Below are 45,188 nucleotides of genomic sequence, written 5' to 3'. Positions count from 1 at the left end.
AGGGCATGGAACGACACCTCGATCAGGCAATGAACTCCTGCCGAGGTGTAACCCATGTCTTGGCACGTCTGTTACCCATGTCTCCGGTCTATACACCACGCAAGAGAAAAGTGACTCGCCCTCCGTAGGAGGACGAAACGCTCTTGAGCTCTTGAGCTCTTGAGCTCTTGAGCTCTTGAGCTCTTGAGCTCTTGAGCTCTTGAGCTCTTGAGCTCTCAAGCTCTGAAGCTAGCCAGCCAATCAGCAAAGCCAGAGCATCGCGACTGAAGTCGCTCCCACAAGAGCAGCAAGAGCAACGACAGCGGCGACAAGTCACGGGCAAGGGCGCTGGGCCCGTGCCTTCGCAGGGGTGACGAGAACTGGGCGGTCCCGCGAGGCCCGCGAACACCCGCCCATCACCCTAATCCTCTCCCCCGCGGGGAGAGGAGGCAAAGGCAGGAGTGCTTATTTGATGGCGCGCTTCACCGCGTCGACCACATGGGCGACGGTGAACCCGAAATGCTCGAACAACTGCGGCGCCGGCGCCGAGGCACCAAACGTCGTCATGCCGACCACTTCACCGTCGAGGCCCACATACTTGCACCAGAAGTCGGCAGTAGCCGCCTCCACCGCAACGCGGGCGCGACACCAGCCCGGCAGCACTCCTTCGCGATACTCCAGCGGCTGCGCATCGAACACTTCAGTGCACGGCATCGACACTACACGTACGGCGACACCTTGCTGCGCCAACGCGCGTGCTGCTTCCATTGCCAGCTCCACTTCCGAACCGGTGGCAATCAGGATCGCGTTGAACTTCGTGTCCAGCGGGTCGGACAGCACATAGCCGCCGCGCGCAATGTCCGCCAGCTGCTGCTCGCTGCGCTGCTGGTGTTTGAGATTCTGTCGCGAAAAGATCAGGCACGCCGGAGCGCCCTTGCGCTCGATCGCCGCCTTCCATGACACGGCCGATTCCACCGCATCGCACGGGCGCCACACCTGGTTGTTCGGGATGTAGCGCAACGAGGCGAGATGCTCGACCGGCTGATGGGTCGGGCCGTCCTCGCCCAGACCAATCGAGTCGTGCGTGTAGACGTGGATCGAATGCGCCGGAATCAGCGCGCTCATGCGCACCGCGTTACGCGCGTAATCGGAGAACACCAGGAACGTCGCGTCGTACGGGATGAAGCCGCCGTGCAGCGCGAGGCCATTCGCAATCGCGGTCATGCCGAACTCGCGCACGCCGTAGTAAACGTAATTGCCCTTGCCGCCCGAGCTATTGCCGGTGGCGGCATCGAGACTGCCTTTCCATTTGGTGAGATTGGAACCGGCCAGATCGGCCGAGCCGCCGATCAGCTCCGGCAGCAGCGGACCGAATGCATCCAGAGTCATCTGCGATGCCTTGCGCGTAGCGACTTCCGGACCTTCCAACTGCAACTTGGCGACATACGCCTGCGACTTCGCGGCCCAGTCAGCCGGCAGTTCACCAGCAAGACGACGTTTGAAATCGGCAGCCAGTTCCGGATGCGCGGCCGCGTACTTCGCGAACGCGTCGTTCCACGATTGTTCGCGTGTCGCGCCAGCAGCCTTGGCGTCCCAACCGGCGTAAATGTCGGCGGGAATTTCGAACGGTGCGTAGTTCCAGCCGAGTTGCGCGCGCGCGGCCGCAATTTCGTCTTTGCCCAATGCGGCGCCGTGGCATTCTTCCTTGCCCTGCTTATTCGGCGCGCCAAAACCGATGATGGTTTTCGCGCAGATAAGCGTGGGCTTGTGGCTCTGACTGGTTGCCGCCTTCAGCGCCTTGGCGATGGCATCCGCGTCATGCCCGTCGACGCCGCGAATCACGTTCCAGCCGTAGGCTTCGAAGCGCGCCGGCGTATCGTCGGTGAACCAGCCATGCACTTCGCCGTCGATCGAGATGCCATTGTCGTCATAGACCGCAACGAGCTTGCCCAGCTGCCAGGTGCCGGCGAGCGAGGCGACCTCGTGCGAGATGCCTTCCATCAGGCAACCATCGCCGAGGAAGACGTAGGTGTGGTGATCGACCACAGAATGACCAGGGCGGTTGAAATGCGCCGCCAACACCTTCTCAGCCAGCGCGAAACCGACGGCATTTGCCAGACCCTGGCCGAGCGGACCGGTGGTGGTTTCCACTCCCGGGGTCTCGCTGGCTTCCGGATGGCCGGCGGTTTTTGAATGCAGCTGGCGGAAGTGCTTCAGCTGATCCATCGGCAGATCGAAGCCGGTCAGGTGCAGAAGCGCGTACTGCAGCATCGAGCCGTGACCATTGGAGAGCACGAAGCGATCACGGTTGGCCCACTTCGGATTCTGCGGATTGAACTGCAGAAAGTCGCTCCATAACACTTCGGCGATGTCCGCCATCCCCATGGGCATGCCCGGATGGCCGGATTTGGCCGCTTCCACGGCGTCCATGGCAAGGGCGCGCACGGCGTTGGCGAGTTCGCGGCGGGTGGTCATGCGGTGTTCTCCGGAAGGACGGCGGTTAAAACCGCGATTGTCGCCGATCAACGGATCGCTGTCGCCCGCGACCATCTGCCGCCATTTAGGCCCAATGCATGCCTTGACATTAACCTCGGCTTAATTTTGTACTGGCCGGTATTGAAACTCTTCAGGTAACACCCGATCTAATGCGCCAGTACCGCTAGCAGGCGGACGCCAAAGCTGTGGCATCACCTTTCCCCGAGGCGCCACAGCCTGATCAAAAACAAGAGGAATACCCCCATGAACAAGATGTTGCTTGCTGTTGCCATTGCTGCCGCCGGTCTGGCGGTCGTCCCCGCCGCCTTCGCCCAGTCCGCCGCCAACCCCACCGCCCAGCAGGGCTGGTACGTGGCTGCCGATGCTGGCTATGCCGCGTTGGACAAGGGCCCGTACGACAATGGCGGGATCGCCGGTGGCGTGAAGGGTGGCTACCGTTTCGCGATCAATCCGGAAACCTCGCTGGGCGTGGAAGTGGGCTATCAGTACCTGGGCCAGGTCACCGCCCATGGTGTGCCCAGTAACACGTCGGGTACCCGGTCCCAGCTGCGCGGCACCACCGCCGGTCTGGACCTGCGCTACAACATTGCCCCGAGCTGGTACGCCGAGCTGCGTGGCGGTGCGTTCTATGCCCAGGGCCAGGGCCTCACTGATGGCGTGAACCCGCAGCAGTACCTGCAGTTCAACCGCACCAAGTATTACGGCGGTGCGGGCGTGGGCTACAACATCACGACGCAGTGGAGCGTCGGACTCAACTACAACTACTACGAAGGCACCGGCCGTGGTGTAGATCTCGCCACCAACGCCTACACGGTCGCCGCGGAATACCGCTTCTAAGATCGACAGGTCATCGTCAGTAATGAAAGCGGGCGCCTCAGGGCGCCCGCTTTTTTTTGGATCCGTCGCCCGATCAGGGTGGAGCGCTCATCTATCCGGATGATCCAATTCAAGTCGGGCAACGTTCCTTCGAATGGTGGCAGCATGGCGTATGGCATGTACAAGGACTCAGCGCGTACGCAACCGTGGACCAGTGTTTGGGACTCCATCAGCAATTCGTACCCTGTGGACATCCAGCTCAACTCGGGCGCTGGCGCTGTCAATCTGCCCTTCTATGCAAGGGTGCCAGGCAACCAGCGTACGTTGCTGGCTGGCAATTATTCGAGCACCTTCACGGTCAATGACGCAACGATCGGCTACGTAAACTATCAAACCAGTCCGCCGGAGTGTTCCACTTCGATGTATGCAGCTGGCTTCCCCTTTACCGTACAGGCCACGGTCGCCGCCGACTGCCTCATCAGTGCCACGGATGCCAATTTTGGCTCGCTGGGCCTGATCACCAGCACGGTGGCTGTGCTGGGCACCATCACCACGACGTGCACCGGCGGAACGACATACGCCGTTTCCATCAATGCAGGTAAGGGCACGGGTGCCACGGTCGCTTCGCGCCTGCTCACGCGTACCGGTGGCAGCAATACGCTCAAATACAACATCTACCTCGATGGTACCTACAAGCAGATCTGGGGTGACGGTAGCAACGGGACATATAACCGTCCATCAACGGGAACCGGCACTGCACAGGTAGCCACGTACTACGCGGTCATGGCACCGCAGCCAGCTGCTACTCCCGGTACCTACACTGACCAGCTGATCGCCACGGTTACGTTCTGAGGCTCGATCGGCACCGATGTGGTCTCAGTAAGCGCGGAATGGAGTATCCCGGCTGCGGTCGCTTTGGAAAAGCAAAACGGGCGCCGCGAGGCGCCCGTTTTGTTTGATGACATGGAAGCCTGGAGTTTCAGCGCTTCAGGTCTTCGCGTACAAGCAACTTACTGTGCCAGGCGATCAGCCGTTCCACTGACCCAGTGCTGCCAGGCCATTGTCGCGAGCACGCGCGTGGACGGTCTTCTGCGCTTCGGCATAGTTCGCCTTCATGTCCCGCGCCCACAGTTTCAGCGCCGCCTGCTGCATGGCACGACCGTAGGAGAACGACAGCGGCCACGGATGCGGACCGATGCGGTTCATCGCATTCAGATGCGCCGTGGACTGTTCATCGGTCTGGCCGCCGGAGAGGAACACGATGCCCGGCAGCGAGGCCGGCACGGTGGTCTTGAGCACGCGCACGGTCGCTTCGGCGACTTCTTCAACGTCGACCTGCTCGTCGGAATCCTTGCCCGGGATGACCATGCTGGTTTTCAGGATGGTGCCTTCCAGCATCACGTTCTGCTCGTACAGCGCGTTGAACAGGCTGCGCAGCACGGCTTCATGCACTTCGTAGCTGACTTCGATGCTGTGGTCGCCGTCCATGATCACTTCGGGCTCGACCATCGGCACCAGGCCCGCTTCCTGGCACAGCGCGGCGTAGCGGGCCAGCACGTGGCAGTTCGCTTCGATCGCGGTGGAGCTGGGGTTGTCTTCGCTGATGTTGATCACGGCGCGCCACTTGGCGAACTGCGCGCCCAGCTTGGCGTATTCCTGCAGGCGCTCGCGCAAGCCGTCCAGACCCTCGGTGACCACGTCGCCGGGGAAGCCGGCCAGCGGCTGCGGACCCTTGTCGACCTTGATACCGGGGATGATGCCGGCCTTCTTCATGACCTGGGTGAACGGCACACCGTCCTTGGTCGACTGACGGATGGTCTCGTCGTACAGGATCGCGCCGGAGATGTGCTCGCTCAGACCTGGCGTGGTCAGCAGCAACTCGCGGTAGGCACGGCGGTTTTCTTCGGTGTTCTCGATACCGACGGCCTCGAAGCGCTTACTGATGGTGTTGGTCGACTCATCGATGGCGATGATGCCCTTGCCCGGCGCGACCATCGCCAAGGCGATGCTTTCGAGATCTTCAATACTCATGACGACTCCGTTTAGCGAGGGCAACAACGGCCCACACAGGATTTAGGCTGCCTCGAAACCGAAGCGGCATGGTTAGTGGGTAGGGATGGGCCATTGCTGGCCCACCCCTCCCTAAGAACCGTGCTTGCGAGTTTCCCCGCACACGGCTCCAATCTGACAAAGCCCCTTACGGGACCGGTTTCTTGACTAGCAAACCAAGCTGATGGACTTGGACATGACATAGGGGGTGCAATAATACCCGATTACTGAGGGCGTCCGAACCACCATGCACCCGGTGCTGAAGGTGATGATCGTGCCAGCCGCTGTCCCGCGTTATCGGGCTACTGCATACCTGACATAGGCCTTGTTGCGAGCGATAGAGCGCCATCCACTGTTTCCGGTGACGCATGCTAAGCAACATGCGCTCCTGCCGTAGCTTCTCGCCATACAACTCATAGGCCGGATCGTAGGGATTGAAGCTTCCTTTGATCTTTTTGTGTCTCCGGATCGGCGTCGCACTCAGACAGTACAACGCCACCCGGACTCTTCTGCCATCGTCTTTTGTCACCGTGGTGGCAAACGCCCAGCCTCTCCCCTCGAAGGGCGGAAAATATTTCTTCCGTATCCATGTGGGGTTCTTGCGTGGATGTCGCCGCCGTGACCACCGCCAGAGCGCCCGAAACAACAGGGACTCCATACGGCTGAACATCGCCTTGGCGACCACGGGGCTGTGGTAGTTCGCCCAGCCCCGTAGCATCGGGTTCAGCAAGAGAATCAAACTCTCCTGCTTCGCCGTCTTGTTGGCACTAATGACTTCCTTCACCTTGCGGTAGAACGTCTGCGCGTTCTTCTTACTCGGCTTGATGAGCAGCTTCCCGCTGTACTTGCGGAAATTCCACCCGAGGAAGTCGAAACCCTCGTCCACGGCCACGATGCGCGTTTTCTCCGCGGACAGCTGCAATCCTCGCTCGGCGAGGAACGCCACCACCCACGGCTTCACTTCATTTTCGAGAATGTCTTTCGACACCCCCGTAATCACGAAGTCATCCGCATATCGCACCACATGGACTAAGAGATTCTCGGCTTTCTTTACACCCAGCTTCGCACCGAGATGCTTTGCCAGTTGCGACTCCAGCCCGTTCAGCGCCACATTCGCCAGGGTCGGGGAAATAATCCCGCCCTGCGGTGTTCCAGCCACGGTGTCCTGATACCCTCCTTGGTGGATCGTGCCGGCTTTCAACCACTGTCGCAGGATCACTTTGTCCATGGGGACGTGGGTCACCAGCCAGTCGTGGTCGATATGATCAAAACAGCTCTTGATGTCCGCCTCCAGCACCCACGCGGCAGATCTCCGCTGGGATAGGGAAACGAACAACTGGCCCATGGCATCGGCCGTCGAGCGATGACTCCGAAATCCATAGGAGTTTGGATCGCTTGACGATTCGGCCACCGGCTCCAGGGCCAGCAGGTGCAAGGCTTGCATCGCCCTGTCCCGCAGGGTCGGAATGCCCAGGGGGCGCTCCTTCCCATTGGCCTTCGGGATAAAGACCCTCCGTAGTGGCAGGGGCCGATATCCGCGCCGTTTCAATTCACCGATCGCTTTCCATTTACGTTCAGGACCGTTCCACAGCACGCGATCGACTCCCGCCGTTCGCTTGCCTCGGTTTTCAGTCACTCGCCGTACGGCCACCATCTTGCCGCACAGCGAGCGGGTCAGCATCCGTTGCAGGGCTTTCACCTTGCGCCAGTCGCCTTCCCGTGTCGCCTTCGCGATGCGTACCTGCATGCCTCGGACGTTCCGTTCCACCCGCTGCCAGTCAATGGCATGCCAGTGGTGCGGGACGCCGGAGGGCGCAGACCCGATCGAATGATCAAGCTCTCTCATGCTGCTCTCCTGCGGTTGATCCGCACGAGCGCGCGCACTGCCCCCGACGGGGCCATGAGCGCCCCGTGGGGAAGTTGTAGAAGATCGGTATTGCACCGATCCACCTGAGGCTACTCAGTCGCTACGCGACGTCAGACCAGCCGGAAGTGGGCATATCCCCCCCATTACAGGAAGGCATTGGCTTTGTCCGGCATCTCATGCCCACACCACCCACAGCGTCCCTTGCGGTTCGCCTGCCCAGAGGGCGGTGGCGTGGGATTTCCACGTTCCCTACATGTCACACGACCGGGTTAGGGTCTGCCTATTCGCCGATGGTCTCTTTGATGACGTGTCCCGTGCTTCGAGCGGGACAACCGACCACGCACCTTTTGGTCAGTGCCTATCAGCAGTTTTGGCACTTCAATTGTTACGACGTTTATCAGCAGTTCGCATACGCTACCCGTACCAGCCAGCCTGCCCCTCCACCCCGTTACTGCTCGGAGTTTCCACGGACGACCTCGCGGTCGATCCGTGCCTTACGGGGGACGTTGTCAGGAGAGCTTCACACCCCGCCGTTACCAGCGACGCATGTCTCCCTAGGCTACTGTTGGTCACACAACAGGTTCCCTGCTGGCCAACAAGCCAGTGGAACAATGACACATAGAGCATCCGCTCAATGTCGAACGATGCGCTGACCATTGCGGCCAAACGCAGGCAAAAGGAGTTCGCTGACTCCTTCGAGAACCCTGGGAAATTCCATGGACTCTCGTGCTCGTCATTGCGACGAAGACACGAGAGTCCCCTCTCGGGTCTTCCGCCTGTGAGGGGGTATTAGCCACCTTAGACAGGACTTATCGTTGTAATGGCGTTCTCTTTAGGAGAGCGCCTCCAGCGCATCGGGGCTGGGACCGTACTGGACACGAGCGGGTCGTGTCGCACCAAAGCGTCAATTATAGGCCAGATTGGCAATGCCGACGCGCAAACCCGCCCCGCCGGCCGTTCAGGCCCCGTAGCCGGGCAGTTTGCAGGCATCCAGCAACTGCTGGCGCTGCGCCTTGTCGTCGGGTGCGTTGAACGGAACGATGTAATAGGTGGCCACTGGCGCGCCAATGCGGTTGGTCAGTGACGGGCCGTAGCGGAAATTGGACACCGCGCTGATGGCCGCCGGGCCCAGGTCGCTCTTGGGTGCCAGTTTGACCAGCTGCACGTTCATCGGCACGCCGTCCGAACCGACCGTATAGGTCACTGCCGCGCAACCGGGCTTGTCCAGGTTCAGCCCACTGTTGGGCGCATCCATCTTGATGCTGGTATTGAGCAGGATCCAGTAACGGTACAGATCCTGCTGATCGACCTTGCGCGTCTGCGCCAATACCGGCGCCACAAAACCCAAGGCGAGAATCAGCAACAGACTCTGTCGAAGCGGACGAACTATCGATTTCATGACGGTCTCCTGTGCAGGGACGCGATTGACGTCCAGGATCAAAGTGTAATCGTCGCGCAAACCCGTGGGGTCGGTTTGCGCGCTCGCATCAAAGATCGCGCAGACACTCGACCATGCCGTCGGGGCCGACCGAGAGCAGCTTCAGGGTATTGGTGCCGCCACCCTGGCCGACGTGGTCGCCATGAGTCAGCACCACGCGGTCGCCTTCGCTCAGGCGACCTTGTGCGAATAGCTGCTCCACGGCGGCACGCGCGGTGGCTGCCGAACTCAAACCGCCGCGGGTGAACTCGACCGGTCGCACGTCGCGCAGCAGCAACATGCGTCGGCGCGCATCGGCCAGCGGCGACAACGCATAGATCGGCACGGCGGTGCGATAGCGGGACAGCCATTGAGCAGTGGCGCCGGATTCGGTCAGCGCGATGATCGCGCGCACGCCGAGCTCGCTGGCCAGCAGCATTGCGGCGAGTGCAATGGCCTGGTCGGTGCGATCCAGCCGGTGTCCGGCGGTGGTCAGATCTTCCTTCGGCTCGAACTGGCGTTCGGCACCGAGGCAGATCCGGCGCATCGCTGCCACCGCCTTGTCCGGGTGCGCGCCGGCAGCGGTTTCCTCCGACAGCATCACCGCGTCGGTGCCATCGATCACCGCATTGGCCACATCGAGTACTTCGGCACGGGTCGGGATCGGCGAGCGCACCATCGATTGCAGCATCTGCGTGGCGGTGATCACGGCGCGATTGCGCTGCACCGATTCGCGGATGATTTTCTTCTGCAGCCCCGGCAGTTCGGCATCGCCAATCTCCACGCCGAGATCACCGCGCGCCACCATCACCACGTCAGAGGCATCGATGATCTCGCCCAACACGGGGATTGCGTCGGCGCGCTCGATCTTCGCCACCAGCGATGCATTGCCGCCAGCCTCGTGCAGCAGCCGACGGGCCTGATGCATATCGTCGGCCGAACGCACAAACGACACCGCCAGGAAATCCGCGCCAATCTCGGCAGCCAGCTTGATATCGGCCTTGTCCTTGTCCGACAGCGCCGTCACCGAAAGGCCGCCACCCTGCCGGTTGAGGCCCTTGCGATTGGACAGCCGTCCGCCGACCAGCACCTGGCAACGCACTTCAGCACCGACGACTTCCAGCACGGTCAGCGCGACCAGTCCGTCGTCCAGTAGCAGCACGTCGGCGGCATGCACGTCCTGCGGCAACTCGTAATAGCTGACGCCGACGCGCGTCGCATCGCCAGGGGGTGCGTCGGGGCGGCAGTCGAGCACAAAATGCGCACCGTCAAGCAGTTCCACCGGACCATTCGCAAAGGTCTCGATGCGGATCTTCGGCCCCTGCAGGTCGGCCAGGATGCCGACCTCACGCCCCGCCGCGGCCGACGCCACACGCACCGCATTGGCGCGCGCGCGATGATCGTCAGGCAGGCCATGCGACAAGTTCAGACGAACCACGTCGACGCCTTCCGCGATCAACTTTTCAAGCATGCCTGGAACGTCGGTAGCGGGGCCCAGGGTGGCAACGATCTTGGTACGGCGCGTGGGGGTTTCGGTAGTCATTGCTGGCACGTTGGTGGTGGTTTTCCGAGCCTAGCAGAACTATTGGCGCGTGCCTTGGGGGTTGGCGGCCGGCGCCGCCGCAGCACCCTGCAATGTGAGGTTGAGCACTTCGGCCAGTCGTCGGCCGGCCTCGCGCAGGCGGAGTTCGGCCACCGGCAATTCGGCATCGACGTAGGCCTGATTGATCTTGTGGTCGTCCGGATAGAAGCCGGTTTCTGCGGTGATCGCGCAGGATTCCTCGGCCCACTGTGCATAGGGATTATCGAGTGGCGCAATCGGTGAGGGCAACGGCACCAGGCCGCGCGAGTCGAGTGCCTGTGCATACGCCTTCCAGTCGAGGCCGCGGGTAGACAGCAAGCCTGAATCCCATACCCGATGCAGGTTGCTACCCTTGCCATCGAACTGCACCTGATAGGTATTGCCGCCCTTGTCGTCGCGCGCGCCGGCGTGCAGCGGCTGGTGGATGTCACCGACGAAATGCACCACAAACTTCAACGCTTCGCCGCGTGCGGCATCGGACTGCGTGGGATCACCCAGCACCGCCACATAGTGCTGCAGGCCACCGACCACGCAGAGGCCGTCCTGGCAATCGCGCGGTGGCGTGTAGTTGCAATCGCCATGACGGAAATCGAGGTAATGCAAGGGACGGGTCTGCTTCCACAGGGCCGCCTGCGCGGGATCGTCCTGGATCTGATCGGCCCAGCTGGCAATGTCGGCCAGCGAACGCGTGTGGTCGGGTGCCAGCAATCGTTCCACTTCGGCTTCGGCGGCCGGGCTCAAATGTCGTTGCGCGAGTTCGGCGACCACGCTGTGACCCAGCGGCCCCCATGCCTGGACGGGCGCAATGACCAGGCAGGCGAGCAAGGCGGTGGCGAGACGGCGGGTGGCGAGCATGGCGGAGATTCCAGTGGTGAGTCGCGGGAGCATGCCACAGCCCATCTGCATCTTGATGACCCCTACGGAGCCTCGACGCGACCTCCGCGCATGGTCTTGAACTCAAGCGGCTGAGTGCCCCCAAGCGCCCAATCCGGTTTGTCTGTAAAATCGCGGCTTTACCGGCCGCCTGCCGCGGCTTTCGCCCACCCCTCTGGAGAACGCTGTCCCATGGCCATCAAGGTTGCCATCAACGGTTACGGTCGCATCGGCCGCAATATTCTTCGCGCGCTGTACGAATCCAACCGCACCAGCGAAATCCAGATCGTTGCGATCAACGACCTCGGCGACGCCGAGACCAATGCACACCTGACCCAATACGACACCGCACACGGCAAGTTCCCGGGCACGGTGAGCGCCGAAGGCGGCTTCCTCGTCGTCAATGGCGACAAGATCAAGGTCTGCGCCGAACGTGACCCGACCAAGTTGCCCTGGGGCGAGCTGGGCGTGGACGTGGTGCTCGAGTGCACTGGCCTGTTCACCACCAAGGCGAAAGCCGGCGCGCATCTCACTGCCGGCGCCAAGAAGGTGATCATCTCCGCGCCAGGTGGCAATGACATCGACGGCACGTTCGTGTTCGGCGTCAATGACGACCAGCTCACCTCGAAGCTTGAAGTGATCTCCAACGCCAGCTGCACCACCAACTGCCTCGCGCCGCTGGCCAAGGTGCTGGACGACAAGGTCGGCATCGTGCACGGCCTGATGACCACCATCCATTCGTACACCAACGACCAGGTGCTGACGGACGTCTATCACTCCGACCTGCGTCGCGCGCGTTCGGCCACGATGAGCCAGATCCCGACCAAGACCGGCGCCGCCGCCGCGGTGGGCCTGGTGCTGCCGAAGTTGAACGGCAAGCTGGACGGTTTCGCGATGCGCGTGCCGACCATCAATGTCTCGGTGGTCGACCTGACGTTCGTCGCCGCGCGCGAAACGACCAAGGAAGAAATAGATGCCGCCATCAACGAAGCCGCCAACGGCGCGATGAAGGGCATCCTGGCGGTGAACACCAAGCCGCTGGTATCGATCGACTTCAACCACAACCCGGCCTCCTCCACCTACGACGCCACCCAGACCCGCGTCATGGGCGGCACGCTGGTGAAAGTGCTGAGCTGGTACGACAACGAGTGGGGCTTCTCCAACCGCATGCTCGACATGACCGTGGCGCTGATGGCGGCGAAGTAAGTCGCATCACCGATCCAACGAAAAGGCCGGGCTTTTGCCCGGCCTTTTTCGTTGCTCGCCTTGGTACCTCAGTGGCGGCAACTTGTCCGGACACCGCTCCAACGGAGGGTACCTGTATCGCAGCCATCATGTCGCTGATGGGCGGCCACTCGTTTCCCAGCACGTTTGCGTCCAGGCACATCCACACGCTGATCCAGATCAGCCCCGCTCACCGAGGACACCAGACGGCTATACGCATCCGGCCATCGTCGGTGGCGTTGCGCGCGGGCAGCTATCGCGGCAACCCGATGGCAGCCCATCGGCCACATCCGATTCGTGCCGAACACTTCAGTCATTGGCTGGCGCTATGGCGGGAAACCACGCACGACATGCTGGACAAGGAGTCCGCCGGGCGTCTGTGCGACTACGCCGAGCGAATCGGTCGCGGCCTGCGCCTGGGATTGGGACTGCACGAGCATCCACAGGGCCGGCCCTTCGGGATCCCCATTGTCGGCATCACGCACTGAGCCGGTTTCAGACGTTGGAAAACTCTTCCCGCAGCAAGCCGTACCACACCGTGTCGGACCACACATCGTCGACTTTCCAGCGATGGCGCAACAAGCCCTCCTGCTTGAAGCCAAGACGCTCAGCCAGACGTCTGGACGGCTGATTGGCGGGATCGATATCGGCCTCGATGCGTTCGAGCCCCAGTGTGGAAAATGCATGAGCCAGACCCAGCCTGGCCGCTTCCAGCGCAAAACCACTGCCCCAACAGGCTGACTGCAGGGCATAGCCGAACATGCCACGCGCATGCTCGGGCACGATCTGGAACAGGCTCAGACTGCCGATCAACGCGTCATCTTCGCGTCGGGCGATCGCCCACGGAATGTCCCCATCACGTTCGGCCTGCACCATGCGGGCAAGATGGCTGATCGACTCGGCTCGATCGGTCCACGCCGTGCGGCTCCAGTAGCGCATCACCTGGGGGTCGCCGTGCAGAACAAACAATGCTTCCGCATCGTCTTCGCGCAAGGGGCGAAGACGGATGCGTAAACCTTCCAGCGTCGGTACGGACATGCTCATCCTTGCAGCGTGCTCAGCCGGCCAGGACGCACGGCATCCTGGCCGTGCCCATTACTTCAGCGCAGCCAGCGCCGCGTCGTAGTTCGGCTCGTGCGTAAGTTCATCCACCAATTCGGCGTGAATCACTTTGTCGTGCTCGTCCAGCACCAATACCGCGCGTGCCGCCAGACCAGCCAGCGGGCCGCTTGCAATCGCCACGCCGTAATCGTTGAGGAACTGGTGTCCACGCATGACGGATAGGTTGCTCACCTTGTCCAGACCTTCGGCGCCGCAGAAGCGTGCCTGCGCAAACGGCAGGTCCGCCGAGATGCACAGCACCACGGTGTTTTCGAGCTGGCTGCTCAACTCATTGAAGCGGCGCACCGAGGTGGCGCACACGCTGGTATCCACGCTGGGAAAAATATTCAAGACCTTACGCTTGCCGGCGTAACTGGACAACGCAACGTCGGACAGATCTGCGCCAACAAGACTGAACGCGGGTGCCTTGCTACCCACGGCCGGAAACTGGCCATCCACGCTGATCGGCTGGCCCTTGAACGTGACATCGGACATGTTGCACCTCATCGGAAAATCGTGGCCTACAAGTAGAGCATGATCCGGTGCGCCATGACGAGAGCACAAACCTGCTCAGCAGATGCCGAACAGCACGAATGCGGAACAGGCTTGCACACTCAGCCCGGCTTGCCGTCTACCCGCGGAGTCAGATAGATCCACGCCGAGCGCAGCACCCACGGCAGGAATGCGAGCAGCCAGCCGTACGCGGCGATCACCAGCCACAGGTACATGTCACCACCCAACTCGGCACGGATGCGCAGCAGCGCGACGCACTGCAACAACGCGAAGCACAGCCACGGAATGGCGCCCATCTGCAGCGGCCGAGCGGAATGACCTTGCGTGACCCGCGTCACCATCGCCACCAGCATCGAACCGAAATAGCCGATCGCCAGCGCGTGCAGCGGAACGCGCCCCAGCACGAGTTGACTGCTGGTCGCATAGATCAGGTCTTGCACCGAATACAAAACGAACGCCAGCGGCAGCCACGCATAGGCCAGATGAAGTACGGCCAGTAAACCGGGCCGCATCGCCTTCCAGGGCTGCCATGCCAACGCATGCCAGCCAAACACCAGCGCCAGTGGCACATCCACCAGCCACAGCCAGCCCAGTGCACCGCGCCAGTCGAGCAACCCGTGCGCCAGCAGCAACACCCACACCACGGGCAAGCTCCAGCGGGGACGCGTCACCTGGTAACCCTTCACTACGCTCCCACTGAAGAACGGCAACATCCGATGCGTCACGCTGAAGAAGATCGGCAACAGCAGACCGAACGTGCCCAATTTCACCGCACCTTCCGCGCATTCCGGTGGACCGCCGAACAGATAGGCCAGAAACGCAACCAGCCCCAGCACACCCAGCCCCACCGCCAACAAGCATGAGCGCGCGTGGTCGTTGCGATCGCTGGATGCGCGCAACACTTTCGCCAGCGTGTGGAAACCGATCAGATAGCCGACCAGCATCAGGATGAAACCCGCGACCAGCAGCCACGGCATGTTCAACAACCCCACATTCGCCAGCACGTAACCGCCGAACACTCCGCCGGCCACCGGCACATAACTCGCGCGCGGCAGCGCCGGCTGATTCAGCCAACGCGGAAACACCGTCAGCAGGAAGCCAAACATGAAAAGCGGAAACATGCCGTACTGGATCAGCATCGCGTGCGCCCAGCCCGGCGGAATCGACGGCTGCGGCCAACTACCCATGCCAAACCGCATCCATGTCAATTCCACGGCCCACCACGCCATGCTGAGCAGCACGGCGATGGAGCCGCCCAGGAACAGCAGCCGATGCGGCGCCGACGCCAGCAAGGCTGGCAACTCGGCGAAGGTGGCTGTTTTTGCGTCTGGGGGACGAGTCTCGGGCATGACGTCAGCGAATCGATTCAGGTTGATGCATCATGCTGACACGCCGACGGAACGGTCGGCCTTGATCTGGATCAGGCCAGCCCGCTTCAGTGGCGGATTTCGCGGCCCGCAGCGGACATTCCCGCGGGCTCTGCAGCCTGTTCAGCACATTGGCCGAGGCTGGAAAGCCTTATGCCATATGCGACAATGAGGCATGAAGCCGTTTATCCCTCCACGTTCAACGCCTCCCCCGCAAGACGCCTTTCGGCGTTTTCAGGAAGAACTGGCTGCGCTCGACAGCAAGGTTGATCAGCAATCGTCGAAGTCAGCCAGCCACAGCAAGCCCGATGACGCAAAGTCCGAGTTCCTGGCGCTTTGCAAGCACTACAAGCTGACCATTGCAGATGTAGTGGCGTTCTTTCCCGAGGAAGAAGGCATCGCGTACTTGCAGCAGCTTATTTCTGCGAATGAAGCCAAGCCACCCAGAGCAAAGAAGCGCTGAGGCGTCTCCCGGTTCGCTCGAAGCTCACAGGTTCCGGCCTGCCGATGGTGCAAGACTCGACAAGCTGCCGAAACTCTACGAACCGAACGATTTCGTCAGGCTGAGCGCTTCCAAGCGGCTGCGCTCGAACTGTCCGCTGCGCATCCGCCAATGACGCTCATCAATCCGGCAATAGCTCCCTCCCGATCTCGCGCAATGCGAGCGGGTTCAGCACTTGCAATTCGCGGCCTTCGATCAGGATCAGTTTCTGCGCGCGGAAACGACCGAGTACGCGGCTCACGGTCTCGGCAGCCAGGCGCAGGTAGTTCGCGATATCGCCGCGCGACATGCTGAGATGGACATGGGAACCGGAGAACCCGCGCGCCGTGTAGCGCGATGCCAGATCCATCAGAAAGGCAGCGACGCGTTCGTCGGCGCTGTGGTCACCGGCCAGCACGCTGGCAGTGCCCAGCTCCTTGCTCAGCATGCGAAACAAGTGCTGCTGCACGGCGGGAATACGCGACGCCAGCGCACTCATCGCCGGAAATGAGAAGCGACAGAAATACGTGGTGTCCAGCGATACCGCGTCGCATGGAAAATGCTCTGGATAGATCGCGTTGAGGCCAATCACTTCGCCGGGCAGATAGAACCCGAGCACCTGCTCACGACCTTCCCGATCCACTGTGCGGGTTTTGACGCTGCCGCCGCGCACGGCGAAGATCGCGCGGAACGGATCACCGGTACGGAAGACGTACTCGCCTGCGCGGAACGGCCCCACGTGTTCGACCAGACATTGCAGTTCGGCCAGTTCGGGCTTGGCGTAACCGGCCGCTATGCACGCGCTGGAAAATGCGCAGGTGCCGCAAAAATGCGCCTCGTCACCGTCGCCGGTGATCGAACCTGCCGGCTCGGCAGAATGGAGTGGCGGGACGTGAGGTCGCATGACTGGATGGTGCCGCCTCAACGGCGGCAGGTCAAAGCGTGAGCCGTGCCAGAGTTGCCGCAACACCTCTGGCGTTGGAGACATCGGCCGCAGGCGGCGGCTCCTGCCATCACGGGCTTCAGTGCTTGTGCGGCTCGATCTGCTGCTCGATCGAACCGAAGATCGACGCGCCGGCACGATCGAGAACGTCGATGCGCAGGCTGTCGCCAAACTTCAGGAACGGCGTGCTCGGCTTGCCATCGCGCAGGGTTTCCACGGTGCGCTGCTCGGCCAGGCACGACGCGCCCTTGTCGGTGTCTTCGTTCGCAATGGTGCCAGAGCCGACGATGGTGCCCGCGGTCAACGGCCGCGTCTTCGCCACGTGCGCCACCAGCTCGGCGAAGCTGAACTGCATGTCGACGCCGCACTCGGCTTCTCCGAACCACGTGCCGTTCAACCAGGTGCGCATCGGCAGATGCAGCTTGTCGTCCTGCCATGCGTCGCCCAACTCGTCCGGCGTCACCAGCACCGGCGACAACGTCGAGCGCGGCTTGGACTGCAGGAAGCCGAAACCCTTGGCCAGTTCGCCGGGGATCAACCCGCGCAGGCTTACGTCATTGATCAAGCCGATCAACTGGATGTGCTCGGATGCCTGCGCCGGCGTCACCGCCATCGGCACATCATCGGTGACCACGATGACTTCGGCTTCCAGGTCGATGCCGTAGTCCTCGCTGGATACGACTACAGGATCGCGCGGCCCGAGAAAACCGGCACTGGTTGCCTGGTACATCAGCGGATCGGTGTAGAAAGACTTCGGCACCTCGGCACCACGCGCGCGGCGTACGCGCTCCACGTGGGGCAGATAGGCCGAACCGTCGACGAACTCGTACGCACGCGGCAGTGGCGACGCTAGCGCGCTCATATCCAGCGCAAACGCACCGCTGGCCGTGCCCGCGTTCAACTCTTCGGACAATGCGTTCAACCGCGGCGCGCTGTTCGACCAATCGTCGAGCGCAGCCTGCAGTGTCGCGGCGACGCCGCTAGCTTTCACCGCCTTCGTCAAATCGCGACTAACGACAATCAGCGTGCCGTCGCGCCCACCTTCTTTGAGACTTCCCAGCTTCATGTGTTTCTCCAGACCAAACGGTGTAGCGGCTTATGCCTGCGATGGATCGAAATGTTTGGCGATGCCCTGCCAGCATTCGTAATAGTTGCCCTGCAGTTGCGGCGAGGCCAGCGCCTGTCGGGTCGGGCAGATCACTTTGCGCGTTTCGAACATGAAAGCCATGGTTCCGCCGATCACGTCCGGCTTGGACAGGTCGGCATTCGAGGCCCTTTCGAATGTCGCCGCATCCGGCCCGTGCCCACTCATGCAGTTGTGCAGCGAGGCGCCGCCAGGCAGGAAGCCTTCGGCCTTGGCGTCGTACACACCGGTGATCAGGCCCATGAACTCGCTGGCCACGTTGCGGTGGAACCACGGTGGCCGGAACGTATGCTGCGCCACCAGCCAGCGCGGCGGGAAGATCGCGAAATCGACATTCGCGGTGCCGGCCGTGTCGCTGGGCGACGTGAGTACGGTAAAGATCGACGGATCGGGATGATCGAAACTGATCGAGCCGATCGTGTTGAATCGGCGCAGATCGTATTTGTACGCCGCGTAGTTGCCGTGCCATGCCACCACGTCCAGTGGCGAATGATCGATCCTCGCCGACCACAACGTGCCCTGAAACTTTGCGATCAACTCAAACGCGCCGTCGACGTCTTCGTACGCCGCGTGCGGCGTAAGGAAATCGCGCGAATTCGCCAGACAGTTGGAGCCAATCGGGCCGAGATCGGGCAGACGCAGCAACGCGCCGAAGTTTTCGCAGACGTAGCCGCGCGCTTCTGCATCCATCAGCTCCACGCGAAAACGCACGCCGCGCGGAATCACCGCGATCTCCTGCGGCTCGACGTCGAGTACACCGAACTCGGTAGCCAGCCTCAGCGAGCCCAGCTGCGGCACGATGAGCAGCTCGCCGTCGGCGTCGTAGAAGTATCGCCCCTGCATCGAACGATTGGCCGCATACACATGAATGCCCACACCCGCCTGCTCACCCGCGCCGCCATTGCCGGCCAGCGTCACCAGACCATCGACGAAGTCGGTGGGCGCGCTCGCCAACGGCAGCGGATCCCAGCGCAGCTGATTCGGCGTAGGCGGCACTTCGTCAAAGCGGTTGTGGAAAGTGGCATGCGCCAGCGGCTGGAATGGTGCGTGCACGGCTGCCGGACGAATTCGGTACAACCAACTGCGTCGGTTGGTATGGCGCGGCGCGGTGAACGCGGTGCCCGACAGCTGCTCGGCGTACAGCCCATGCGCTACCCGCTGCGGCGAGTTCTGCCCTTGCGGAAGGACACCTGCGATCGCCTCGCTGGCGAATTCGTTGCCAAAACCGGATTGGTAATTCATTGGGACGATTATCCTGATTCTGCAAAACAGTTCCAAACCACCGTTCGCGCTGAGCGTAGCTTGCGAAGCAAGCGGAGTCGAAGCGCCTCACTGCAAACGTTGATGCCTGTGCTTGCCCTTGGCCAATGTGCCGACCGCCTTCCAGTCACCAGCCATGTAGGCAAGCTTCTTGGCCCGGCTCCAGCCTTTCAACTTCCGCTCCATGGTCAATGCTTCGTAGCGCGTCTCAAACCCTTCGGGGTGAAGCACCTTCAACGGGCGTCGTGTTGAGGTATAGACGCAGCCATTGCCTTGATCATGTTGAGCGAGTCGTTGGTTCAGATTGTCGGTGTGGCCGATGTAGAACGTTCCGTCGAAACACTCGAGGATGTAGAGCGTGAATTCCATTTCCTGGCTTCCTTGCCGGTTGTTGGCTTGCTCACCTGACTGCCCTTCGACTTCACCGCTACGCGGCTACGCTCAGGGCGAACGGTGAGGAAAGTTGCCGTTCACCCTGAGCGTATACCGTATACCGTCTACCCTCACCCCTGACTGCCCTTCGACTTCGCCGCTACGCGGTTACGCTCAGGGCGAACGGTGAGGAAAGTTGCCGATCGCCCTGAGCCTATACCGCTTATCGTCTACCCTCACCGTTCGCCCTGAGCGTAGCCTGCGCTGTCTGCAGGCGAAGTCGAAGGGTTGCGGAGAATAGCCTCTTAAATCACAAGAAACCGCGCTTCATCTGATCACGCTCGATCGACTCGAACAGCGCCTGGAAGTTGCCTTCGCCGAAGCCTTCGTTGCCCTTGCGCTGGATGATCTCGAAGAAGATCGGCCCGATCGCGTTCTGGGTGAAGATCTGCAGCAGCTTGCGTTGTTTGGTCTCCAGATCGGCGTCGATCAGGATCTTGTTCTTCGCCAGCCGCGCCACATCCTCACCATGATTCGGCACGCGCTCGTCGATCACCTCGAAATACGCATCCGGTGTATCGAGAAAGGTCACGCCGGCGTCGCGCATCTTCTCCACCGTGCTGTAAATATCGTCGGTGAAGCAGGCGATGTGCTGGATGCCTTCGCCGTGATACGCGTCGAGGTATTCATTGATCTGCGACTTCGGATCGTTCGACTCGTTCAGCGGAATACGTACCACGCCGTCCGGCGCCGTCATCGCCTTCGACACCAGGCCGGTCTTGGCACCCTTGATGTCGAAGTAGCGGATCTCGCGGAAGTTGAACAGCCGCTCGTAATAGTCCGACCACTTCTGCATGTTGCCGAAATAGAGGTTGTGCGTGAGATGGTCGATGAATGTCAGACCGAAGCCGCTCGGGTTCTGATCGGCGCCGGGAATGGGCGCGTAGTCGGCGTCGTAGATGCTGCCGGCGCTGCCGTAGCGATCGATCAGGTACAGCATGCAGTCGCCGATGCCCTTGACCACGGGCGCGTCCACCGCCTTGCTCGCTGGCTTGTGATCGACCGCTTCACCGCCGTTGCCAAGCACGGTCGCAAGCACTTCAGCGGACGGCTTGCTGAAGCGGATCGCGAAACCGCAGGCGCTGGGACCATGTGCGTTGGCGAAGTCGGCGGCGAACGAATCCGGATCTTCATTGACCAGAAAGTTCACGCCGTTCTGCCGGTACACGGTGATCGGCCGCGTCTTGTGCTTGAGCACCGCGGTGAAGCCCATGCGCTTGAACATATCGTGCAGCTCGCCGGCGCGCCCTGCCGGCGCGGCGAACTCGACGAATTCGAAACCGTCGATACCCATCGGGTTCTCGAACGTGGTGACCTGCATGCCAAGATTCGGCTGGGCGTTCATGGCGCTCTCCTGCGATGAGTTGTCGCTAAGCTGGTGTTGCGGGGAAGTCCGCACAAGGATGAGCGGACGGTTGCGAAGGATTCGCTAAGACCCCCGTTATAGTTACATATGAAACCATTTGCAAGGAACACCGTCAAAGTGTCGACTCCCCGCAAACCTGCCCCCGCCACGGCCGAGCACGCCCCGCTACAGCTGGAGCGTTTCCTGCCCTACCGGCTGTCGATCCTGTCCAACACGATCAGCCAGGCGATCGCCGACGATTATCAACGCCGCTATGACATCTCGGTGACCGAGTGGCGCGTGATGGCGGTGCTGGCCCGTTTCGAAGGCCTGTCTGCCCGCGAGGTCGCCGAGCGCACCGCGATGGACAAGGTCGCGGTAAGCCGCGCCCTGGCGCGGCTGGTCGAAGCCGGGCGAGTCAGTCGCGTGACCCATGACGATGACAAGCGCCGCTCGGTGCTTGGCCTTACCGAAGCCGGCTGGACCATGCACGACGAGGTGGCCCCCATGGCCCGCGCCCGCGAACGGGAGGTGCTGGCCAAACTGGACGCGGAAGAACGTGCGTGGCTGAACCGCATTCTCGACAAGCTGCAGCCCATCGAACGCTGAACCGGCGCCGCCCCGAATCATCCACGCAAGCGTCAGTGCTGGCCGCGGCGTCGGCCGGATTTCTGCTCGCCCCGTCGATCCTGTCCAATGGCAACGCACCCAATGCAATGTCATAACGCCGCCTTCTAGTCGTACCTTTCCCCTACCAGACAGGAACCCGACATGACCGAAAGCGCACACCACAGCCACGACCACGATCATCACCATGATCACGGCCATGCTGTGGCTGGCGATGCTGACAAGCGCTACCTGACCATGGCCTTGCTGCTGCTGGTCGGTTTCATGGCGGTCGAGGTAATCGTCGGCACGCTCGCCTCGTCATTGGCGCTGATTTCCGATGCCGGCCACATGCTCGCCGATGCCGGCGCGATCGCCCTGGCCTTGCTGGCGATGCGACTGGCCAAGCGCCCGGCCAGCGGCAGCTATACCTTCGGCTTCAAACGCGCGGAAATCTTGAGCGCGCTGGCGAATGGTCTGACCTTGTTGCTGCTGTCGATATGGTTCGTGGTCGAGGCGATCAAACGCCTGATCACTCCACCGCAGGTCGAAGGCATGCTGGTGACCGTCACTGCGGTGGTCGGCATCGCCGTCAACCTGGTCGCGGTCTGGGTGATGAGCAAGGCCAACCGGCAGAGCCTCAACGTGGAAGGCAGCTTCCAGCACATCCTCACCGACCTGTACGCCTTCATCGCCACCGCCGTCGCTGGGGGCATCATCTGGTGGACCGGCTGGAATCGCCTCGACGCCGTCGCCGCGCTGCTAGTGGCTGCGCTGATGCTCAAGGCCGGCTTTGGCCTGGTGCGCGCTGCCGGCCGCGTATTCCTCGAAGCTGCACCGCGTGGGCTCGATCCCGACGCGATCGGCGCGGCCATGCTGGAGGTCTCGGCCGTGCAGCGGGTGGAGGATCTGCACGTGTGGGAAGTGACTTCGGGGATGCCCTCGCTATCGGCTCACTTGTTCGTTGATCCCGAAGTCGACTGTCACGCGACCCGTCGCCAGGTCGAGGCCTTGCTCCACGAGCGCTATGCCATCGTGCATTCCACCCTGCAAACCGACCACACGTTGCCCAGTGGCAGCGGCGATGCGAAGCGCTGCGTATTCGCGGCGCACTGAAGTTCCGTTCAAGCGAATGATGGAGGGCGTCAGCATCGCCCTCACTTTGAGGCGGCTGGTGTCCCCATCCTTCGCGAGGGCGACAGACCCCTGCTTTGATGGGAAATTCCGGCAAAACCGTGCAAGACCCCTGCCTGGCGCTTTGTGGCATGATTCCCAAGACGGCATGAGTGGCGCGTCTGACGGACGTCACCGAAGTTCCAACAGCCTTGAACACAGTCGGGGCCGGGTCATGGACCTGCGCTCCGCCAAGGGGGCCGAGCGTGCTGCTGCGGATCAACCTGATATTGCTTGTCGCCTTCGCGCTCGGCATGGCTGCGATCTCCCTGGTCGTAACATCGACCCTGCAGGAAAACGCGACGCGCGAAGTGCTTGCCCAGGCCGGTTTGATGATGGACAGCGCTGCGGCGATTCGTTCCTATACCGAGACCGAGATCGGGCCGTTGCTCGACGACAAGATGGTTACCGCGTTCCGCCCGCAGAGCGTGCCGTTCTATGCCGCGACGCAGAACTTCCTCACGCTGCACAAAGAGCATCCCGACTACTCCTACAAGGAAGCCACGCTCAACCCGACCAATCCACGCGACCGCGCGATGGACTGGGAGGCGGACATCGTGCAGCGCTTCCGCAACGACAGCAGCACCAGGGAAGTGAGCGGAGGACGCGACACCCCAATGGGCAGCACCCTCTATCTGGCACGCCCGATCCGCGTCGATTCCGGCTGCCTGGAATGTCACAGCCTGCCTTCGGCGGCACCGGCCACGTTGCTCGCACGCTATGGCCGCGACAACGGATTTGGCTGGCAGCCCAACGAGGTCGTCGGCGCGCAAATCGTCTCGGTGCCGTTCGCCAGTGCCGAGTCGAGCGCAGGGCGCGTCCGCCGCGACGTGCTGACCGCCATCGCCGCGATGCTCGTCATCGTACTGCTGGTCGTCAACGCCTCGCTCTATGTGCTGGTCATCCGCCCGGTGCGCCGGATTGCGCGGATAGCCGACCAGGTGAGCCTCGGCGATACCTCAGCCGCGGAGTTCCCGAGTGGCGGAGGGCCTGAGGTGGCGGCGTTGTCGGCGGCCTTCAATCGTATGCGCAAAAGTCTGGACAAGGCGCTGCGGATGCTGGGCGGCTAGGCCATGGCACACGACCTGTTTGTCAGCTATTCGCAGCCGGATCGGGAAGCTGCCTTCGCGCTCGTGCAGCGCCTGGAGGCGCGCGGCATCAGCGTCTGGATCGCGCCGCGCGACGTATCACCGGCAGCCGACTGGGCCGCCGAAATCATCGATGCGATTTCCAGTGCGCGGCTCATGGTTCTGGTTTTCTCCGGCAGCAGCAACGACTCGAACCAGGTGCGGCGCGAGGTTGAGCGGGCCGTGCACAAGCAGTTGCCGATCCTTCCGTTCCGGATCGAGGATGTGCTGCCTTCAAAGAGCCTGGAATACTTCCTCAGCACACAACACTGGATGGATGCGTTTCCGCTACCACTCGAACCGCACATCGATCGGCTATGCGATCACCTCGATACAGCCCTCGGCAGGCAGATCGCCCACGACGTCCCCACCGAGCTCCGGCCATCGCGGGTCGCCGAGCCAGCCGATGCCACTCACCCAGGCGGTGTTGATGCGGCGCACTTGCGCCTGCTGGAAACAGAGCTCGCGAAACGCATCGGGCCCGTAGCCGGGCACCTTGTGCGTCGCGCCGCGCAGGGCGGCGGCGACCTGGATGCCCTCGCACAGCGCCTCGCGCCGGAAATTGACGACGAGCCGGAACGACGGATCTTTCTTCAGGCCTGCTGGCGGATTGGCAAGGACAAATAGCTGGCGGGGCGATCGTGCATGCCCCGCTTTGCGCGCCGCTCAGCGCACGCCATGCATCAGTTTGTTGATGAGCGGCGATATCAACAACAACAGTACGCCCGCTCCGGTCAGTAGCCAGAAGCTGAAGGTGAAACCGGAGAGCGCGGAAGCAGCGGTCATGCCGTTTTCGCCGCTGATATGGCCGGCCAGCAATCCAGACAGATTGCCGCCCACCGCCAGCGACAGGAACCAACCGCCCATCGCCAGGCCGACCAATCGCGGCGGCGCCAGCTTCGTGACCATGGAAAGCCCGATCGGCGACAGACACAACTCGCCCACTGTCTGCAGCACGTAACACAGCGTCAGCGGCCAGAACGGAATCAGCCCGTTGCCATCGATCAAGCGGGCAAGCGCGTAGACAAGTACGGCGAATCCCAGCCCGTTGAAGATCAGTGACAAACCGAACTTGCGCGGGATCGAAGGCTCCTTGTGGCGCTTCGCAAGAAAAGCCCAGATCAGGGTCACGATCGGTGCCAGCGCAATGATCGCCAACGGACTCACCGACTGGAACCAGCCAACCGGGAACACCCAGCCACCGAACATCTTTCGGTCGACCAGATTCTCCGCCAGGAAGTTGAACGACGTGCCCAGCTGAAAGTAGAACATCCAGAACAGCACGCTGAAAGCGAAGATGATCAGCATCGCCAGCACGCGATCCAGCTGCACGCGATCATGTCGGATGGCTTCGACAATCAGCATGATCGCGACAGCGACGAACAATGGCCCGAGCACAAATTGCAGGCCGTTCGCGCCGACGTAGGCGAGCAGCAAATACACCAGCGGCACCGTGACGGCGACGCCTAGCAGCACCCACACCACGCGCATGCGGCTGGCTGCCTCGGGCGCGGGTCGTCCGACGCCACGCAGGCCACGTCGACCGAACCAGAACCAGAACAGGCTCAGCAGCATGCCGACACCTGCAGCGCCAAAGACCAGCTTGTAGTTCTGCTGCAAGGGGGTGTCGGTGAAATAGCTCGCCAGCCAACCAGTCAACAAGGGTGCCAGCAGCGCACCACCGTTGATGCCCATGTAGAAAAGGGTGAAGCCCCGATCACGGCGGTCATCATTGGGCCCGTAAAGCTGACCGACCATCGAAGAAATATTCGGCTTGAACAGACCATTGCCGACAATCACCATCGCCAGGCCAAACAGGAAAATGTCCCGACTCGGCAACATCACCGCGAACAGACCCAAGGCCATTACCAAGGCGCCAATCAGGATCGATCGCTGGTAACCGATAATCTTGTCCGCCACATAGCCGCCAAAGATGCTGGAGGCATAGATGAGCGCCGTATAGGATCCGAAGATCTGCGCGGCCCACGCCTGCCCCGCCGGATCGCCGTTGTAGAAGTGCGCCACGATGTACAAGGCCAGCGCCCAGCTCACGCTGTAGAACGCGAAGCGCTCCCAGAACTCGGTCATGAACAACATCCACAACGGGCGTGGATGGCCGAGCATCTGCGGATAGTCGGGCGCGATGCTCGTCTCGATAGCCTGATTCATGAGTTTCCCTGGTAGCCCCGGCGCGGCACATCGCATGCGCGCCGGAGTTGAGATTCGTGATGTGTGATTTCTTTCGAAAGGTGTAACCGCTGGCTGCGCGCGGCGTCAAATGCAGCGCAGCATTGGCTTAGCTACCCAGCACGGTTCGCACGTCCAGCAGCTCGGGGAAAAACTCCAGCTCAAGCGCCTTTTTCAGGAAGCTCACGCCGGACGAACCACCGGTGCCACGACGATGACCAATGATGCGTTCCACCGTTTTCATATGGCGGAAACGCCAAAGCTGGAAACTTCCCTCCACGTCCACCAGCTGCTCGCACATGTGATATTCCGGCCAGAATTCCGCGCGGCCTTCATAGATGCGCTTGAGTACCGGCAGCAATGCTTCGTTGCGCTGGTAGGGCTGCGCCCAATCGCGCTCCAGCAGTTCCGCGGGCACGGCATGACCGCGACGCGCGAGATAACGCAGGAATTCGTCGTACAGGCTCGGCGCTTCGAGCACAGCGCGCAGTTCCGCCTGTGCCGCCGGATCGTGTGCAAACACCTTCAGCATCGCCTCGTTCTTGTTGCCCAGCAGAAACTCGATCTGACGGTACTGCAGCGACTGGAAGCCAGAGGATGGTCCCAGCACGTGGCGGAACTCCAGATACTCCGATGGCGTCAAGGTCTCCAGCACTGCCCACTGCTCAAACAGCTGCCGCTGCACGTGTTTTACCCGGGCCAGGATTTTCAGGCAGGCGTCGATGTTGTCCGTCTGGAGATGCGAAACCGCCGCCCTCAGCTCGTGGATCAACAGCTTCATCCACAGCTCGGCCACATGATGTTGCACGATGAACAACATCTCATCGTGATGCGGCGGCTGGCTCAGCGGCTGCTGCGCCGACAGCAGGATGTCCAGATGCAGATAGCCACCATACGTCATCTGACCATCAAGATCAGTCTGAATACCTGCCTCAAGCTCACGCCGATTCTCACTCATGTGTTCAGCACGCCTCCAAAAGACGGCATGTTAGCGGCTGCGAGACCTGCTGGCCCCGACCTTGGGCAAGAAATGTCCCATTCACGTCGAAGGCCAAGGCAGGGATCGCCGCCGGATCTGACCTGGCAGTCCTCGCTCCCCTGCTCGCAGGGGAGGGTTGGGGAGGGGTCGCTCTACCGGCAAACCGGCCCTCTCGCCTCCAACCTGATAAACAGCCGCAAAGCCTTGCCGGCGCTGGAAAGTTGCCCTTCCGTACGCCCACGCATGCTGCGCTGTACCTTGCACCGCAACATGTTCGCCTGTTATCAAGCGCGGTCTTGTTCGGTCGTTTGCGTGCCTCCGTATTCCCGGGGCGCGTCATCTGCCAGGTTTTTCCCTCTCTATCCCCACCTCGGAGCGAGTCGTGACCATCGCCGCCAAGTTTGAAATTGAATACCTGCAATACCTCGATGCCGAGGGCAAGCAAGTCCGTGATGACCTGCCCGAGTTCGCGAAGGATCTCGGCCACATGGTCGAGCTGTACAAGCTGATGCTGTCGACCCGCGTGTTCGACGCCAAGTCGATCGCGCTGCAGCGCACCGGCAAGCTCGGCACCTACGCCAGCTGCCTCGGTCACGAAGCGGCGCATGTCGGTATCGGCAGCGCGATGCGGCCGGAAGACGTCTATGCACCGAGCTACCGCGAATACGGCGCCCAGCTGTATCGCGGCGTGCAGCCGCGCGAGGTGTACATGTACTGGGGCGGCGACGAGCGCGGCAACGATTACCAGAAAGAACCTGCGCGCCACGATTTCGCCTGGTCGGTGCCGATCGCCACGCAGTGCCTGCATGCCGCCGGCGCCGCACTCGCATTCAAGATCCGCAAGGAGCCACGCGTGGCGGTTTGCACGATCGGCGACGGCGGCTCGTCCAAGGGTGACTTCTACGGCGCCATCAACATCGCCGGCGCGCAGAACCTGCCGCTGGTAGCCGTGATCGTCAACAACCAATGGGCGATCTCGGTGCCGCGCAAGATCCAGACCGGCGCGCCGACGCTGGCGCAGAAAGGCATCGCCGCGGGCCTGTTTTCCATCCAGGTGGACGGGAACGACATCATCGCCGTGCGCAAGGCGATGGAAGACGCACTGGAGCGCGCGCGCTCCGGCAACGGCGGTAGCGTGATCGAGGCGGTGACCTATCGTCTGGGCGATCACACCACCGCCGACGATGCCCGCCGCTACCGTGGCGAGCAGGAAGTGAAGGATGGCTGGGAACGCGAGCCGATGAAGCGCCTGCGCAACTGGCTGGTCGGCAAGGGTGTGTGGGACGACGAGAAGGAAGAGGCCTGGAAGGCCGAGTGCGACGAGTGGATGGACAACGAGGTGAACGCCTACCTCGAGACCAAGACGCAGCCAGTGACGGCGATGTTCGACTACATCTTCGCCGAAGTCCCTGCCGATCTCGCCAAACAGCGCGATTACGTCCTTTCGCTCGAAACCAAAGGTCACTGAGCCATGGCACAAATTACTCTCATCGAAGCAGTCACCCAGGCGCTCGCCTATGAAATGGCCCGCGACGAAAGCGTCGTGGTGCTGGGCGAGGACGTGGGCGTCAACGGCGGCGTGTTCCGCGCCACCCAGGGCCTGCAGGAAAAATTCGGCGAGCTGCGCGTGCTCGACACGCCGCTGGACGAAACCACGATCGCCGGCGTCACCGTCGGCATGGCCGCAATGGGCATGAAGCCGATCGCCGAAGCGCAGTTCGAGGGCTTCATCTACCCGATGATGGAGCAGATCGCCTGCCACGCCGCACGCATGCGCAACCGCACCCGCGGTCGCATCACCGTGCCGGCCGTGTTCCGCGCACCGTGGGGGGGCGGCATCCGCGCGCCGGAGCATCACTCCGAGGCGAACGAGCATCTGTTCACCAACATCCCCGGTCTGCGCGTCGTGATGCCGTCCTCGCCAGCGCGCGCCTACGGCCTGCTGCTGGCCGCGATCCGCGATCCGGATCCGGTGATGTTCTTCGAGCCGAAGCGCATCTACCGCCAGTACAAGGAAGAGGTGCCGGACGACGGCGAAGCGCTGCCGCTGGACGTGTGCTTCGTGCTGCGCGACGGCACCGATGTGACCCTGGTGACCTGGGGCGCACAGGTGAAGGAAGCGCTCGAGGCCGCCGACGAACTGGCCCAGCAAGGCATCAGCGCTGAAGTGATCGACGTCGCCACGCTGACCCCGCTGGACTTCGACACCATCGCCGAATCGGTGCAGAAGACCGGCCGCTGCGTGATCGTGCACGAAGCGCCGAAGACCGCCGGGTTCGGCGCCGAGATCGCCGCGCGCGTGGCCGAGGAGTGTCTGTACGACCTGCTCGCGCCCGTCGAGCGCGTTACCGGCTTCGACACGCACATCCCGCTGTTCCGCCTGGAAATGAAATACCTGCCAAGCGTGGAACGCGTCGTTGACGCGGCGAAGCGTACGCTGGCCGTCAGCTGACCCATGCTCCTCCCCCTGCTTGCAGGGGAGGGAGCCAAAATCAAACCAAGATCAAACACACTCTGGATTCCGCTCATGGCTGATATCAAGACTTTCTACCTGCCCGACCTCGGCGAAGGCCTGCCCGACGCCACCGTGGTCGAGTGGCACGTCAAGGTGGGCGACAGCATCAAGCTGGACGCTCCGCTGTGCTCGATGGAAACCGCCAAGGCGGTCGTCGACGTGCCCTCGCCGTACACCGGCAAGGTCGTCAAGCTGCATGGTGCTGCCGGCGACATCATCGAAACCGGTGCCGCACTGGCCGACTTCGAACCCGATCCGAATGCGAAACAGCGCGCCGAAGCCGAATCCACCGGCCATCACCACGGCCCGAAGAAAAGCGTCGGCAGCCCGGCACCGGACGACAGCCACAAGGTGGTCGCTTCCGATGACGGCGGCGAGATCGAGAGCAATGGCAAGAAAGCCGATCGCGAAGACGAAGGCACCGTGGTCGGCGCGATGGTCAGCGGCAGTCACGTGCACGTCGAGCAGGCGGCCAGCATCGGCGGCGTGAAGGCCGTGCCCGCAGTGCGCGCGCTGGCGAAAAAACTCAAGGTTGATCTCGCGCGCGTGCGCCCGAGCGGCGCCGACGGCGTGGTGACCATGAAAGATGTCAAGGACGCCGCCGCGAACGGTTCGGCCGCACTCGGTGCCGCCCCTGCGCGTGCCGTAGCGGCCTCCGCCGGTCGTCACCTGGCTCCTGACCTACCGCCACCGGACGCAAGCCGCACAGCCGTGTCGCTGGCGGGCAAGCCCGTGCGCACCTCGTCGCCCAGCGTGCAGGCCAGTGGCCAACCGGAACAGTTGAAGGGCGTACGTCGCAACATGGCACGCGTGATGGCGGATGCCCACGCCCAGGTCGTGCCGACCACCCTGAACGACGACGCCGACCTGCACGCCTGGAGCGGCAAGCAGGACATCACCGCCCGTCTGGTTCGCGCGATCGTGTCTGCCTGCAAGACCGTGCCGGCACTGAATGCGTGGTTCGACGGCAAAAACCTCACCCGCACGCTGCATCCGCATGTCGACATCGGCATCGCGGTGGACACTGACGACGGTCTGTTCGTGCCCGCGCTGCGCAATGCCGACGTGCTCGACGGCGCCGGTGTCCGCGCCGCGATCAAACGCTTGCGCACGCAAGTCGAAGATCGTTCGATCCCCGCTTCGGAGTTGTCCGGCTACACCATCAGCCTGACCAACTTCGGCATGTTTGCTGGCCGTTATGCCACGCCGGTCGTGGTGCCGCCGACGGTCGCGATCGTCGGCGCCGGCAAGCTCAGCCACGACGTGGTCGCGGTGATGGGCGGCATCGAAGTCCATCGCCGCATGCCGCTGTCGATAACCTTCGACCACCGCGCCGCCACCGGCGGTGAAGCCGCGCGCTTCCTCAAGGCGATGCTGGACGATCTGGCCCTGCCGAACTGAGCAAGGTCGACATGCCATGACAAACAGGGCGCCCAAGGGCGCCCTGTTAATTTTCTTGTCACCGTTTTCATATCACGGCTTTCGAATCGCCGCTTTCCAAGCGCAGATCAGTAGTCGCGCACGTCGAGCAGCATGAAGCAACGCGCACGGTAATCGTGCTCGCTTGACGGCCACGCGACGGAATCCAGCGCCAGGGTTCCCGCGGTCCATGGTTCGTTGTCGAGCAGCGCCTCGCAACGTGAATCGCCCTGCGCGCCGTGACGATGAACCAGCCGCAGCCAGTGCAACTCCGGCGTCAGCACTTCGCGTTTCACTGCGGTTTCGATCGCGGCCAGCGCTTCGGCGGGAATGGCCACGGTGTTTTCATCGGTGCCAAGCAGCGTGAACGGCCCAATAAAGACATCCCACGTGCGCACGCCGATGTCCCATGCCGTGATGCGCATCCTGCGATCGTCGGTGACATACCAGCAGGCGGCCAGCAGCAGGTGAAATGCATTCTCTTCAAACGTGTGCAGGGCATCGCTGCAGCCGGCGTCGCCACTGCCGAGGCCAGCAAAACTCTCCTCGATGCGCCGCTCCTCGCTCAACACCACGTCGACATCGAGGCGACCCGGCTCACCCGCATTACCTTCGTGCCACTCGGCACGAATCGCCGGAAAGTCGTCGTCAGTAACCAGCCAGCCGTCTTCATCAGCTTCCAGTTCCACACCGTGCCGCTCGAAGAGCCGCAGCAGGTATTTCTGTAGCGCCACACTATCCATGATCTTCCTCGCTCGCTCGCGGCAACTCACGCCAGGTCAGATACACGCGCAAGTCGAACTCCACTTGGTGGTAGTCCGGCAGCATGTAGGTGCACAGCTGGTAGAACGCCTTGTTGTGGTCGACTTCCTTCAGATGCGCCAGCTCATGCACCACGATCATCTGCAGGAACTCCGGTGCGGCCGCCTTGAACAACGCGGCCACGCGGATTTCCTTTTTCGCCTTGAGCTTGCTGCCCTGCACGCGCGAGATCGCGGTGTGCAGCCCCAGTGCTCGCTGCACCACATCGAGCTTGCTGTCGTACAGCACTTTGTCGATTCCTGGCGCGTTTTTCAGATGCTGCTGTTTCAGCTCCATCGTGTAGGCGTACAGCGCCTTGTCGCTCTGCACCGAGTGGCGATCCGGATAGCGCTTGGCCAGGTGCTCGCCCAGACGCTGCTGCGCAATCAGCAGGCGCACCTTGTCCTGCAAGGTTGCGGGGTACGCCTGGAGATATTTGAGCGGCAACATGATGCGTATTCTCGCACTCCGCCGGCTCGCGCGTGATGGACGCGTCCGCCCGTTGACAGGCGGATCAGCTACGCCGTCCCCAGCACGCATACCGCAGCAGCATGGCGAGCACCAAAACGACGATGAACGCACCGTAGCCATACAGTGCGGGCACCACCTGCTGCCAGATGGCACCACTTGCACGACCCAGCTGGCCGGCGGCGGGCAAGGCGACCATATCGAAACCTAGCAGCGCGCTCGCTCCCGTGGCGATCACCGCCAGCAGCAACGCCACGAAATCGAAAATGCGCCGGCCCGGGGTTTTCGGCAGACTCTTCGGGTAGGTCCAGTAGACCCAGCAAAGTATCAACAACCATGGCGCAAGCAGCAGGATGGCGAGGTAACGCATCGATCAATCACTCCGTCGGCTTGAGCTGCCGCATCAATCCTGTGCAGCAAGCTGATCCAGCGCCTCGCGCAATTGCGCCAGGGCATCGTCACGTAGCTGCTCGTCGCGGTAGTCGGGCGTGCTGGCGACCGCTTCGCCATCCAGCTCGAGGGCCATGCCCTGAGCCTTGATCTGCATGACGGCAGCCGCCGCGCCCAACGTCTTGAGGCGCTTCTGCAACGCACCGGCCGCCTTTGGATCGGCGAACGGCATCGACAGCAGCAGCTCCTCGCCTTCCGCGGAGAACAGGCGAAAACGAAACTTACCATCGGCATCGCGGAAACTGGCGAAGCGCGGCATTTTGCCCTGCTTCGCAGCCGCCTTCGGCTGACCAGCGGCAACGGTCGTCGCCTTACCGGCGGAACGCAGACCCAACGCATCGCGCAATGCAGCGATCTTCGGCGTGGCAATCATGCGGGCCTTCTGCGCACCCTGCTGGAGGATCGCTTCAATCGCCATCGGATCGGCCATGAACGCCTCGTAGCGTTCACGCATCGGCGCCACGTCGGCGTCAATGCGCTCGTACAGCACCTGCTTCGCGTCGCCCCAGCCAAGGCCATCCAGCAAGGCCTGCCGGAACTCCGCCGTCTCCGCCTCGCTGGCAAACGCGCGGAAGATGGTGAACAGCGACGAGCTGTCCGGATCCTTCGGCTCGCCCGGCGTGCGCGAGTCGGTGACGATGCGCATGATCGTCTCGCGCAACTGCTTTTTGCCGCCAGCGAACAGTGGAATCGTGTTGTCGTAGCTCTTGGACATCTTGCGACCGTCCAGACCGGGCAGCGTGGCGACCTGGTCTTCGATCAGCACTTCAGGCAGCACGAAAAAATCGTGGCCGTGGATGTGGTTGAAACGCTGACCGATGTCGCGAGCCATCTCGATGTGCTGGATCTGATCGCGCCCCACCGGCACTTGATGCGCATCGAACGCGAGAATGTCCGCGGCCATCAACACCGGATACATGTACAAGCCGGCGGTAACGCCCGCATCAGGGTCCTCGCCATTTTCTGCATTCTTGTCCACGGCCGCCTTGTAGGCATGCGCTCGGTTGAGCATGCCTTTCGCGGTGACGCAGGTGAGAAACCAGGTCAGCTCGGGAATCTCCGGGATATCCGACTGCCGATAGAACGTCACCCGTTGCGGGTCGAGCCCGGCCGCCAGCCAACTAGCGGCGATTTCCAGCCGCGAGCGCTCGATCCGTGCCGCGTCTTCGCTTTTGATCAGGGCGTGATAGTCGGCCATGAAGAAAAACGCATCGACATCGGCGCGCCGACTGGCTTCGATGGCGGGGCGGATGGCGCCCACATAATTGCCGAGGTGTGGGGTGCCGGTGGTGGTGATGCCGGTCAGTACGCGAGTCTGCATGGTGTTCGCTTGTGGTATTTACAGGTTGGAGCAATCAGCGGATGAGGGTGGATTTTCCGAACAGCGACTCGACCAGATCCACCGCAAGCTTCGCGGTCTGGTTGCGCTTGTCGTACGCGGGATTCAGCTCGACGATATCCAGCGATGCCAGTCGTCCGGTGTCGGCAATCATCTCCATGCACAGCTGCGCCTCGCGATAATTCGGGCCGCCACGCACGGTTGTACCGACACCCGGCGCGATGCTGGGGTCGAGGAAATCGACATCAAAGCTCACGTGCAGATGGGTATTCTCGTCGATGCCGGCCAGCGCCTCCTCCATCACGCGCTTCATGCCGACCTCGTCGATGTAGCGCATGTCGAATACGCTGATCTTCGCCTCGCGCACCAGGCGTTTTTCACCCTCGTCCACCGAACGGATGCCGATATAGCGAAACACATCCGCCGTGGTTGCCGGCGTGTCGCCGCTGAGTCCGATGAGCGCGTCCGGGCCATTGCCGCACAGGCAGGCCACCGGCATGCCGTGAATATTTCCCGATGGCGTGGCGTTTGCGGTGTTGAAGTCGGTATGCGCGTCCAGCCACAGCACCAGCAGCTGCTTGCCTTCATCGTGGCAATGACGCGTCACTGCCGAGATCGAGCCGATCGCCAGGCAGTGATCGCCGCCCAGCATGATCGGTATGCGCCCGGCTTGCAGCTCCTGATGGACGGCCGTATAGACGGCCGTATTCCAGGCCACGACTTCGTCCAGGTGACGATAGCCATCCTCCGGCGGCTGCCACGGGTTGAATGGCCCGTGCAGGTTGCCGCGATCGATGACCTTCAATCCACGACGTTCAAGCCGCGCGGCGAGATTCGCCACCCGCAACGCCTCCGGCCCCATCGAGGCCCCACGATGCCCTGCTCCAATATCGGTCGGCACGCCTATCAGTGAAACGGTCTGTTCGCCCATATCCTGTCTACCTGCCTGTTGCACCCCGGCAATCGGAGGCCGGAGCCGTCGCTCGCGCCGCGAATGTCCTTGCGGCGATGTCCGACGAAGTGCCGACGGTGACCATGTTCGCGAACGAACTGCCACCCGATCGGCGAGAGAAAAGCATCCACGACACCATTCAATGGTGATCCGCTCAAGTTTACCGGAACGAACCCGGCCACGCCGCGCGCTGAACGGATGACCGGAGTGGTGTCGGTTCGGCGCGAAACGAAGCAGCGAGAACGCGGTTGAGCGTCAAGCCCTTGAATCGCAGCCCATAAAAAAGGCTCGCATCGCTGCAAGCCTTGGGACTACTGGTGCCGGCACCCGGATTCGAACTGGGGACCTACTGATTACAAATCAGTTGCTCTACCAACTGAGCTATGCCGGCGAAGGTCGGGGATTCTAGCAGGCCCCGGCGGCTGGCGCGCGCTCAGAACTTGGCGTTTCGCTCAAAAACAGCTGGCGCTGTGCGAACCGACGCCGGTGCTGTGAATACGACTGCGCCAGTCGAAACGTGCGCCGTCGGGCACCACCAGATCCAGCCAGTATTCGGGCACGGTCTCGCTGCGCTCACTCATGCGGGCGGGGAAACCGGCGGCAATGACGTCGTCGCGGCGCTTGCGCGCATTCGCCGGATCCTTGAACAAACCCAGCGAAATGGTATTGGCCTGATCGCCGGAACTCCCAGCCACAAAGTAGTCGCCGATGTTGCGCGCAGCGAGCTGTCGCGCCAGCGCCAGCGCCAGCGCACGACTGCCGGCGGACGGCAGATACACCCACCATCCACTGGTCTGGCTAGCCTGCTCCTGGCGTGAACGCATGCGTGTGGCCTGGGTCGCAAGGGTCTCCCGTGCATTGCGCAGATCCTGGGGCGTACTGAATGGACCCAGGGCAAGACAGCTGTAGCTGAGCGCGCGTTGCGGAGCCGTCGCTGCCGTTGCGGCCATCGGGATGGCGGCCGGGGCAGTGGCGGCTGGTTCGGGCAGCTCTGAGAGCAGGCGCAATTCCGCAACGTCGGGATCGGTGGCAGTGCCGCCACGGACATATGGCTGGCCTAGCAGCAGCCAGGCACCTACCGCGATATTGAGTGCGATCAACAGTACAAACAGCAGACGCAGAAACATCGATACCCCTTCACTGCCAGCAACCGGGCATTCTAACCGGGCGGTGGCGCCGCCACCTGCGTGTCGGCCCATACCGCCAGGCCGCGCAGCACCCCGTCGTGGCTCAACTGCGCCGGCAGCGACAGCAAGGGCGCCAGCCGCCCGGCATCGCCACCTCCCAGGATCAGCGTCGAAGCATCGCCAAGCCGCCCTGCCATCCGTGTGGCAAAGCGCTCGACCAGCGCCGCCGCCGCCTGCCAGCAGCCTGAGGCGACCGCGTCGGCGGTGTTGTCTGCCAGTTCCAGAATTTCACCCGGACGTTCCGGTCGAACCCGCGCCGTCGCATCCAGCAGGGATTGCTGCATCAGCTGTGGCCCAGGTGCAATCAGCCCGCCCAGATGGCGCCCATCGGCGGTCAACGCATCAAGCGTCAGCGCGGTGCCCACGCTGGCCAGCACACAGGGCCCGCGGCCATCAGCATAGGCTGCCACCATCGCCAGAAATCGATCTACACCGAGCCGCTGCGGCTCGGCGTAGGCATTGCGCACGCCGCAGGCGCTGGCTGGCGTGCGCAACCATGTCACTTCGGCCCGAAACGCGCTGGCGACACATGCCGCAAGTTGCTGCTCGCGGGCGGCATCCACCACCGAAGCGCCGTAGACGGCGATTGGCTGCGGCGCCGTGGACCATGCCTCGGAAAGCATGCGCTCCACCGCCTCGTCCCACGCTACCGAACCCTGCGCAAGCCAGTCGCCGCCCTGCTGCAACGCCCACTTCAGGCGTGTATTGCCCAGATCGAGGAGCAGCTTCATGCGCGTCGCACCGTGACATCGGCGCTGTCGACCAGGCGCAGGCTGCCATCAGCCATGCGTACCCGCAGCGCACCGCGGGCATCCACGCCAGCACCCGTACCGTTGAACGCACCGAGCGCGCCGCTCAGTTGCAGGGGCTGATCACGCAACAGATCGTGCCGCTCGTAGTCCGCCGTGAAGCCAGCAAAACCATCACGCTCAAACTGCCGCAAACCATTGATCAAGGCCGCGATCAACGCCGCCGCGACGCGGTTGCGATCCGGCGGAGTGCCGCCGGTCAGCGTGGCCAGATCGCAAGCCGGCTGGCCGGCCTGCTCTCGCAGCGCCGTGGTCAGCCGCAGGTTGAGGCCGATGCCGACAACCGCAGCGCATGGCCCCTGATATTCGCCGCTCAGCTCGACCAGGATGCCGCCCAATTTGCCACCCTGCGGTGGCTCGGCGACGGCCAGCAGATCGTTGGGCCATTTCAGGCCGGCCCCGGCGATGCCCAGATCCTCCAGCGCGCGCAATACGATCACCCCGATCGCCAATGACAGCCCGGCCAGCGCGGCAAAGCCTTGCTCGAATCGCTTGAGACAGGACAGATACAGATTCAGCCCCGGCGGAGACAACCACTCGCGACCACGGCGCCCGCGCCCGGCAGTCTGGGTTTCGGCCAGCAACACGCTGAAGTCGGCCGCCTGGGCACCGCGCCGTTGCAATTCGCTGGAGGTGGAATCGAGCTCCCAATGCACCTCCAGAGCACCCAGCGAGCGCACCAAGGGGGCCGGCAAGGCCGCACGGATCTGCCCGGCGTCCAGCATCTGCAGCGGCCAGGGCAGACGATAGCCGGCCGCACCGCGTGCCTCGATCGGCACGCCGCGTGTACGCAAGGCCTCGATCTGTTTCCAGATCGCCGCGCGGGTGACGCCAGTCTGTGCGGCCAGGGCGGCGCCAGAGAGGGGTTCGCCGGGAGCCAACGCTGCCAGCAACTGCGCCGGCTGCATCAACAAGCCTCGATGGCAGGGGTAGCCGCCGGCGAGCGGCGGCAAGACAGGAAAAAAGGCAGGGTCGGCATCGCCGGATTCTAGCCCGGCGGCGCGTCGTGCGGCAGGCACGCGTGGCGCTACGGCGCAAGAAACGGCGCAAGAACCTGCAAAAGCAGCACTGGCATCACGCCGGCGTTTCTGAGACGATCCAGACCTTCGGTTGCGGGTCGGGGAGTTGGATCGCCATGCGTGCCAAGCTTTGGCTTATCGGCTGTGTTTTATGCGTCGTGGGGACCAGCAGCGTCGCCGCGGCCAGCCTGTGTGCCCAGGATCAGGACAACGCCTCGCGCGCGACCACCGACAGCACCATCCCACGCGATGGTGGTAGCACCAATACGAACGGCGATGCGCTGGGGCTGAACCGCGACGGGACTCCGCGCAGTTCCAGCAGTGATAATTCGAGCAGCGGCTCCAGCAGCAACAGCACCGATCACTCCGGCGGCGCCGCACCTGCACCCACCCCTACCCATCTGCCGCGTCTTGGCTGGCAGTCGCTGTTGCCTGGATCAATCCAGTAAGCGCTCGGCGTCACGCCGGCTCATTAGCACCAATCACTTCGAGCACAGCTGGAACCTTCGTCGGTTTCCAACGCTCTGTGACGGCGTATGCAGCCGCTTGCCGGCCTCCCTCCAATCGCCTCGCTCGCGGTGAAGCCCGATCAAACCGGAGAACTCAAGCCGGAATCAATTTCACGCTGAAACGCGCGCCGCCGAATTCCGGTGAGCGATCGACCACCAGCTCGCCGTTATACGCGTGCACGATGTCCTGCACGATCGACAGGCCGATGCCGTGGCCCTGTACGCGCTCATCGCCACGCACGCCGCGTTGCAGGACACGTTCGATCTTTTCCTGGGCGATGCCGGGGCCATCGTCTTCCACGCTCAGGCGCAATCCCGGCCGCTGACGCCCGGTAGACGGCTGCGTCTTCACCACCAGCAGCACGCGGTGACCGGCCCACTTGAAGGCGTTCTCCAGCAGGTTGCCCATCAGCTCGAGCAGGTCGCCCTGCTCGCCGTAGAACACCGCATCGTCATCGATATCGAATTCGCAAAGCACATTCTTGGCGGCATAGACCTTCTCCAGACTCTGCACCAGATCCTCGGCGTGACCGGCTACCGGCACGGCGCTGGCGAAGGTTTGGCGGCCGGAGGTAGCTGCGCGCGATAGTTGGTAGGCGACCAGTTCGTCCATGCGGCGCACCTGATCGAGCACGCCACTGCGTCGCGAGGGTTCCTCCACGGTCGCCGATTCCAGCTGCGAGCGGATCACCGCCAGCGGGGTCTTCAGGCTGTGCGCCAGATCGGCCAGGGTGTGCCGGTAACGCGTGCGTTGTTCGCGCTCATTGTCGATGAATGCATTGATGCGCTCGGTCAGGCCGGTCAGTTCCAGCGGGTACTGACTATCCAGGTGTGCGCTCTCACCACGCTCGACCCGACTCATGTCACTGGCCACCTTGCGCAGCGGGGTCAGGCTCCAGCGCAGCAGCAGCTGCTGCAACACCACCAGCATCACGCCGAGTATCGACAACCCGATCAGCACGACCCGCTGATACACCGCGTTCTCGCCTTCGAGCTGATCCTCGGTCTGCGCCACCATGATGGTGAACCGCACCGATTTCTTCTCTGCCGTATCGAGCGCCACGCCATAGCTGTAGTAGTACAGCCGACCCATGCGCGTATCTATCGGGCCAACGAACTGGCTCTGGCCTGGCTCCAGCGGCGAGATGAAGTTGAAATCAAGGCCGATCGCGGACGACGATGACCAGCGATAGCCGTGTTCACCCAGCGCCACTGCGTACAGCCCGGAGCCGGGCCTTAAAAAATTCGGATCGGGTGACGTGTCCGGCGGCAACAGCTTGCCGTAGCGGTTGACGTCGAAATTCGTGATGTACGCGATCGCGTCATTCTGCAGGCGCTCCTGCAGCCCGCTCAACGCGCGCTCCTTGTTCGCTTGCGACAGAGTTACGCCGACCAGCCCCAGAAAGCCGGCCAGCACGAACCCGGTCGCGATCGCCGCACGCGCCGCCAGCGAAGGCGGGCGGCGCGGCGACGCAGGCTCATTCGTCGTCGCCGTCGGTGCGGGGGATGGCAAAGCGGTATCCGCGTCCACGTACCGTCTCGATGGGTTTGAGGGTGCCTTCCGGGTCGAGCTTGCGCCGCAGTCGGCCAATGAATACTTCGAGCACGTTGGAATCGCGATCGAAATCCTGCTGGTAGATGTGCTCGGTGAGGTCGGCCTTGGAGACCAGCTCGCCCGCGTGCAGCATCAGGTATTCCAGCACCTTGTACTCATAGCTGGTCAGGTCGACCAGCTTGCCTTCCACCGTCACCGTCTGCGCGGTGGTGTCGAGCTTGATCATGCCGCAGGCAAGAATCGGCTTGGACCAGCCGCTGGCGCGACGCACCAGCGCGTTGATCCGCGCGAGCAACTCTTCCACGTGGAAAGGCTTCACCAGATAGTCATCGGCGCCGTACTTCAGCCCCTCGACCTTGTCCTGCCAGCTGCCGCGCGCGGTCAGGATCAGGATCGGATAACGCTGGCCGTGCTCGCGCAGCGCCTTGACCAAGTCCATGCCGGACATCTTCGGCAGGCCCAAGTCGATGATCGCCAGATCGAACGGCACTTCGCGGCCGAGGTAGATACCCTCTTCGCCATCCTGCGCCGCATCGACCGCAAAGCCGTCCCGCTTAAGGCGTGCCGCGAGCGTCTCGCGCAACGGCGCCTCGTCCTCTACCAACAGGATGCGCATCAGTGTTTCTCCTTGCTGCCCGCGTGTCTCGGGGGCGGATTCTTGGTTGACTGACCGGTCGCCGGATTCCTGCTCGCCTCGGAGGGCACCACCAGCTTCTGTACGTGTCCGTCCGGCGTAAGCACTTTGATGAAATACCTTGTTTTATGGTCAACCGAGTACGGCTCGGCCGACAACACCCTGCCACCGGTATCCTGCTGCACCTTGAGTACAGCCTGATTCAGCGTCACGGGTGGCTCCACCGTCTGTGCCGACGCCGTCGCAACGGCACCCAGCCATAGCGATGCGAGCAGAACAGGGATGAATTTTTTGTTGGTTGACATGCGTGATCGTTCCGCCCGGCACCCGCCGATATGCTCAGCCTAGGCAATCAGGGCTGAATACTGACCGGACGGCCGTCAGCTGTCACGCCGCTATCGAACATGGCGCCATCGCCTGCTCGATCAGTCCCCAGCCCGCCCCGGGCAAATGCGCCCCCTCGCTGATCGTGCGGCGGAAAGCCCGCGCCCCCGGCTCGCCCTGGTAAAGCCCCAGCAAATGTCGGCTGATGTGCTTGAGCGCGGTGCCGCGCGCCAGTTCGGCCTCCACGTAGGGTCGCAAGCGGCGCAACACGTCATCCCGCTGTGGCAGCGGTTCGCCATGCAGGGCCGCTTCGATCTGCGCCAGCAGGTACGGATCATGATAGGCCGCGCGGCCCAGCATCACGCCATCCAGCTGCGCAAGGTGCTGCTGGACCTCGGCAACGGTGGTGATGCCGCCATTGATCACCACCGCCAGCTGCGGAAATTCACGCTTGAGTCGGTAGACCCGCTGGTAGTCGAGCGGCGGAATTTCACGGTTTTCCTTTGGCGAAAGCCCTTGCAACCACGCCTTGCGCGCATGCACCACCAGCACCTCGACACCCGCTTCCAGCATCGTTTCGGTGAAATGTTGCAGACCGGCGTAGTCGTCCTGATCATCCACGCCGATGCGGCATTTCACCGTCACCGGCACGCTGACCGCGTCGCGCATCGCCTTCACACAATCGCCGACCAGCGCCGGCTCAAGCATCAGACAGGCGCCGAAACGACCCGCTTGCACCCGATCCGACGGACAGCCCACGTTGAGATTGATCTCGTCATAGCCAGCCTCGGCACCAAAGCGGGCGGCCTGCGCCAGTTCCTGCGGGTCGCTGCCACCCAGCTGCAAGGCGACCGGATGCTCCTGCTGGCTGTGCTCCAGCAGCCGCAACTGCTTGCCGCGCACCAACGCTGCGCTGGTCACCATCTCGGTATACAGCCGCGCCCGCGGTGACAGCAGCCGGTGGAAATAGCGGCAATGCCGATCCGTCCAGTCCATCATCGGCGCCACGCAGACCTCGAAAGCGCCTGAATCTTGCCGAATCCCGCTCGGGTACTCGGTTTGTAGCGCCTTGTCAGCGATCACGTCGTTGGGCATTTCTGTAGGTTTTCGAAGGTTGTTTCAGCGGGAGCGCGAGATTGGGCACAACGCCATGGGTCGAATCGCGCCATTTTGGGGGCGCTGCTGCCAACCAACCGAGAGTTTCTCCGGTCGCAGGAGCAACTTCAGTGGCTACAGCCGTGATTTTACATTTTTCTCCTTCTTCAAGCCTTTCACCCCCTTCGCAAAGCGAGCCATTGCCTCGCGTCGGGACTGGGCACGCAAGACAGTGAGGGATCGCGCTGCTCCTGTGGGAGCGACTTCAGTCGCGATGCTCTGGCCTTGCTGTTGGCTTGCTTCAGATACTGCTTCTGCTTCTGCTTTCGCTTTGCCCCTCCCCCTGCGTGCAGGAGGGGGTTGGGAGGGGGTAAAGCTGTTGATCTTCAGGCGAAGAGCAACCCCTCCCCAACCCTCCCCTGCAAGCAGGGGAGGGAGCACATTTGCGGCGCAGGGAGTTCGCTGGGCTTTGGCTGGAGCTGGAGCTGGAGCTTGGCTTTGCCCCTACTCTGGCCCCAGCTCTGGAGTTGCTTTTGACCCAGCTTCTACGAACAGCGCGTAACAGCGGGCTCTTGTGGGAGCGACTTCAGTCGCGATGCTCTTTCCCGCATGGCCCCAAAAAGCAATCGCGACTGAAGTCGCTCCCACAAAGTCACGAGCACCGCAACAACCCAAAGCAGGACGCTGCGACCGAGGTGTCGCCGCTCAGGGCTTCAGCAGCTCGGTCTCCCGCGCCGTAGCTATTGCACCGGGCAACCGCGAACCTTCTGGTTGCCTTACCGCAACGCGGCGCAACAAGAAGTGTGACAGCGCTGGAATCAGTACGAGCGCACCCAGCATGTTCCATACGAACATGAAGGTCAGCAGGATGCCCATGTCCGCCTGGAACTTGATCGGCGACCAGGCCCATGTCATCACCGCTGCGGCCAGCGTGACGCCAATCAGCGCGATCACCTTGCCGGTGAAATTGAGTGCGTCGCGATAGGCCTCTTCAAGCGAGAGGCCCTGTCGCTGCAAGGTCAGCTGGACGCTCAGCAGATACAGCGCATAGTCCACGCCGATGCCAACTCCCAGCGCGGTCACCGGCAGCGTCGCCACCTTGACGCCGATGCCAAGCATGACCATCAACGATTCACACAAAATCGATGTGATGACGAGTGGCACGATGGCGACCACCACAGCGCGCCAGCTGCGGAACGTGATGAAGCACAGCATGACCACCGCCGCGTGCAGTCCGAGCAGCAGGTCGCGGTGTACGGCGACTATGCGTTCGTCGTCAACAACATCGCAGCCGAGCAAGCGCCGCCGTCCGCCTTTTCCTACTACGTGAACATCCTGCTGGGCGCCACTCGCCCCGCCGGCGCCGGTGCCGCCACGTTCGCCTGGCAGCAGGCCACGCACAGCTGGAAGCAGCTGTGGTCGCGAGACGACGTCACGTCGACCTCGATCGTGCCCATGATCAGCGGAGGCAGCCACATGGCGATCATCGACGGCTACTTCACCAAGCAGTGGAATGACCGTTACCACATCGGCCTGGACCTGGACACCGGCAAGACGGTGATGACCATCCGCACGGGCACCGACCCGACCTTCAACGGCATGTACTCGCCGATCAAAGCTGATTCGCAGGGCCACATCATGTACGGGATGGCATTCGGCCTGGTGCGCATGGATACGACCAAGATGAAGCGGGTCGATCTCGACAAAGAGACGACTGAGAAACACGATTGATCCTTCCAGGCACTCGCATGTAAGCGACCCCGCCATGCGTGCTTACGCAGGCCAGAGCAAAAGGTCGGTGTTTTTGAGATGACCCAAATCCAGTCCTGCCGAATACGGCAGGACTGGATTCATTGGGACGCTGGACCACACCCTATGGCAACACTTCCGGCGCCGGTTTCGATTCGATCAACGCGGCCCTGACGCCCCCGCGCGCGCTCCATCCAGCCTTTTCTCATCCACAGCGCCACCACCGCCAGGGCGTGGATCGATGCGTCGGACTTGATACACGCCCAAAAACCGGCAGGCACAGGCGCGTCCACGTCGGATCGCGTACCCTTGTCATCTGCCGCCGCGATCATCCCGGCGCTCGCAAGGCACCACGGCATCGCCGTCCTCCCTGCGGGTCTGGCCATCGATGCGCCGGATGGTCAGGCATGCTTTCTCCTCACACACCCATGCGGCACAACGCGAGACAACCCACCATGGTGGCAATGGCGACCGAGCACGTGATCGACGTGCAGCACTGGAACGACAATCTTTTCAGCTTCCGCACCACGCGCGATCCGGGCTTTCGTTTCGACAGCGGACAGTTCGTGATGATGGGACTGGAAGTGGACGGCCGTCCGCTGCTGCGCGCGTATTCGATTGCCAGCGCGAACTGGGAAGAGCACCTGGAATTCTTCTCGATCAAGGTGGCCAACGGGCCGCTCACATCGCGCCTGCAGCACCTGCAACCGGGCGACCCGGTCGTCGTCAGTCGCAAGCCCACCGGTACGCTGGTGCTGAACGATTTGAAGCCGGGCAGGCACCTGTATTTGCTGGGCACCGGTACCGGTCTCGCACCATTTCTGAGCATCGTGCGTGATCCGGAAACCTATGAGCGGTTCGACCGGATCGTGCTGGCCCACGGTGTGCGTCATATCAACGACCTGGCCTACTGCGAACACCTCGAACGCGAACTGCCGCAGCACGACTATCTCGGCGAGTTGGTGCGCGAGAAGCTGATCTATTACCCCACGGTGACCCGCGAGCCGTTCCGTCATCGCGGCCGCATCACCGACGCGATCGTCGATGGCGTGATGAGCGAGGCCACCGGTATGCCGCCGCTGAATCCGGAGACTGACCGCGTGATGCTGTGCGGAAGTCCGGCAATGCTGGACGATCTTTCCGCACTGCTTGATGGTCGTGGCTTCCACGCCTCGCCACGCACCCGCGAGCCGGGCGACTACGTGGTCGAACGAGCGTTCGTGGAAAAATGAGCGAGCGCATGTTTTTTGTGGGAGCGACTTCAGTCGCGATCGCTTTTCGATGCAAGCCCTGGAAGCATCGCGACCGAAGTCGCTTGTATGTTTGACGGCGGCGAGTCAGAAAGGGCTTGCCGGGGTGGAGGGACCTTAGCCGCATCTGGCCGTAGGCACAGACCGTGGGA

44 protein-coding genes and 1 tRNA gene are annotated in these 45,188 nt (G+C 62.6%); 15 read left to right on the top strand and 30 right to left on the bottom strand.

Going from position 1 to position 45,188, the window contains the following annotated elements; genetic code table 11:
• Positions 1-444 precede the first annotated feature (444 nt).
• Positions 445-2,454 (bottom strand): transketolase, encoded by a 2,010-nt coding sequence (gene tkt / locus HDE77_RS19580; RefSeq protein WP_184419597.1) that lies wholly within the window; start codon positions 2,452-2,454, stop codon positions 445-447.
• 264 nt (positions 2,455-2,718) lie between these two features.
• Between tkt and HDE77_RS19575 the strand changes: the two genes are divergently transcribed.
• Complete coding sequence (locus HDE77_RS19575; protein WP_184419596.1) at positions 2,719-3,312, top strand: outer membrane beta-barrel protein; 594 nt, start codon at positions 2,719-2,721, stop codon at positions 3,310-3,312.
• Between the two features lie 99 nt (positions 3,313-3,411).
• Complete coding sequence (locus tag HDE77_RS19570; protein WP_343206143.1) at positions 3,412-4,143, top strand: spore coat U domain-containing protein; 732 nt, start codon at positions 3,412-3,414, stop codon at positions 4,141-4,143.
• 174 nt (positions 4,144-4,317) lie between these two features.
• Here HDE77_RS19570 and HDE77_RS19565 read toward each other — a convergent pair whose 3' ends face one another.
• From HDE77_RS19565 to HDE77_RS19545, 5 genes are all read right to left on the bottom strand, one after another.
• Positions 4,318-5,322 carry a class I fructose-bisphosphate aldolase gene (locus tag HDE77_RS19565; RefSeq protein ID WP_184419594.1) on the bottom strand — a complete coding sequence of 335 codons (1,005 nt, stop codon included), beginning with the start codon at positions 5,320-5,322 and terminating at the stop codon, positions 4,318-4,320.
• Positions 5,323-5,488: 166 nt separating this feature from the next.
• Positions 5,489-7,186, bottom strand: a complete 1,698-nt coding sequence (gene ltrA / locus HDE77_RS19560; protein ID WP_184419593.1) for a group II intron reverse transcriptase/maturase — start codon at positions 7,184-7,186, stop codon at positions 5,489-5,491.
• A 979-nt stretch (positions 7,187-8,165) separates the two neighbouring features.
• Positions 8,166-8,606 (bottom strand): energy transducer TonB, encoded by a 441-nt coding sequence (locus HDE77_RS19555; RefSeq protein ID WP_184419592.1) that lies wholly within the window; start codon positions 8,604-8,606, stop codon positions 8,166-8,168.
• 88 nt (positions 8,607-8,694) lie between these two features.
• Positions 8,695-10,167, bottom strand: coding sequence for a pyruvate kinase (gene pyk, locus HDE77_RS19550; protein WP_184419591.1), 1,473 nt, complete (start codon positions 10,165-10,167; stop codon positions 8,695-8,697).
• Positions 10,168-10,206: 39 nt separating this feature from the next.
• Positions 10,207-11,061: a S1/P1 nuclease gene (locus tag HDE77_RS19545; protein ID WP_184419590.1), complete on the bottom strand. Its 855-nt coding sequence runs from the start codon at positions 11,059-11,061 to the stop codon at positions 10,207-10,209.
• Positions 11,062-11,271: 210 nt separating this feature from the next.
• On the opposite strand from HDE77_RS19545, the gene gap reads away from it, so the two are divergent.
• Positions 11,272-12,285: a type I glyceraldehyde-3-phosphate dehydrogenase gene (gene gap / locus HDE77_RS19540; RefSeq protein ID WP_184419589.1), complete on the top strand. Its 1,014-nt coding sequence runs from the start codon at positions 11,272-11,274 to the stop codon at positions 12,283-12,285.
• 128 nt (positions 12,286-12,413) lie between these two features.
• The gene (locus HDE77_RS19535) at positions 12,414-12,791 is read left to right on the top strand and encodes a hypothetical protein (RefSeq protein ID WP_255482828.1); all 378 of its coding nucleotides are present in this window, start codon (positions 12,414-12,416) and stop codon (positions 12,789-12,791) included.
• A 7-nt stretch (positions 12,792-12,798) separates the two neighbouring features.
• On the opposite strand, the gene HDE77_RS19530 is transcribed toward HDE77_RS19535, so the two are convergent.
• The 3 genes from HDE77_RS19530 to HDE77_RS19520 all read right to left on the bottom strand — a co-directional run bounded on the left by HDE77_RS19530 (position 12,799) and on the right by HDE77_RS19520 (position 15,266).
• Positions 12,799-13,341: a GNAT family protein gene (locus tag HDE77_RS19530; protein ID WP_184419588.1), complete on the bottom strand. Its 543-nt coding sequence runs from the start codon at positions 13,339-13,341 to the stop codon at positions 12,799-12,801.
• Positions 13,342-13,398: 57 nt separating this feature from the next.
• A complete protein-coding gene (gene tpx, locus HDE77_RS19525; protein ID WP_184419587.1) occupies positions 13,399-13,899 on the bottom strand; it encodes a thiol peroxidase in 501 nt (166 codons plus the stop codon).
• 119 nt (positions 13,900-14,018) lie between these two features.
• Positions 14,019-15,266 carry an NnrS family protein gene (locus tag HDE77_RS19520; RefSeq protein WP_184419586.1) on the bottom strand — a complete coding sequence of 416 codons (1,248 nt, stop codon included), beginning with the start codon at positions 15,264-15,266 and terminating at the stop codon, positions 14,019-14,021.
• Between the two features lie 193 nt (positions 15,267-15,459).
• On the opposite strand from HDE77_RS19520, the gene HDE77_RS19515 reads away from it, so the two are divergent.
• On the top strand, positions 15,460-15,747 hold the full coding sequence (locus tag HDE77_RS19515; protein ID WP_184419585.1) for a 2-hydroxyacyl-CoA dehydratase: 288 nt from the start codon (positions 15,460-15,462) through the stop codon (positions 15,745-15,747).
• Positions 15,748-15,907: 160 nt separating this feature from the next.
• On the opposite strand, the gene HDE77_RS19510 is transcribed toward HDE77_RS19515, so the two are convergent.
• From HDE77_RS19510 to hppD, 5 genes are all read right to left on the bottom strand, one after another.
• A complete protein-coding gene (locus HDE77_RS19510) occupies positions 15,908-16,669 on the bottom strand; it encodes a helix-turn-helix domain-containing protein (protein ID WP_184419584.1) in 762 nt (253 codons plus the stop codon).
• A gap of 118 nt (positions 16,670-16,787) precedes the next feature.
• On the bottom strand, positions 16,788-17,774 hold the full coding sequence (locus HDE77_RS19505) for a fumarylacetoacetate hydrolase family protein (RefSeq protein ID WP_184419583.1): 987 nt from the start codon (positions 17,772-17,774) through the stop codon (positions 16,788-16,790).
• Between the two features lie 30 nt (positions 17,775-17,804).
• Positions 17,805-19,094 (bottom strand): homogentisate 1,2-dioxygenase, encoded by a 1,290-nt coding sequence (gene hmgA, locus HDE77_RS19500; RefSeq protein ID WP_184419582.1) that lies wholly within the window; start codon positions 19,092-19,094, stop codon positions 17,805-17,807.
• A gap of 87 nt (positions 19,095-19,181) precedes the next feature.
• Positions 19,182-19,481 (bottom strand): GIY-YIG nuclease family protein, encoded by a 300-nt coding sequence (locus HDE77_RS19495; RefSeq protein ID WP_184419581.1) that lies wholly within the window; start codon positions 19,479-19,481, stop codon positions 19,182-19,184.
• Between the two features lie 313 nt (positions 19,482-19,794).
• Positions 19,795-20,865, bottom strand: coding sequence for a 4-hydroxyphenylpyruvate dioxygenase (gene hppD, locus HDE77_RS19490; protein ID WP_184419603.1), 1,071 nt, complete (start codon positions 20,863-20,865; stop codon positions 19,795-19,797).
• A 162-nt stretch (positions 20,866-21,027) separates the two neighbouring features.
• Between hppD and HDE77_RS19485 the strand changes: the two genes are divergently transcribed.
• The 4 genes from HDE77_RS19485 to HDE77_RS19470 all read left to right on the top strand — a co-directional run bounded on the left by HDE77_RS19485 (position 21,028) and on the right by HDE77_RS19470 (position 24,422).
• Positions 21,028-21,498 (top strand): MarR family winged helix-turn-helix transcriptional regulator, encoded by a 471-nt coding sequence (locus HDE77_RS19485; protein ID WP_184419580.1) that lies wholly within the window; start codon positions 21,028-21,030, stop codon positions 21,496-21,498.
• Positions 21,499-21,660: 162 nt separating this feature from the next.
• Positions 21,661-22,611 carry a cation diffusion facilitator family transporter gene (locus tag HDE77_RS19480; RefSeq protein WP_184419579.1) on the top strand — a complete coding sequence of 317 codons (951 nt, stop codon included), beginning with the start codon at positions 21,661-21,663 and terminating at the stop codon, positions 22,609-22,611.
• 263 nt (positions 22,612-22,874) lie between these two features.
• Positions 22,875-23,738 (top strand): DUF3365 domain-containing protein, encoded by an 864-nt coding sequence (locus tag HDE77_RS19475; protein WP_221444380.1) that lies wholly within the window; start codon positions 22,875-22,877, stop codon positions 23,736-23,738.
• Between the two features lie 3 nt (positions 23,739-23,741).
• A complete protein-coding gene (locus HDE77_RS19470) occupies positions 23,742-24,422 on the top strand; it encodes a toll/interleukin-1 receptor domain-containing protein (protein ID WP_184419578.1) in 681 nt (226 codons plus the stop codon).
• Between the two features lie 39 nt (positions 24,423-24,461).
• On the opposite strand, the gene HDE77_RS19465 is transcribed toward HDE77_RS19470, so the two are convergent.
• Both HDE77_RS19465 and HDE77_RS19460 read right to left on the bottom strand, forming a co-directional pair.
• A complete protein-coding gene (locus HDE77_RS19465) occupies positions 24,462-25,964 on the bottom strand; it encodes an oligopeptide:H+ symporter (protein WP_184419577.1) in 1,503 nt (500 codons plus the stop codon).
• Between the two features lie 127 nt (positions 25,965-26,091).
• A complete protein-coding gene (locus HDE77_RS19460; RefSeq protein WP_184419576.1) occupies positions 26,092-26,940 on the bottom strand; it encodes a tryptophan 2,3-dioxygenase family protein in 849 nt (282 codons plus the stop codon).
• A gap of 403 nt (positions 26,941-27,343) precedes the next feature.
• Here HDE77_RS19460 and pdhA point away from each other — a divergent pair, with 403 nt between their 5' ends.
• From pdhA to HDE77_RS19445, 3 genes are all read left to right on the top strand, one after another.
• Positions 27,344-28,429, top strand: coding sequence for a pyruvate dehydrogenase (acetyl-transferring) E1 component subunit alpha (pdhA, locus tag HDE77_RS19455; RefSeq protein ID WP_184419575.1), 1,086 nt, complete (start codon positions 27,344-27,346; stop codon positions 28,427-28,429).
• A 3-nt stretch (positions 28,430-28,432) separates the two neighbouring features.
• Positions 28,433-29,413 (top strand): alpha-ketoacid dehydrogenase subunit beta, encoded by a 981-nt coding sequence (locus HDE77_RS19450; protein WP_184419574.1) that lies wholly within the window; start codon positions 28,433-28,435, stop codon positions 29,411-29,413.
• 75 nt (positions 29,414-29,488) lie between these two features.
• A complete protein-coding gene (locus HDE77_RS19445) occupies positions 29,489-30,877 on the top strand; it encodes a dihydrolipoamide acetyltransferase family protein (protein ID WP_184419573.1) in 1,389 nt (462 codons plus the stop codon).
• Between the two features lie 107 nt (positions 30,878-30,984).
• Here HDE77_RS19445 and HDE77_RS19440 read toward each other — a convergent pair whose 3' ends face one another.
• The 9 genes from HDE77_RS19440 to HDE77_RS19400 form a co-directional block, all read right to left on the bottom strand.
• Complete coding sequence (locus HDE77_RS19440) at positions 30,985-31,638, bottom strand: DUF6348 family protein (RefSeq protein WP_184419572.1); 654 nt, start codon at positions 31,636-31,638, stop codon at positions 30,985-30,987.
• Complete coding sequence (locus HDE77_RS19435; RefSeq protein ID WP_184419571.1) at positions 31,631-32,146, bottom strand: M48 family metallopeptidase; 516 nt, start codon at positions 32,144-32,146, stop codon at positions 31,631-31,633. The genes HDE77_RS19440 and HDE77_RS19435 overlap by 8 nt, the downstream gene beginning before the upstream one ends.
• Before the next feature lie 64 nt (positions 32,147-32,210).
• Positions 32,211-32,534, bottom strand: coding sequence for a hypothetical protein (locus tag HDE77_RS19430; RefSeq protein ID WP_184419570.1), 324 nt, complete (start codon positions 32,532-32,534; stop codon positions 32,211-32,213).
• Between the two features lie 33 nt (positions 32,535-32,567).
• Positions 32,568-33,935 (bottom strand): tryptophan--tRNA ligase, encoded by a 1,368-nt coding sequence (locus tag HDE77_RS19425; RefSeq protein ID WP_184419569.1) that lies wholly within the window; start codon positions 33,933-33,935, stop codon positions 32,568-32,570.
• A 34-nt stretch (positions 33,936-33,969) separates the two neighbouring features.
• Positions 33,970-34,884, bottom strand: coding sequence for an arginase (rocF, locus tag HDE77_RS19420; protein ID WP_184419568.1), 915 nt, complete (start codon positions 34,882-34,884; stop codon positions 33,970-33,972).
• A gap of 336 nt (positions 34,885-35,220) precedes the next feature.
• Positions 35,221-35,296 (bottom strand) — tRNA-Thr (locus HDE77_RS19415).
• 61 nt (positions 35,297-35,357) lie between these two features.
• Positions 35,358-36,032: an SPOR domain-containing protein gene (locus tag HDE77_RS19410; protein ID WP_184419567.1), complete on the bottom strand. Its 675-nt coding sequence runs from the start codon at positions 36,030-36,032 to the stop codon at positions 35,358-35,360.
• Positions 36,033-36,064: 32 nt separating this feature from the next.
• A complete protein-coding gene (locus HDE77_RS19405; protein ID WP_184419566.1) occupies positions 36,065-36,823 on the bottom strand; it encodes a type III pantothenate kinase in 759 nt (252 codons plus the stop codon).
• Complete coding sequence (locus HDE77_RS19400) at positions 36,820-37,809, bottom strand: biotin--[acetyl-CoA-carboxylase] ligase (protein WP_184419601.1); 990 nt, start codon at positions 37,807-37,809, stop codon at positions 36,820-36,822. Before HDE77_RS19400 ends, HDE77_RS19405 begins: the two co-directional genes overlap by 4 nt.
• A 227-nt stretch (positions 37,810-38,036) precedes the next feature.
• Between HDE77_RS19400 and HDE77_RS19395 the strand changes: the two genes are divergently transcribed.
• On the top strand, positions 38,037-38,369 hold the full coding sequence (locus HDE77_RS19395) for a hypothetical protein (protein ID WP_184419565.1): 333 nt from the start codon (positions 38,037-38,039) through the stop codon (positions 38,367-38,369).
• A gap of 154 nt (positions 38,370-38,523) precedes the next feature.
• Here HDE77_RS19395 and HDE77_RS19390 read toward each other — a convergent pair whose 3' ends face one another.
• The 5 genes from HDE77_RS19390 to HDE77_RS19370 form a co-directional block, all read right to left on the bottom strand.
• Positions 38,524-39,942 carry an ATP-binding protein gene (locus tag HDE77_RS19390; protein WP_184419600.1) on the bottom strand — a complete coding sequence of 473 codons (1,419 nt, stop codon included), beginning with the start codon at positions 39,940-39,942 and terminating at the stop codon, positions 38,524-38,526.
• On the bottom strand, positions 39,908-40,600 hold the full coding sequence (locus HDE77_RS19385) for a response regulator transcription factor (RefSeq protein ID WP_113727681.1): 693 nt from the start codon (positions 40,598-40,600) through the stop codon (positions 39,908-39,910). Before HDE77_RS19385 ends, HDE77_RS19390 begins: the two co-directional genes overlap by 35 nt.
• The gene (locus tag HDE77_RS19380) at positions 40,600-40,923 is read right to left on the bottom strand and encodes a hypothetical protein (RefSeq protein ID WP_184419564.1); all 324 of its coding nucleotides are present in this window, start codon (positions 40,921-40,923) and stop codon (positions 40,600-40,602) included. Before HDE77_RS19380 ends, HDE77_RS19385 begins: the two co-directional genes overlap by 1 nt.
• Before the next feature lie 82 nt (positions 40,924-41,005).
• The gene (gene dusA, locus HDE77_RS19375) at positions 41,006-42,037 is read right to left on the bottom strand and encodes a tRNA dihydrouridine(20/20a) synthase DusA (protein ID WP_221444379.1); all 1,032 of its coding nucleotides are present in this window, start codon (positions 42,035-42,037) and stop codon (positions 41,006-41,008) included.
• A 705-nt stretch (positions 42,038-42,742) separates the two neighbouring features.
• Positions 42,743-43,252 carry an MMPL family transporter gene (locus HDE77_RS19370; protein ID WP_221444378.1) on the bottom strand — a complete coding sequence of 170 codons (510 nt, stop codon included), beginning with the start codon at positions 43,250-43,252 and terminating at the stop codon, positions 42,743-42,745.
• A gap of 12 nt (positions 43,253-43,264) precedes the next feature.
• Between HDE77_RS19370 and HDE77_RS19365 the strand changes: the two genes are divergently transcribed.
• A complete protein-coding gene (locus HDE77_RS19365) occupies positions 43,265-43,768 on the top strand; it encodes a hypothetical protein (RefSeq protein WP_184419604.1) in 504 nt (167 codons plus the stop codon).
• Positions 43,769-44,241: 473 nt separating this feature from the next.
• Entirely contained in the window at positions 44,242-45,018 is a 777-nt protein-coding gene (locus HDE77_RS19360) for a ferredoxin--NADP reductase (RefSeq protein WP_184419598.1), read from the top strand.
• Positions 45,019-45,188 lie beyond the last annotated feature (170 nt).

Source organism: Rhodanobacter sp. MP7CTX1 (genome assembly GCF_014205795.1).
GTDB lineage: Bacteria > Pseudomonadota > Gammaproteobacteria > Xanthomonadales > Rhodanobacteraceae > Rhodanobacter.
Note: the sequence above shows the minus strand (reverse complement) of the source record. Positions and strands in the feature narration are given on the sequence as shown.

Coding starts and splice junctions, on each gene's coding strand:
- tkt (WP_184419597.1), bottom strand. CDS start 2,454: ATGACCACCCGCCGCGAACTCGCCAACGCCGTGCGCGCCCTTGCCATG.
- HDE77_RS19575 (WP_184419596.1), top strand. CDS start 2,719: ATGAACAAGATGTTGCTTGCTGTTGCCATTGCTGCCGCCGGTCTGGCG.
- HDE77_RS19570 (WP_343206143.1), top strand. CDS start 3,412: ATGATCCAATTCAAGTCGGGCAACGTTCCTTCGAATGGTGGCAGCATG.
- HDE77_RS19565 (WP_184419594.1), bottom strand. CDS start 5,322: ATGAGTATTGAAGATCTCGAAAGCATCGCCTTGGCGATGGTCGCGCCG.
- ltrA (WP_184419593.1), bottom strand. CDS start 7,186: ATGAGAGAGCTTGATCATTCGATCGGGTCTGCGCCCTCCGGCGTCCCG.
- HDE77_RS19555 (WP_184419592.1), bottom strand. CDS start 8,606: ATGAAATCGATAGTTCGTCCGCTTCGACAGAGTCTGTTGCTGATTCTC.
- pyk (WP_184419591.1), bottom strand. CDS start 10,167: ATGACTACCGAAACCCCCACGCGCCGTACCAAGATCGTTGCCACCCTG.
- HDE77_RS19545 (WP_184419590.1), bottom strand. CDS start 11,061: ATGCTCGCCACCCGCCGTCTCGCCACCGCCTTGCTCGCCTGCCTGGTC.
- gap (WP_184419589.1), top strand. CDS start 11,272: ATGGCCATCAAGGTTGCCATCAACGGTTACGGTCGCATCGGCCGCAAT.
- HDE77_RS19535 (WP_255482828.1), top strand. CDS start 12,414: ATGTCGCTGATGGGCGGCCACTCGTTTCCCAGCACGTTTGCGTCCAGG.
- HDE77_RS19530 (WP_184419588.1), bottom strand. CDS start 13,341: ATGTCCGTACCGACGCTGGAAGGTTTACGCATCCGTCTTCGCCCCTTG.
- tpx (WP_184419587.1), bottom strand. CDS start 13,899: ATGTCCGATGTCACGTTCAAGGGCCAGCCGATCAGCGTGGATGGCCAG.
- HDE77_RS19520 (WP_184419586.1), bottom strand. CDS start 15,266: ATGCCCGAGACTCGTCCCCCAGACGCAAAAACAGCCACCTTCGCCGAG.
- HDE77_RS19515 (WP_184419585.1), top strand. CDS start 15,460: ATGAAGCCGTTTATCCCTCCACGTTCAACGCCTCCCCCGCAAGACGCC.
- HDE77_RS19510 (WP_184419584.1), bottom strand. CDS start 16,669: ATGCGACCTCACGTCCCGCCACTCCATTCTGCCGAGCCGGCAGGTTCG.
- HDE77_RS19505 (WP_184419583.1), bottom strand. CDS start 17,774: ATGAAGCTGGGAAGTCTCAAAGAAGGTGGGCGCGACGGCACGCTGATT.
- hmgA (WP_184419582.1), bottom strand. CDS start 19,094: ATGAATTACCAATCCGGTTTTGGCAACGAATTCGCCAGCGAGGCGATC.
- HDE77_RS19495 (WP_184419581.1), bottom strand. CDS start 19,481: ATGGAATTCACGCTCTACATCCTCGAGTGTTTCGACGGAACGTTCTAC.
- hppD (WP_184419603.1), bottom strand. CDS start 20,865: ATGCAGGTCACCACGTTCGAGAACCCGATGGGTATCGACGGTTTCGAA.
- HDE77_RS19480 (WP_184419579.1), top strand. CDS start 21,661: ATGACCGAAAGCGCACACCACAGCCACGACCACGATCATCACCATGAT.
- HDE77_RS19470 (WP_184419578.1), top strand. CDS start 23,742: ATGGCACACGACCTGTTTGTCAGCTATTCGCAGCCGGATCGGGAAGCT.
- HDE77_RS19465 (WP_184419577.1), bottom strand. CDS start 25,964: ATGAATCAGGCTATCGAGACGAGCATCGCGCCCGACTATCCGCAGATG.
- HDE77_RS19460 (WP_184419576.1), bottom strand. CDS start 26,940: ATGAGTGAGAATCGGCGTGAGCTTGAGGCAGGTATTCAGACTGATCTT.
- HDE77_RS19450 (WP_184419574.1), top strand. CDS start 28,433: ATGGCACAAATTACTCTCATCGAAGCAGTCACCCAGGCGCTCGCCTAT.
- HDE77_RS19445 (WP_184419573.1), top strand. CDS start 29,489: ATGGCTGATATCAAGACTTTCTACCTGCCCGACCTCGGCGAAGGCCTG.
- HDE77_RS19440 (WP_184419572.1), bottom strand. CDS start 31,638: ATGGATAGTGTGGCGCTACAGAAATACCTGCTGCGGCTCTTCGAGCGG.
- HDE77_RS19435 (WP_184419571.1), bottom strand. CDS start 32,146: ATGTTGCCGCTCAAATATCTCCAGGCGTACCCCGCAACCTTGCAGGAC.
- HDE77_RS19430 (WP_184419570.1), bottom strand. CDS start 32,534: ATGCGTTACCTCGCCATCCTGCTGCTTGCGCCATGGTTGTTGATACTT.
- HDE77_RS19425 (WP_184419569.1), bottom strand. CDS start 33,935: ATGCAGACTCGCGTACTGACCGGCATCACCACCACCGGCACCCCACAC.
- rocF (WP_184419568.1), bottom strand. CDS start 34,884: ATGGGCGAACAGACCGTTTCACTGATAGGCGTGCCGACCGATATTGGA.
- HDE77_RS19410 (WP_184419567.1), bottom strand. CDS start 36,032: ATGTTTCTGCGTCTGCTGTTTGTACTGTTGATCGCACTCAATATCGCG.
- HDE77_RS19405 (WP_184419566.1), bottom strand. CDS start 36,823: ATGAAGCTGCTCCTCGATCTGGGCAATACACGCCTGAAGTGGGCGTTG.
- HDE77_RS19400 (WP_184419601.1), bottom strand. CDS start 37,809: ATGCAGCCGGCGCAGTTGCTGGCAGCGTTGGCTCCCGGCGAACCCCTC.
- HDE77_RS19395 (WP_184419565.1), top strand. CDS start 38,037: ATGCGTGCCAAGCTTTGGCTTATCGGCTGTGTTTTATGCGTCGTGGGG.
- HDE77_RS19385 (WP_113727681.1), bottom strand. CDS start 40,600: ATGCGCATCCTGTTGGTAGAGGACGAGGCGCCGTTGCGCGAGACGCTC.
- HDE77_RS19380 (WP_184419564.1), bottom strand. CDS start 40,923: ATGTCAACCAACAAAAAATTCATCCCTGTTCTGCTCGCATCGCTATGG.
- dusA (WP_221444379.1), bottom strand. CDS start 42,037: ATGCCCAACGACGTGATCGCTGACAAGGCGCTACAAACCGAGTACCCG.
- HDE77_RS19370 (WP_221444378.1), bottom strand. CDS start 43,252: ATGCTGTGCTTCATCACGTTCCGCAGCTGGCGCGCTGTGGTGGTCGCC.
- HDE77_RS19360 (WP_184419598.1), top strand. CDS start 44,242: ATGGTGGCAATGGCGACCGAGCACGTGATCGACGTGCAGCACTGGAAC.